Here is a 40,802-nt window from a genome sequence, read left to right as displayed (position 1 = left end):
ACCGGCGACGGAGCAGAGCCCGAAGACGGGGATGGCGTAGAGGAGATCGACGTCGGGCTCGGGACTGAAGGCGACGACCTGATTGACCCCGAGTCCGACCAGGGGACCGGCCCACCGGAGCGGAGCGTCGGCCCAGTCCCGCCAACTCCGCACCGGAACAACTGAATTGAACATACGGGCTCCCTCCCCGAATCACCGCCAAGCGTGTCACCTCTCTGAGACAATCTGACTGCCCGACCGCAACTGTGTCAAGCGACTGATACACCTGAGGGCTGGCGCGAAACCGACGCCATTGGTTGCTCTCCGTAATCGATTGAACATAAAATGTGGTGCGTCAGCACTCTCGACCACATCGCGTGGAGGTAGGCATGGCCCGTGCCTGGGAAGCAGATCCGTCCGCCTTATTCGAGCGGCGCCTCGGCAAGTCGCCGGTGGCGCTGGGGAATTCGGACGGAAACGACGAGTGCCCCGACATCTGGCAGCTCGACAACGGCGACATCGCGGTCATCGGCCGGGATCTGACAAACCATTACGCTCCGCGTCTCCCACGAGGAGTGACACTCGCTCCCGACGAGCGCCTGGTGGTCATTCCCGGAAGCACCTTGAGTGCGGCGAAGGCGGACATCCCCGATGTCTGAGACGTACGCGCCCGCACTCCTGGAGGAGCGGGGCGAGCGGCTCGTCCGCGAGGCGTACCGCAAGGACTTCCGCGAGCGCAGCGCCGTACTCCGCGACGCGGACTCCTGGAAGCTGGAGAGGCGGCAGCATTTCGAGGAGCAGGGCAGCCCGAGCCGTGACGCCCTTCGCCGGGGGGAATGGGAGGAGTCGCTGCGGCTCATGGCGGGACGCCGCGACGACCTGGCGGCGGCCGCGCGGAAGGACGAACGCCAGGGTCATGTATTTCACCGCGTTCGCGTGGTCGAGGAGCCGCTGACCCCTTATCTCCAGTGGGAATTGCACTCACTGCGGCAGCAGGCCCAATTCGGCGCGCGTGTGCGCGTCGTGAGCGCCGAATCAGTTTCCGCTGTCGAGAGATCGAGGCCACTGCCGGAACTCGTGGTGCTCGGCGGCCGGACGCTCTTCAGCATCCTTTACTCCGACGCGGGCGAGCCACAGGGAGCTGTCCGCTTCACGGAGCCCGGCGTGGTGGCCGAATGGGAGCACTACATCAAGTCGCTCTACGAGTCGGGCGAAGACATCGCGTCGTACTTCGAACGGGCCGTGGCCCACCTTCCCGCACCGACGAGCCCGCCGGAGTAGACGATCAGCGAGAACGGTAACGACGAGCAGCGCCCCGGCAGGTCCGCGAACGACCTGTCGGGGTCGTCGCACGATGTCGTGCAGGCCGGAAGTGTCAGCGGCGGCATTCACTTCCACGGCAGGGACAGCAAGAAGGAGGGCGGACCGCCCGAAGGCCCGCAGCCTCGCCAACTCCCCGCCGACGTAAAAGGCTTCGTCAACCGCGTCCATGAACTGGACGAGTTGAACGCCATCGTGGCCGGGGAGAACGGCGAGCCGCTGGTCATCTCCGTCTGCGTCATCGCCGGCACGGCCGGCGCGGGCAAGACCTCGCTCGCGCTGCGCTGGGCGCACCACGCGCGCGCCAGATTCCCCGACGGACAGCTCTACGTCAACCTGCGCGGGTACGACCCGGGAGAGCCGGTCACCGCACAGGAGGCCCTGCACCGGTTCCTCTCCGCCCTCGGCGTCCCGGCACAGTCCGTGCCCCAGAACATCGACGCCGCAGCGGCCCTGTACCGCTCGCTGCTGGCGAACCGCCGGATGCTCGTCCTGCTGGACAACGCCTCCACCGCCGGACAGGTCCGGCCGCTGCTGCCCGGCGGACCGGAGTGCCTCGTCCTCGTCACCAGCAGGAGCCGGCTCTCCGGGCTGGCCGTCCGCGACGGCGCCCGCCGGCTCACGCTCGGCACACTGCCGCAGGCCGAGGCGGTGGCGCTGCTCCGGACCGTCACCGCCGGCTACCGCCCCGCGGACGACCTGGAGAAACTGACCGAACTGGCCGAACTCTGCGCCCGGTTGCCGCTCGCGCTGCGTATCGCCGCCGAGCGCGCGGCGAGCCGTCCCCATCTGCGGCTCGATGACCTGATCGCCGATCTGCGGGACGAGTCGGCCCTGTGGGACGCGCTGAGCACGGGGGACGACGAGGAGGCGGAGGCGGTCCGCACCGTGTTCGCCTGGTCCTATCGCGCCCTGCCGGAGCAGGCGGCGCGCCTGTTCCGGCTGCTCGGTATGCATCCGGGTCCCGAATTCGCGTTGCAGGCCGCCGCCGCGCTCGCGGCGGCGCCCGTCAGCAGGACCCGGCAACTGCTCGACTCCCTGGTCAACGCCCATCTGCTGGAACAGATGGGCCCCGACCGCTACCAGTTCCACGACCTGCTCCGTGCCTACGCCACCGATCAGGCCCACCACGAGGAGCCGGCCGGGGAGCGGGAAGCCGCACTCCACCGCGTACTGGACTGGTATCTGCACGGTGCGGACGCGGCCCGGAGCTGGATCAGCCCCGACGAGCGGCGGGTGACGCTCGCGCCGCCCGGTGACGACGTGCCTCCCTCGGCGTTCGCCGACTACGACTCCGCCCTGGACTGGGCCGAACGCGAGCACACCAACCTCCTCCGGGCGATCCGCGTCGCGGCCGGGTCACACGATCGGCGGACCTGGCAGTTGGCGGTCGCCGCCTGGACCGCCCGTCCCTCCTCGGCGCCGGTCGGCGAGTGGCTGGCGATCGGCGACGTCGCGCTGGAGGCGGCCCGGCGATCCGGTGACCGTGCGGCCGAGGCCCGGCTCCTCACCGACCTCGGCAGGGACAACGTCCGCGTGGACCGGCTCTCCGAGGCGCTGGAGTGCCACCGGCGCGCACTGGAGATCCGCCGCGAGACCGGCGATCCCGTCGGCGAGGCGACCTCACTGAATCTGATCGGCCTCGTGCATCTTCGCAGGCGTCAATTCACCGACGCCGCCGAACGCTTCGCGCAGGCCATTCCGCTCTTCCAGGAGGCGGACTCGGCGCCGTGGGCCGCGATCGCCCTTTCCAACCTGGCATCCGCCCACTACAACGCGGGCCGGCCGGCCGAGGCGTCGGCCGTCGCCCAAGAGGCGCTGGCGGCGCACCGCGGCCTGGACAATCCCCGGGGTGAGGGCAACATCCTGCGGGTCGTGAGCTGTCTCCAGCTCGAAGAGGGCAGGCCGGAGGAGGCCCTGCTCTCCGCCCAGCAGGCGGTGGACATCGCCCTGACCCTGCGCGACGACCGTCTGGAGGGCTACTGGCTCATCACCCTCGGCGACGCCCAGCGCTCTCTCGGCAAGTACGACGACGCCCTCACCTCCTACCAGCGCTCGGCCGCTCTCCACCGCCGCCTCGGCAACCGCAGCCGCGAAGCTATCGCCTGGTACGGGGCCGGGCAGACGTATCAAGCGCTGGAACGGCTCGTGGAGGCCGCGCAGTTCCATCGCCGGTCCGCCCAGGCACACCGGGAGCTGGGCGACGGGTGGCACGAGGCCGTCGCGCTCGACGGGCTCGCCGGGGCGGTCGCGGAGTCCGATCCGCGGGCAGCGGCCGGGCACTCGGCCGCAGCGCTGGAGTTGCTCCGCGGTTACGACGACCCGCGCGCGGTCGCCACGCGCGAGCGCGTCCGGGCCGCGCTCGGCTGAGCGACACCGGCCGCCGCACCGCGCGGCCGGGAAGAATTCTTTCGGGGGCTTGAGTGAGATCGCCCCCGGAGCCGTACCACTCCCTGTAGGCGGGAGGCGCGATGAGTGAGACCGGAGACGTCGCGCCGCCCGTCGACCTGATGACCATCTCGCGTACCGTCGAGCAGGCGCTCGCCCGCAGGATCGCCCTTCCCGAGCGGTCCTGGATGGACTCGACCACGCGTCAGCTCCAGGGGCACTTGAGCCTGTTGCTGCTGGAGGACCTCGGCGACACCGACATCGCGCCCGTGCGGGAACTGCACCGCATCGCCTACCGGTTGCTCGACCGGCGCGGGCGGCCGGATGCCGATACCCCGCCCCTGCACGCGTACGAATACATGCGGGCGCTCGCCGCCGTCACGCGGTCCGTCGCCGCGCTCTACGCCCGTGGGCTCGACGGCGGCCGGTAGCGGGCCGAGGGTTCGGGAAGTCAACGCGCCCAGGTCATTGACGGGTCTTCGGCGTTCATCTAAACAACAGGGATGAGAGCGCTCTCAGCTCCCCGTACGACCCATCTCGGCACCATCCACACCGGAGGTGTTCCTTGAGAACGAGCCGCACCGGAACCAGACTTCCCACCGCTCGCACACCCCTGCTCGCCGCCTTCCTCGCGATGTCCGTCGCCGTCGCCGGATTCCTCGGTCTGACGACCGCCGGCACCGCCCGTGGCGACGTACCGCCCACGCCCGGCTGGAACCTCCAGTGGAGCGACGACTTCAACGGCGGGAACGGCGCCCCGCCGTCCGCCGCCAACTGGCAGGTCGACACGGGGCACGGCTACCCCGGCGGTCCGGGCAACTGGGGCACCGGCGAGATCCAGAACTACACCGCGAACGCCGAGAACCTGAGTCTCGACGGCAACGGGAACCTGAGGATCACCCCGCTCCGGGACGGCGCGGGCAACTGGACGTCGGCGCGCGTCGAGACGAAGCGCGCCGACTTCAAGGCACCGGCCGGCGGCACCCTGCGCATCGAGGGCCGGATTCAGATGCCGAACGTGACCGGCGCCGCCGCGTCCGGCTACTGGCCCGCCTTCTGGGCGCTCGGCGCGCCCTACCGGGGCAACTACTGGAACTGGCCCGCCATCGGCGAGTTCGACATCATGGAGAACGTCAACGGCATCAACTCCGTCTGGGCGGTGCTGCACTGCGGCGTCAACCCGGGCGGCCCGTGCAACGAGACCACCGGCCTCGGCGCCAGCCGCCCCTGCCCCGGCGCGAGTTGCCAGTCGGCCTTCCACACGTACCGCTTCGAGTGGGACCGCTCCAGTTCGCCCAACGCGCTGCGCTGGTACGTGGACGACCAGCTCTACCACACCGTCACGCAGAACCAGCTGGACGCGACGACGTGGACCAACATGACGCAGCACGCGGGGTACTTCATCCTGCTCAACGTCGCGATCGGCGGCGCGTTCCCGGACGCGCTCGGCGGGCCCACGCCCACACCGGCCACCGTGCCGGGACGGCCGATGCTCGTCGACTACGTCGGCGTCTGGACCCGTGGCGGATCCGGCCCGACCGACCCGCCGACCGATCCTCCGCCGTCCGGCTCCTCGCAGCTGTACGCCCGCACCGGCGGCGGCCTCGGTGTCGCCGCCGCGTCGGGCGCGAACGCCACACTCGTGTCGGCGGGCGGCGGCAACCGGGACGGGACGCCGTACAACCCGCAGGTCTTCACCTCCGGCGGGATCACCCGCGCCCACAACGGCGGGTCGACACAGTTCGACCTCTTCGTCGACGCGGGTACAACGGTCGCCAACGGCCAGCAGGTGAGGGTGAGTTACGACCGTACGGGCGACGGCACCTGGGACCGTACGGAGACGTACAACTACTTCGCCACGGACCCGGCACCCGGCTTCGAGCACTACACCCAGGCCAGGGGGCTGAAGTCGTCGACCGGTTCGCACGGCGACCTCGTCAACGGCAAGGTCCGGATCGAGGTCTGGAACGCGATCGGCAACGGCGCCAGCACGCTGGGCATCGGCAACCAGTCGGTCGTCCGGATCCCGTACGGCTGAGTCCTCGGAACAGGGAAATGGCCGGCCCGTACGGACGTCTCCGTACGGGCCGGCCATTCGAAGGGCCGGGGAGTTGGGGGATCAACGCCCCGGCCCGGGTCGGGCGGGCCGGTCAGACCTTCGCCGGCGTGCCGTCCGCGTCGCGCTGCTCCGGGAGGTCAGAGGGACCGGCGGAGTCCTTCGTGAGGCTCGGGCCGTCGTCGTCGCCGGCCGGCGCGTGGTCGTCGACCAGCGTCTTCTCGTCGAACGGCAGCCGGCCGGCCAGCACCTCGTCCACCCTGGACCGGTCGATCTCCTTGGTCCACGTACCGACGAGGACCGTGGCGACCGCGTTGCCCGCGAAGTTCGTCAGGGCGCGCGCCTCGCTCATGAAGCGGTCGATGCCGACGATCAGGCCGACGCCGTCGACCAACTCGGGCCGGTGCGACTGGAGGCCGCCCGCCAGGGTCGCCAGGCCGGCGCCGGTGACGCCCGCCGCACCCTTCGACGCGATGATCATGAAGAGGAGAAGCCCGATCTGCTCACCGATGGCGAGCGGGTCGCCCATCGCCTCGGCGATGAACAGCGACGCCATCGTCAGGTAGATCGCCGTGCCGTCGAGGTTGAAGGAGTAGCCGGTCGGCACGGTGATGCCGACGACGGGCTTGCTGACACCCAGGTGCTCCATCTTCGCGATGAGCCGCGGCAGCGCCGACTCGGACGAGGAGGTGGAGACGATCAGCAGGAACTCACGCGCCAGGTACTTCAGCAGCGAGAGGATGTTGATGCCGGTGACGAGCTTGAGCAGCACGCCGAGGATGACGAAGACGAACAGCGCGCAGGTGACGTAGAAGCCGATCATGATGACCGCGAGCGACTTCAGCGCGTCCATGCCGGTCTCGCCGACCACCGCCGCGATCGCGCCGAAGGCGCCGACGGGCGCCGCCCACATGATCATCGCGAGGATGCGGAAGACGAGGCGCTGGATGTGACCGATGCCGCGCAGGATCGGCTCACCGGTGCGGCCCATGGCCTGGAGCGCGAAGCCCGCCAGCAGCGCCACGAGCAGCGTCTGGAGCACCTCACCCTCGGTGAAGGCGGAGACCAGCGTGGTGGGGATGATGCCGACCAGGAATTCGGCGGTGGACTCGGCGTCGCCGGACACCTGTGCGGCGCCGACGTCGGCGGTCGCGTCCGTGATGTGCAGGCCGGCGCCGGGCTCCAGGATGTTGCCGACGACGAGGCCGATGGCCAGGGCGACGGTCGACATGACCATGAAGTAGCCGAGGGCCAGACCGCCGACCGCGCCGACCTTGGCGGCCTTGCGGACGGATCCGACACCGAGAACGATGGTGCAGAAGATGATCGGGGAAATCATCATCTTGATGAGGTTGACGAAGCCGGTCCCGATGGGCTTCAGCTCGACGGCCACCCCCGGGGCAGCGAATCCGACCGTGATTCCGAGAATCACAGCGGCGATCACGGCCAGATACAGATAATGGGTACGGTCCCGAGTAGCGGCCACGGGTCCTCCTTGACTCGTTTGTCCCTACGTGACCCTCCCGTCCCGAGGGGGTCCCGGCGACTATCCATCAGCCTGTGACACCGGTCACCCTTACGTGCATTTCGTTCATACGATTTCGGCCAGGCAGACTTGTGTCATGCAGCTACCCCGCCCCCGCAGCCTCGCAGGCCAGCTCTTCGCGATGCAGGTCGTGCTGGTCGCTGCCGTCGTGGCGGGATGCGCGCTGTTCGCGTATTTCACCGACCGGGCCCAGGCCGAGGAGACCGCCGAACGCCAGGTGACGGCCACGGCGCGCGCGATGGCCGACTCCCCGTCCGTACGGGAGGCCATCAGGTCGCGGGACCCGTCCGCCACGCTCCAGCCCTACGCGGAGCACGTACGGGTCGACACGGGCGTGGACTTCGTCACGATCATGAAGCCGGACGGGACGCGGCTGACGCACCCGAATCCCGAGCTGATCGGGCTGCCCTTCATCGGCACCACCGGGCCGGCGCTGCTCGGCAGGACCTTCACGGAGACCTACACGGGCACGCTCGGCCCCTCCACCCGCGTCGTGACCCCGGTCAAGGACGACGGGCGGATCACCGGGCTGATCAGCGTGGGCATCACCGTCGACCGGATATCGAGCCAGCTGGAGGGGCAGGTCAAGATCCTGGCGCTGGCGGCCGGTGGCGCCCTCGTCCTGGGCGGGGTGGGCACCTACGTCATCAACGCGCGGCTGCGCCGGCACACGCACGGGATGAACGCCGGCGAGCTGAGCCGGATGCACGACTACCACGAGGCGGCGCTCCACGCGGTGCGCGAGGGGCTGCTGATGCTGGACGGACGGCGCAGGATCGCGCTGATCAACGACGGCGGCCAGGAGCTGCTCGGTCTCGACGACAGCGCCGTGGGCCGCAACATCGACGAGCTGGGGCTGCCGGCCCCGCTCGTCGGGGCGCTTCTCGCGTCGGAGCCGCGCGTGGACGAGGTCCATATGACCGCCGACCGGATCGTGGTCGTCAGCACCCGTCCGGTGATCGGCGGCGAGCGGCGCGGTACGGTCGCCACGCTCCGGGACCACACCGAACTCCAAGCACTGTCGGGCGAGTTGGACTCGGAGCGCGGATTCACCCACGCCCTTCGCTCCCAGGCGCACGAGGCGGCGAACCGGCTGCACACGGTCGTGTCGCTGATCGAGATGGGGCGGGTGGAGGAGGCGGTGGAGTTCGCCACGGCGGAGCTGGAGCTGGCGCAGGTGCTCACGGACCGGGTCGTCGGCGCGGTGGCCGAGCCGGTGCTGGCGGCACTGCTGCTGGGGAAGGCGGCGCAGGCGAACGAGCGCGGGGTGGAGCTGGTGCTCGCGGAGGACAGCCGCATCGACGACGGAGTGCTGCCGCCGTCGCTCGCCGCCCGCGATCTGGTCACCGTGCTGGGCAATCTGATCGACAACGCGATGGACGCCGCCCAGGGCACGGACGGCGCGCGGGTCACGGTCACCGCGCTGGTCGAGGACCGCGAGCTGCTGCTGCGGGTGCGGGACACGGGGCCGGGCGTCGCCCCCGGCGACATGGAGGAGGTGTTCCGGCGCGGCTGGTCGACGAGGGGCGCGGAGCGCGGGCTCGGGCTGGCCCTCGTACGGCAGGCGGTGCACCGGGCGCGGGGCACGGTGGAGCTGACACCGGGGCGGGACGGCGGGGCGGAGTTCACGGTACGGCTGCCGCTGGGCACGGCCACCGTGCCGGACGCCCGCACCGGCACCGGGACGGCCCCGGGCCCGGGTGCCGCCGCCGCAGGCCCGGATACGGCAGAGTCGCCGGTCGGAGCCACGACCGACGGTGGGGAGCGCGGCGGATCATGACCGGCAAGAGGGACGGCGACTCCCGCCCCATCCGCGTACTCGTCGTCGAGGACGACCCCGTCGCGGCCGACGCGCATCAGCTGTACGTGGGCCGCGTCCCCGGCTTCACGGTGGCCGGCGTCGCGCACTCGCGGGTCGAGGCGGGCCGGGCGCTGGAGCGTACGGACATCGATCTGATCCTCCTCGACCTGTATCTGCCCGACGGGCACGGGCTCCAGCTCCTGCGCAGCCTGCGGGCCGCCGGGCACCACGCGGACGTCATCGCCGTCACGTCGGCGCGCGATCTCACCGTCGTACGCGAAGGGGTGTCGCTGGGCGTCGTGCAGTACGTGCTCAAGCCGTTCGCCTTCGCCACGCTCCGCGACAGGCTCAGCCGTTACGCCGAGTTCCGGGCCGCCGCCGGTGAGGCCAGCGGCCAGGACGAGGTGGACCGGGCCCTCGGGGCGCTGCGGGCGCCACAGCCCGCGTCGCTGCCGAAGGGGCTCAGCGGGCCGACGCTGGAGTCGGTGACGCGTGCGCTCCGGGACGAGCGGGCGGGGCTGACGGCCACGGAGGCGGCGGCGCGGCTCGGGATCTCGCGGATCACCGCGCGCCGCTATCTGGAGCATCTGGTGAGCGCCGGGCAGGCGGACCGCAGCCCGCAGTACGGGCAGATCGGACGCCCGGAGCTCCAGTACCGGTGGATCGTCTCCACCCGGTAGCACGGAGCTCCGGCAGGACCGGTCGCGGCGGTACGCGCCGCCGCGGCACCGTGTTCCGGCCGCCCGGAGCCGTTCGACGTCGCCGGTCAACCCACTGGTGACGGCCCCGTCCCGCCGTGAAGAATGCCTCCATGACTGTTCTCGGCGCCGTCTTCCGCCCCCAACTGCCCCCCGAGCGACTCCGCGACATCGCCCGCACCGCGGACGACGCGGGCCTGGACGAGCTGTGGCTCTGGGAGGACTGCTTCCTGGAGAGCGGTGTCGCCAGCGCCTCCGCCGCCCTGGCCTGGACGGAGCGGCTGCGCGTCGGGGTCGGTCTGCTCCCCGTACCCCTGCGCAACGCCGCGCTGACGGCGATGGAGGCCGCCACCCTGCACCGGCTGTTCCCGGGGCGGGCGATCCTCGGGGTCGGGCACGGCGTCCAGGACTGGATGGCGCAGACCGGTTCGCGTGTCGAGTCCCCCATGACGCTGCTCCGCGAGCATCTGCTGGCGCTGCGCGCGCTGCTGGCGGGCGAGCGGGTGACCACGGACGGGCGGTACGTGAAGCTGGACGGCGTCGCGCTCGACTGGCCGCCGTCCACCGACCCCGCGCCGCCCGCCGTGTTCGCCGGGGCCACCGGACCGCGCACGATGCGGTTGACGGGCGAGGCCGCCGACGGCACCATCCTGACCGGCGGCACGACACCCGACGAGGTACGCCGCTCCCGCCGACTCATCGCGGAGGGACGGGAGTCGGCCGGCCGCACCGGCCATCACCCGGTGGTCGTCTACCTCCACACGGCGACCGGACCGGGCGGCGCCGGGCGGCTGCGTGCCGAGCTGGACGCCACCGGTCTGCCGCACGGGGTCGCGGGCCCGGCCGGCGCCGTCGCCGAGGCCGTGCTGGCGCTCGTGGAGGCCGGGGCCGACACCGTGGTCCTCCAGCCGACGCCCGACGAACCGGACCCGGAGGGCTTCATCCGTTTCACGGCCGCCGAGGTCAGCCCGCTCGTGCCCCGGACGGAGTGAGGACTGCACGGGGATTGACCTTGAGATTGACGCGGTCCTACGGTCGCCGGGCAGCCCTTCGTGGCCAAATGAGGAGGTCGTGCCCGTGCGCCCCACCGCCCCACTGTTCCTCGTCACGGTCCTGGCCGCCGGTGCGCTCACGGCGTGCGGCGGCGGATCCGGCAGTGATCCGGACACCATCAAGGTCGCCTACAACAGATCGACGGACAACAAGATCCGCTTCAAGGACAACTATCTGGAGTCCGTCAAGAAGGACTTCGAGAAGAACAATCCTGGCAAGAAGGTCGAACTGATCCCGATCCAGGCCCCGGACAACGACTACGCCACCAAGGCGCAGCAGATGATGCGCTCCCCGAAGACCGCGCCCGATGTCGTCTACGAGGACACCTTCCGCATCAACTCCGACATCAAGGCCGGCTATCTGCGCCCGCTGGACGAGTATCTGAACAAGTGGGACGACTGGGACCAGTTCGTCGACACGGCCAAGGCCGCGGCCAAGGCGGAGGACGGCAAGACGTACGGCGTCCCGGACGGCACCGACACCCGCGGCCTCTGGTTCAACAAGAAGATCTTCGCCGACGCGGGGCTGCCCGCCGACTGGCAGCCCAAGAACTGGGCGGAGGTCCTGGACGCGGCCCGCACGGTCAAGGAGAAGGTCCCGGAGGCGATCCCGCTCAACGTCTACACCGGCAAGGGCCCCGGCGAGGCCGCGGTGATGCAGGGCTTCGAGATGCTGCTGTACGGCACGGGCGAGGACCCGCTCTACGACCCGTCGGCGAAGAAGTGGGTGGCGGGCAACAAGGGCTTCGAGGACGCGCTCGAATTCGTACGCACCGTGTACTCCGAGAAGTTGGGGCCCGACGTCTCCGACGCGCTCGACCCCAACATCGGTACGCGCGTCGCGACCGAGTTCTTCCCCGAGGGCAAGCTGGCGATCTCCCTCGACGGGTCCTGGATGGGGCAGAACTGGATCAACAAGGGCCCCAAGGAGTGGCCCGAGTGGTCCACGGAGCTGGCCCAGGCACCGATGCCGACGCAGAACGGGCAGGCGCCCGGCAGCGTGTCGATGTCCGGCGGCTGGGCGTGGTCGATCCCGCAGAAGTCCCAGAACCCCGACCTGGCCTTCGAGTTCATCAAGACGCAGCAGACGAAGGAGAACGCCGTCGAGTGGGATGTCGTCGGCGCGCAGATCGCCGTCCGTGAGGATGTGGCGGCCGATCCGAGGTATCTGAAGTCGATGCCCGGTATCGACTTCTTCACGAAGCTCGTCGAGGTGACCAACTACCGCCCCGCGCTGCCTGTCTACCCGCAGGTCTCGTCCGCGATCGGTGAGGCGATGGAGTCGGTGACGACGGGTGACTCGTCGGCGGCTGACGCCGCGAAGGCGTACGACGAACAGTTGAAGACGATCGCCGAGGGCGCGGTGGTCGAGAAGTGAGCACCACCGCGTACACGGCCCCGGCGGCGGTGACGGCGGCGGCGCCGTGAGCGCGGTGAGCACCGCGGGCGGCCCGGTCGGCAAGAGCGGGCCCGCGGTGCCGGCGGGCGGCCGTGAGCGCGACGAGGGCCGTGGCGGTCGCAAGGCGCGCCCGCTGCGCTGGCTGCCGCTGGCCCCGGCGACCGTACTGCTGCTGCTGTTCCTCGCCGGTCCGATCGGCTACTGCGTCTGGATCGCCTTCACCAACACGCAGTTGACGGGGTCGTCCACGTCGGACTTCGTCGGCCTGGACAACTTCCGGCGGGCGTTCGCGGACGACAACTTCCGTAACGCGGTCTGGCTGACGCTCGTCTTCACCTTCGTGTCGTCGATCGTCGGCCAGAACACGATCGGGCTGGCGCTGGCCGGACTGATGCGGGCCGCGTCCCGGCCGGTGCGGACCGTCACGGGCGCCGTCGTGATCGCGGCGTGGGTGCTGCCGGAGATCGTCGCGGCGTTCCTGCTGTACGCGTTCTTCCGCCGCGAGGGGACACTGAACGCGATCCTGGACTGGCTCCATCTGCCTTCCCAGAACTGGCTGTTCACCCTGCCGATCCTGGCGGTGTCGTTCGCCAACGTGTGGCGCGGGACGGCGTTCTCGATGCTGATCTACTCCGCCGCGCTGTCCGAGATCCCGAAGGACATCACGGAGGCGGCGGAGGTCGACGGCGCGAACGGTGTACGGCGGCTGTGGCACATCACGCTGCCGATGATCCGGCGTTCCATCGGCACCAATCTGATGCTCAACACGCTCTCCACGCTCTCCGTCTTCGGGCTGATCTGGGCGATGACGCGCGGCGGGCCGGGCAATCGCAGCCAGACGCTGCCGGTGTTCATGTACGACCAGGCGTTCCTCAAGAGCCTGATCGGTTACGGCACGGCGGTCGCGCTGCTGCTGCTTCTCGTGGGCGCGCTGTTCTCGGTCATCTATGTGCGTCTGCTCAAGGTGGAGGTGTGATGAAGCGCGCCACTCGCGTCCGGCTCGCCTCGGACGCCGCGCTGTTCGTGGTGGCCGGGGCCTTCCTGCTGCCGCTGCTGTGGCTGGTGCTGTCCTCCCTCGACGCGGAGGCGGACCTGCGGGTGCGGCTGCCGTCGTCGCCGACCACGGAGAACTTCGGCGCGGTCCTCACCGACGAGATCACGTTCACGCCGATGCTCAACAGCCTGCTGCTGTGCGGGAGCGCGACGCTCCTGACGGTGTCGTGCGCGGCGCTGGCGGCGTATCCGCTGTCCCGCTACCGGTCGCGGTTCAGCCGCCCGTATCTGCTGACGATCCTGTTCACGACGTGTCTGCCGATCACGGCGATCATGGTCCCGGTCTACGGACTGTTCGTCCAGGTGAACCTGGTCGACACGATGTACGGCACGGCGCTGTTCCTGGCGACGTCCCAACTGCCGTTCTCCATCTGGCTGATGAAGAACTTCATGGACGGGGTCCCGACCGTCCTGGAGGAGGCGGCGTGGACGGACGGGGCCTCGATGCTCCAGACGCTGACCCGGATCGTGCTGCCGCTGATGGGGCCGGGCATGACGGTCGTGATGATCTACACGTTCATCCAGCTCTGGGGAAACTTCTTCGTCCCCTTCATGCTGCTCCTGTCCCCCGACCAACTGCCCGCGTCCGTATCGATCTTCACCTTCTTCGGCAACTACGGCTCGGTGGTCTACGGCCAGCTGGCGGCGTTCTCGATCCTCTACTCGACGCCGGTGCTGCTGCTCTACATCCTGATCTCGCGCCGGCTGGGCGGGGGTTTCGCGCTGGGCGGCGCGGTGAAGGGCTGAGCCCCCCGGACCCGTGAGGCGTCCTAGAAGACCGACTCCGCCTCGAACATGCGGTTCTCCGGCACCGTCTTGAGGCGCGTGACCGCCTCCGCGAGCGGCACCATCTCCACCGAGGTGCCGTTCAGGGCCGTCATCCTGCCGAAGTCGCCGTTGTGCACCGCCTCCACCGCGTGCCAGCCGAAGCGCGTGGCCAGCACCCGGTCGTACGCGGTCGGGGTGCCCCCGCGCTGCACATGGCCGAGGATGACGGGCCGGGCCTCCTTGCCCAGACGGCGCTCCAGCTCACCCGCGAGGTGGTTGCCGATGCCCTCGAAGCGTTCGTGGCCGAACTGGTCGATCTCGCCCCGCACGTAGTGCATCGAGCCCGCCGCCGGGTGCGCGCCCTCGGCGACGCAGATGACCGCGAACTTCTTGCCGCGCGCGAAACGCTCCTCGACCATCTTCACGATGCTGTCGACCTCGAAGGGCCGCTCCGGCAGACAGATGCCGTGCGCGCCGCCCGCCATGCCCGACTCCAGCGCGATCCACCCGGCGTGCCGGCCCATGACCTCCACGACCATGACGCGCTGGTGCGACTCGGCCGTGGTCTTGAGCCGGTCGATGGCCTCGGTGGCGACCATCACGGCCGTGTCGAAGCCGAAGGTGCGGTCGGTGGAGGAGATGTCGTTGTCGATGGTCTTCGGGACGCCGACGACCGGCATGCCCGCGTCGGAGAGCATCCGGGCCGCCGTGAGGGTGCCCTCGCCGCCGATCGGGATGAGCGCGTCGATGCCGTACGTGCGGCCCAGCTCGTCCGCGCTCTCGGCCGCCTCCCGCAGCCGGCCGCGCTCCAGCCGGGCGGAACCGAGGATCGTGCCGCCGCGTGCCAGGATGCCGCTGACCGAGTCGAGGTCGAGGGGACGGTAGTGGCCGTCGAGCAGGCCCTTGAAGCCGTCCTCGAAGCCGATGACCTCGTCGCCGTGACCGGTCACGGCGCGGTGGACGACCGAGCGGATCACGGCGTTCAGGCCGGGACAGTCGCCGCCTGCGGTGAGGACTCCGATACGCATCGCGCTGTGTCTCCTGCTCGCTCGGGGTGTGGTCAGGTGCTGGCCTGCCACGGGCCGTACCGCCTACCCGTCTCGGAGGCGCCGTACCCACCCCCACAGGTATTGTCAAGAGGGCTTTGCCACCCTAACGGGCCTAACGGCAGAAACAGGAATTTCACTTCCCGCCCCACCGCCGCGGGGCCGCACCACCTCCCCCTCTTCCCCCATCTTCGTCGAACAGGAGAGCACGCGTGACACGCAGCGTGTACGTGACCGGGATCGAACGCGGAGACGGCCGCCAGGTCGTCGAGCTGGGAGTCATGGAGCTTCTGACCCGCCAGGTCGACCGCGTGGGCGTGTTCCGCCCCCTGGTCCACGACAACGGCCCCGACCGGCTGTTCGACCTGCTGCGCGCCCGCTACCGGCTCTCGCAGGACCCGGCGTCCGGCTACGGCCTCGGCTACGCGGAGGCCGCCGGTATCCAGGCCGACGGCGGTACGGACGAGCTGGTCTCGCGGCTCGTCCGGCGCTTCCACGAGGTCGCGCGGGACTACGAGGTCGTGCTCGTCCTCGGCACCGACTTCGCGGACACCCAGCTCCCCGACGAGCTGTCGCTCAACGCCCGGCTGGCCAACGAGTTCGGCGCCTCGGTGATACCGGTGGTCGGCGCCAAGGGCCAGCACGCCGACTCCGTACAGGCCGAGGCGCGCAACGCCCACCGGGCGTACGCCGTGCTGGGCTGCGACATCCTCGCGATGGTCGTGAACCGGGTGGCACCCGAGGACCGCGACGCGATCGACGCGCAGCTGAGCCGCCAGTTGCCGGTGCCCTGCTACACGCTGCCCGACGAGGCGGCGCTGGCCGCTCCGACCGTCGCGCAGATCACCCGGGCCCTCGGCGGCACGGTGCTGCTCGGGGACGAGGCCGGTCTGGCCCGCGACGCGCTCGACTTCGTCTTCGGCGGCGCGATGCTCCCGAATCTGCTGGGCGCCCTGACACCGGGCTGTCTGCTGGTCACACCGGGCGACCGGGCCGATCTGGTGGTGGGCGCGCTCGCCGCGCACTCGGCGGGCACACCGCCCATCGCGGGCGTGCTGCTGACGCTGGACGAGCGGCCGGCCGACTCGGTCCTCACCCTCGCCTCGAAGCTCGCGCCCGGCACACCGGTGGTCTCCGTGGTCGCGGGGTCCTTCCCCACGGCGGGTGAACTCTTCGCGCTGGAGGGGAAGCTGAGCGCCGATACGCCGCGCAAGGCGGAGACGGCACTGGGCCTGTTCGAGCGGTACGCGGACACCGGCGACCTGCTGACGCGGATGTCGGTGGCGCGCAGCGGCCGGGTGACGCCGATGATGTTCGAGCACGATCTGCTGGAGCAGGCCCGCGCCGTACGCCGCCGGGTCGTCCTGCCGGAGGGCACGGAGGAACGGGTACTGCGGGCGGCCGATGTACTGCTGCGCCGCGACGTGTGCGATCTGACGCTCCTCGGGGACGTCGACGTCATCGTCAAGAAGGCCGCCGATCTCGGTATCGACCTGGCGGGCACGCAGCTCGTCGACCCGGCGACGGACGAGCTCCGGCAGCGGTTCGCCGAGCGTTACGCCGGGCTGCGCGCGCACCGGGGCGTGACGGTGGAGCTGGCGTACGACGTGGTGGCCGACGTGAACTACTTCGGGACGCTGATGGTCGACGCGGGGCTGGCCGACGGCATGGTGTCGGGCTCGGTGCACTCCACGGCGGCCACGATCCGCCCGGCGTTCGAGATCATCAAGACCGTGACGCCGTCGTCGAGCGTTTCCTCGGTCTTCTTCATGTGCCTGGCGGACAAGGTGCTGGTGTACGGCGACTGCGCGGTGATCCCGGACCCGGACGCCGGGCAGCTCGCGGACATCGCGGTGCAGGCCGCCGCGACCGCGGCCCGGTTCGGCGTCGAGCCCCGGATCGCGATGCTCTCGTACTCGACGGGGACCTCGGGCTCGGGCGCGGACGTCGACAAGGTGCGCGAGGCGACGAAGCTGGTGCGCACGGCGCGCCCCGAGCTGAGGATCGAGGGGCCGATCCAGTACGACGCGGCGGTGGAGCCGTCCGTCGCCGCGACGAAGCTGCCGGATTCGGAGGTGGCGGGGCGCGCGACGGTGCTGATCTTCCCCGACCTGAACACCGGCAACAACACGTACAAGGCCGTGCAGCGTTCGGCCGGCGCGGTGGCGGTGGGTCCCGTGATGCAGGGGCTGCGCAAGCCCGTGAACGACCTCTCGCGCGGCGCCCTGGTCCAGGACATCGTGAACACGGTCGCCATCACCGCCGTCCAGGCGCAGGGCGACGGCGCGTGACACCGTCCGGTCCCGGCACCACCGTCCCCTCCACGAAAGGCATTCCGCCCGTGACCTCGCAGGCCACCCGAGTCCTCGTACTCAACTCCGGTTCCTCCTCGGTGAAGTACCAGCTGCTGGACATGCGCGACGGCACCCGGCTCGCCGTCGGCCTCGTCGAGCGCATCGGCGAGAGCGCGTCGCGGCTCGTGCACACACCGTCGGGCGACGGCGCGGAGCGGCGCGAGCGTACGGGGCGTATCGCCGACCACGAGGAGGCGTTGAGGGCCGTCGCGGAGGAACTGGCCCTGGACGGTACGGGTATCGACTCCCCCGAGCTGGCGGCGATCGGCCACCGCGTGGTGCACGGCGGGCTGGAGTTCAGCGCGCCGACGGTGATCGACGACGCCGTGCTCGCGGAGATCGAGCGGCTGGTGCCGGTGGCTCCGCTGCACAACCCGGCGAACATCACCGGTATCAGGACCGCGCGGGCGCTGCGCCCCGATCTGCCGCAGGTCGCGGTCTTCGACACCGCGTTCCACACGACGATGCCGGAGCACGCCGCGCGGTACGCGATCGACACCGCGACGGCCGACGCGCACCGCATCCGGCGCTACGGGTTCCACGGCACGTCGCACGCGTACGTCTCGCGGCGGGCCGCCGAGCTGCTGGGCCGCCCGCCCGGGGAGCTGAATCTGATCGTGCTGCACCTGGGCAACGGGGCGTCGGCGTCGGCCGTGGCGGGCGGGCGGTGTGTGGACACCTCGATGGGACTGACCCCCTTGGAGGGGCTGGTGATGGGTACGCGCTCCGGGGACATCGATCCGGCGGTCGTCTTCCATCTGGAGCGGGTCGCCGGAATGGACACCGACGAGATCGACGAACTGCTCAACAAGAAGAGCGGGTTGACGGGGCTCTGCGGTGACAACGACATGCGGGAGATCCGCCGCCGGGTCGACGCGGGTGACGCCGCGGCGACGCTGGCCTTCGACATTTACATCCACCGTCTGAAGAAGTACATCGGCGCCTATTACGCGGTGCTCGGCCGGGTGGACGCGGTGGTGTTCACCGCAGGCGTCGGCGAGAACGCGGCGCCGGTGCGGGAGGCCGCGATCGCCGGGCTCGGGGAGTTGGGGCTGGTCGTCGACGCGGAACTCAACGCCGCGCGGTCCGGCGAGCCGCGCCTGGTGTCGCCGGAAGACGCGCGCGTCGCCGTCGCCGTGGTGCCGACCGATGAGGAAATGGAGATCGCCCGGCAGACCTTCGCATTGGTCGACGCCTGAGCGCCACCCCGCCCATTTGTACTTTCCGCCAGACGGAATATTCCGAGCCGAAACAAACCGATAGGATCCGCCTTATGCGCCGTTCCAAAATCGTCTGCACACTAGGCCCCGCCGTCGACTCGTACGAGCAGCTGAAATCGCTCATCGAGGCCGGTATGAACGTGGCCCGACTGAATATGAGCCACGGGTCCCACCCCGAGCACGAGGAGCGGTACCACCGCGTCCGGAAGGCGGCCGAGGCCACCGGCCGGGCCGTGGGCGTGCTCGTCGACCTCCAGGGCCCGAAGATCCGGCTGGAGACCTTCGCGGAGGGCCCCGTCGAGCTGGTGCGGGGTGACGAGTTCGTCATCACCACCGAGGACGTCGCCGGGGACAAGGGCATCTGCGGCACCACCTACAAGGGCCTGCCCGGGGACGTCGCGAAGGGCGACCAGGTCCTGATCAACGACGGCAACGTCGAACTGCGCGTGACCGAGGTCGAGGGCCCGCGGGTCAAGACGCTGGTCGTCGAGGGCGGGGTCATCTCCGACCACAAGGGCATCAACCTGCCGGGTACGGCGGTCAATGTTCCGGCGCTCTCCGAGAAGGACGTCGAGGACCTGCGGTTCGCCCTGCGGATGGGCTGCGACATGATCGCGCTGTCCTTCGTGCGCGACGCGGACGACATCAACGACGTCCACAAGATCATGGACGAGGAGGGCCGCCGGGTCCCCGTCATCGCGAAGGTCGAGAAGCCGCAGGCCGTCGCCAACATGGAGGCCGTCGTCGCGGCGTTCGACAGCATCATGGTCGCCCGCGGCGACCTGGCGGTCGAGTACCCGCTCGAAAAGGTCCCGATGGTGCAGAAGCGCCTCATCGAGCTGTGCCGCCGCAACGCCAAGCCGGTGATCGTGGCGACCCAGATGATGGAGTCGATGATCACCAACTCCCGCCCGACGCGCGCCGAGGCGTCGGACGTGGCGAACGCGATCCTGGACGGGGCCGACGCGGTGATGCTGTCGGCGGAGTCGTCCGTCGGCGCGTATCCGATCGAGACGGTCAAGACGATGTCGAAGATCGTCGTCGCGGCCGAGACGGAGCTGCTGTCGAAGGGTCTCCAGCCGCTGGTGCCGGGCAAGAAGCCCCGTACGCAGGGTGGTTCGGTCGCCCGCGCGGCCTGCGAGATCGCGGACTTCCTGGGCGGCAAGGCGCTGATCGCCTTCACCCAGTCCGGCGACACGGCCCGCCGGCTCTCGCGGTACCGCACCTGTCAGCCGATCCTCGCCTTCACGACGGACGAGGCGACGCGCAACCAGCTCTCGCTGAGCTGGGGCGTCGAGTCCTTCGTCGTACCGCACGTGGACACCACGGACGCGATGGTCGACCTGGTGGACGCGGAGCTGCTGAAGCTCCAGCGCTACAGCGAGTCGGACACGATGATCATCACGGCCGGCTCCCCTCCGGGCGTCCCCGGCACGACGAACATGGTCCGCGTCCACCACCTGGGCGGCACGGTCACACCCCAGAGCTGAACGCACGAGTGCCGGGCGGAGCCGCATTCGCGGCTCCGCCCGGCACTCGCGAGCCGATCCGGCGCGCGGCGTCGTGGCGGGAAACCCTGGCAGGGTTGCGCGGCCCGTGGACCGCGCCTGTCCTCAATCGCCGGACGGGCTCATTTTGAGCCCGTCCGGCGATTGAGGACGAAGCAGTGCCCTAGCCGGTGATGTAGTTGTGCAGGCCCGGCACCGTCAGCGTGCCGCCGAACTGACCCGCCTGGAGCACCTCCACGTCCGTGAAGAACGCGAACGGGACGTTGAGCGGCGGCGGGGTCTCGGGACTGAACGTGATCGGGATCAGCCCGAACAGGTTGCCCTTCAACTCCTCCGTGTACATGGTGACTTGACCCTCGCGGATGGTCGACGTGGAGTCCGGCCTGCTCGCCACGTGCGCCGTACGCCCCTCGGGGTAGACGACCTTCTGGTGCAGGTCCTTGATGTCCACCTCGGAGGCGGTGAACTTCAGCGCCTTCTTGATCTTCCCGCTGCCCGTCTTCACCTCGACGATGCCGTGGTAGTCGAGCCCCCGCAGCGTGAGCTTGGTGCTCTCCAGCCGCCACGGGTCGTCCGGCAACAGCGGGATGCCCGGCTCCAGTTCGGCGGCGGCGAGCGCCTCCGGGTCGGCCTCGGGGCACGGGAAGCGCGGCTTGCCGTCGGCGCCCTCGGGGATGTCGTCGTCCTTGCGCGCCTCAAGTCCCTTGGCGGCGGCGTCGAGTTCCTCGACGTCCGCCCCGGCCTTGTCCGCTGCGTCCCTGATCGCGTCCTCGGTGCTGTCGGCGCCACCGGGCTTCTCCGCCCCGGTCTCCTTGTCCGGCTCCGGGTCCGCGGGCTTGTCCGCCCCGGGCTTCTCCGGCTCCGGGTCGGCCGGCTTGTCCGGTGCCGGCTCGTCCTCGTCCTTGTCCGGTACGCCGAGGAGTCCGCCCAGCGCGTCACCGAGACCCAGCGGGTCCAGCGGATCCCTGGACTTCGACGGCTCCGGCTCGGGCTCCTTCGGCGCGGCGGGCTTCTGCGCGTCGGAGGCGGGAGGTGTCTCGCCGGGCGAGGGCTCGGGAGCGTCGTCCCCGTCACCGCCGGCGGGCGGCTTCGGCTTGTCCGTGGCATCCCCTGACGGATCCCCGGACGGGTCGTCCGACGGCTTCTCGGACGGCGACGGCGAGGCCGACTCCTCCGGCGGCTCGTCGGAGCGCGTGACACACGGCCCCGGTGCGAACGGGATGTCCTTGGCGTCCTCGGCGAGCGCGAGCCGGGGCGTGAGCCCCATCCCGACGAACACCGCCGTCGGCATCGCGGCCAGCGCGAACGCCTTGCCGGCCGGGATCTGGAGCTTGGTCAGCAGCGACTTCCTGGGGGCTGCGTGGCGCGGGCCGCTTCTCTCGCGGACCTGCCCGCCTCCGGCCGTCTCCGGCCGCGTCTCGTCACCCCGCACTGTTCCTCCCGCCGTTGGCATGGGCAGTCGTCTCCGTCAGATTCGGGTCCCCGTCAGACGGGCCGGGGAGAAAAGGGCCGTCCCCACCTCCGTCCGGGGTGCCCTGGTCGACGGCTCCGCCGTCGGGTCCGAACGTCTGCTGTCGTACGGCGTGCTTGCCCGACCGGTCGTCGGCCCGGTCGTCGTGCTCCTCGTCGGCCCCCGCGGGCCGCCCCGGCGCCCAGGAGATGGACAGGGCTCCGCCTATGAGAGCGAGCAGGAACCCGATGCCGAAGCCGCCGATGTTGGCCACGGGTATGGAGACGAGTCCCAGCAGGATGGTGGCGACGCCGGCGAACACCCGCACGATGCTCTGGAACCACATCGTCAGTCCCAGGGTGGCCAGCAGGACACCGATGATCAGCGATCCCGCGCCCGCCGTGGTGGCCATCGTCAGCGTGAGATGGCCCAACTTCAGTTCGGCGTACGGGAAGTAGACGATCGGCACCCCGCTGAGGATCGCCAGCAACCCCGCCCAGAACGGCCGAGTACCCCGCCAGGCGCGGAAGCGCAGCCGCCAGTAAGTGAATCGGCCGCGGGGATCCGAAGGCTCGGCGCTCATGGAAAACAGCTCCCTGGAACCAGTGTTGCTGTGAGAGATTGGGGGAGTCGGGCGGACGCGACCGCGTCGAACGGGGCGCGCCCGCCCCAGGGGGCGAAGTGCTCAGGACCCGGTAAGGGTCTAGTAGCACTCCTTCGTGCCCTTGTGCAGCTTCAGGCTCAGTCCGCTGAGCTCGAAGGTGCCGGCCGTGGTCGCCCACGCCGTCTGCTTCACATCGGTCAGCGTCGCCTCTTCGGCACGCTGCGCGAAGCCGAAGGGGTTGACCTTCTTCTCGGTCCCCGGCTGGATCCTCGTGTCGCCGGCCGCCACACCGATGTCGATGTTCTTGAACTTGGCGTCGGCTTCGAGCTTGGCGACATCCAGGTACAGGTTCGTCGCCTTGACCGGCTTCGCGCTGTCCTGGCCGGCGCGCAGCTCAAGGCTGACACTGCCGAAGATCGGGACGTCCGGAGTGACCACCGACTGGCACATGTTGCTGATCGTGGCCGAGCTGAAACCGGAAACGGCCACCGGGTGGGCGGTCTTGTTGCCCTTGAGATCGGTGCCGTCGGCGAGACTTCCGTACTGGACGAAGTCCTGGCCGACCAACTGGTCGGCCGAGACCTTGAAACTCTGCCCCGACACACTGAACGACGCGGCGAGCGCGCCCTGTGCCAGAGCGACACCTATCGCGGCCGTCGCGGCCACGCTCGGCACCATGACGACGGCGAACCGCTTCCATCTGGTCCCGCCACGTGCTTGGGACTCCATCACTTTCCTCCTTCTCGGACGTACATCTCCGGATCGGGCGTCGGCCCGTCCTGGGATGGGAGAAGTGCTACGTCCTCGGGAAGGAGAGCGCCGTTAAGTATCAGCGGAACGAGCCGCCTCAGAATCACCGACGATCACCCCCGAGCGACAACCACTGGGCCACGCGCGTCGCGTGGCCGCCGGACAGGCCCCGCCGGTCGGCGGGAACCCCCCTGTCCCGGGTCGGCGCCACCGCTCCGCCGGCCCGCCCGGTGGGGTCCCGACCGCGGTGGGCACGACTGGGTCGCCGTACCGGTGCGCTGTCGGACCGAGCGTGGACGATCGTGGTGTATTCACGCTCGGGACACAAGGGGGTTCGTTACTGGCAAGTAATGAGTGGTTCACGCAGGAGCCACGGGGCGGCGCCGCGCGGGCACACAGGGTGCCCCAAATCACCCCGACAGAACTCGTGAATACCGCCAATAACCGGACAGACCCAGGTGGTTGATTTACTCGGAGTAACAGCGACCCCGCTTTACCAAGTTTTGGTAAAGCGGGGTCGTCGGGTCGTCGAGTCGGCAAATCGTTACGCGCCGCCTCGCAGCGCGTGACGGAGGCGGTGCGCCGTCAGAAAAGGACCCTGGCAAGTGCCTGCCGCGCGGCGGTCACCCGGGGGTCGTCCGAGCCGATCACCTCGAAGAGTTCGAGCAGCCGCAGCCGCGCCGCGTCGCGGTCCTCACCGGCCGTGCGCCGTACGGCCTCGACCAACCGGCCGAAGGCGTCCTCCACATGACCGCCGACCAGATCGAGGTCGGCGGCGGCGACCTGCGCGGGGACGTCGTCCGCCCGCTCCGCCGCCTCCTTGCGCACCTGCTGCGGGTCCATCCCCTTCACACGGGCGAGCAGTTCGGCCTGCGCGAGGCCGAGCTTCGCCTCGGTGTTGCCGGGATCGTCGGCGAGCACGTTGCGGTACGCCTGCGCCGCGCCGCCGAAGTCGTCGGCGTCCAGCGCGCGTACGGCGGCTTCGAGCAGCGCGTCGTAGGGCCCCACCCGCTCCTCGGGCTCGGCGTCCGCGCCGGGCTCCGCGCCGGCCTCGGCGTCGACCGTGATCCCGGTCAGGCCGAAGCGCTGCTCGCCGACCTGGATCAACTGGTCGAGGGTCTCGCGGATCTGGGCCTCGGGGGCCGCGCCCTGGAAGAGGGGCAGAGCCTGGCCCGCCACCACGGCGAAGACCGCGGGGATGCCCTGGATCTGAAACTGCTGCATCAACATCTGGTTGGCGTCGACGTCGACCTTGGCGAGAACGAACCGGCCGTTGTACTCACGGGCCAGCCGCTCCAGTACGGGACTGAGCTGCTTGCACGGCTCGCACCACTCGGCCCAGAAGTCGATGACGACCGGGACCTCGGCGGAGCGCTGGAGGACATCGCGCTCGAAGCCCGCCTCGTCGACGTCGATCACCAGACTGGAGGGGGGTACGGCACCGGTGTCGCCCCGACGGGCCGCCTCGGCGCGGGCCTGCTCGGCCTTGGCCTTGGCCTCACCGGCCGCCTTCACCGCGGCGAGATCGACGACACCGCTCATGGACATGTTCCTAGGCTGCATGAGTACATCCTCCCCTCTCCGCGCGCGCATGTGAAAAGCAATCGGACATCTCGCACCGTCCGCCCCGTCAGGAGCGAACCGCCCGCACACGACCGCACCCGCCGAGGGGCCCCGCGGGGTGCGGGGCACACGGTGGGACACGGCCTTCGCGCCCCGCGCGAGCCTGAACACGTTCGGGGCAAGTCCCCATGGGGAACAGGGTTCGGCAGGGGTCCCCACCCCGAGCCAGTGGTCGCCGCTCAAGAACCGCTCAGGAACTGCTCAAGAGAAAACGGTCTTTCGCTACGGGCCGTAGCGTAACCGAGAAGCTCCCCCGTCCGTGTGAGATTCGTCCGGTGAACTGACTCACAACGGATTCCTTACCGACGGGTATGGTCGCGGACATGCTGAGCCGCAGCCACCGCAGCCCCAACCGTTCCGGCCGTCCCCGCAGTGCCGCGGCCGACACCGCGATCCTGCTGGCGACCCGGGCCGCGCTGGTGGAACTGGGCTGGTCCAAGCTGTCGATGGGCGATGTCGCGGCCCGCGCGGGCGTCGCCAAGACCACGCTCTACCGGCGCTGGTCGGGCAAGAACGAGTTGGTGGTCGACGCGGTCGCCGTCCTCTTCGACGAAATCGAGATCCACGACCGGGGCAGCCTCATCGCCGACATCGAGGGCGTGGTGCTCCAGTTCGCCGCCCTGCTGGAGCGGCCGGAGACCAAGACCGCGCTGATGGCGGTCGTCGCCGAGTCGACGCGGGACGACGCGCTGCGCGACCGCATCCGTACGGCGATCGTCGACCGGCAGAAGGGCCTGGTGCTCAAGGGCCGTGAACGGGCGCAGGCGCGGGGTGAGTTGCCGTACGAGAGCGACCCCGAGGCGGCGGCCCGCAACGCCGACCTGATCTTCGACGTGATCGCGGGCGCCGTGGTGCACCGGACGCTGGTGAGCGCGGAGCGGGTGGACGAGGAGTGGGCGCGCGATTTCACGCTGCTGCTGGTGGCGGGACTGGGCGCGGTCCAGGGGGCCTGAGCGCGGACGGCGAACGGGCCGGCGACGTCGAGGCCGTGTACGGCGATCTGATCGCCCGTCCCCGGCCGGCCGGGGAATCGAGCGCATTCGTCCTCACGGAGGCGGGAGAGGCCGGCCGTACGCCGGGGAGCGGCCGAGTGAGGTGAACGGGCGGGTGCGCGACGGGATCGCGCCCCGGACGAGCGCCCGCGCCGACCGCCGGCGGATTCCCGGCGGGTCGGCGTCCTGCCCGGCCGTCAGAAGCCGGGCGGCTCCGTGTACGTGCCCCACTCGTCCCGCAGCACGCCGCAGATCTCGCCCAGCGTGGCCTCCGCGCGGACAGCCTCCAGCATCGGGCCGATCATGTTCGACCCGTCGCGCGCGGCGACCAGCATCGCGTCCAGCGCAGTACGGACAGCGGCGTCGTCACGGCCGGCCTTGCGGTCCGTCAGCTCCGCCACCTGGTCGCGTTCGACCTCGTGGCTGACCCGCAGGATCTCCAGGTCGCCGGTGACCGAGCCGTGGTGGACGTTGACGCCGACGACCCGCTTGTCGCCCTTCTCCAGAGCGCGCTGGTACTGGAAGGCGGACTCGGCGATCTCGCCGGTGAACCAGCCGTCCTCGATGCCGCGCAGGATGCCGGAGGTGATCGGGCCGATGGGGTGCTGCCCGTCGGGGTGCGCGCGCCGGCCGCGCTCCTTGATCTGCTCGAAGATCTTCTCCGCGTCGGCCTCGATGCGGTCGGTGAGCTGCTCCACGTACCAGGAACCGCCCAGCGGGTCGGCGACGTTGGCGACGCCGGTCTCCTCCATGAGCACCTGCTGGGTACGGAGCGCGATCTCGGCGGCCTGCTCGCTGGGCAGGGCCAGGGTCTCGTCCAGGGCGTTGGTGTGCAGCGAGTTCGTGCCTCCGAGGACCGCCGACAGGGCCTCGACCGCGGTCCGTACGACGTTGTTGTACGGCTGCTGGGCGGTGAGCGAGACGCCCGCCGTCTGGGTGTGGAAGCGCAGCCACTGCGCCTTGTCCGTCTTCGCGCCGTACGTCTCCTTCATCCAGCGCGCCCAGATCCGGCGCGCGGCGCGGAACTTGGCGATCTCCTCGAAGAAGTCGAGGTGCGCGTCGAAGAAGAAGGACAGACCGGGGGCGAAGACGTCGACGTCCATGCCGCGCGAGAGGCCCAGCTCCACGTAGCCGAAGCCGTCGGCAAGGGTGTACGCCAGTTCCTGCGCGGCCGTGGCCCCGGCCTCGCGGATGTGGTAGCCGGAGACGGAGAGGGGCTTGTACGCGGGGATGGACGCCGCGCAGTGCTCCATCAGGTCGCCGATGAGCCGCAGATGGGGCTCGGGCTGGAAGAGCCACTCCTTCTGCGCGATGTACTCCTTGAAGATGTCGGTCTGGAGCGTGCCGTTCAGTACGGAGGGGTCGATGCCCTGGCGCTCGGCGGCGACCAGATACATGCAGAAGACCGGGACGGCGGGGCCGCTGATGGTCATGGACGTCGTGACGTCCCCGAGCGGGAGATCGCCGAAGAGGACCTCCATGTCGGCGGCGGAGTCGATCGCCACGCCGCAGTGACCGACCTCGCCGAGGGAGCGCGGGTCGTCGGAGTCGCGGCCCATGAGGGTCGGCATGTCGAAGGCGACGGAGAGGCCGCCGCCGCCGTTGGCGAGGATGGTCTTGTAGCGCTCGTTGGTCTGGCGCGCGTTGCCGAAGCCGGCGAACTGGCGGATCGTCCACGTACGGCCCCGGTAGCCGGTCGCGTGCAGTCCGCGGGTGAAGGGGTACTCGCCCGGCCAGCCGATCCGCTCGAATCCCTCGTACGTGTCACCCGGGCGCGGCCCGTAGACCGGCTCGACGGGGTCCCCGGAGAGCGTGGAGAAGTCCGCGTCCCGCTTGCGGGCCTTGTCGTAACGGGCCTGCCAGCGCCGGCGGCCTTCCTCGATCGCTGCGGTCTCGGCCTGCGCGTGAGCGTCCATACCCCGAATTTACTAGGACGTCCTACTAAAAGTCGAACGTAAACCGCCGCGAGTTTCCTCACGGCGGTGTGCGGGACCGGGCCGGGCGGCTCCCCGGCGGGCTCGGAGCCCCGCCCGGCAGCCGGACTCAGGCCTCGACGGGGGCGGTCTCGTCCCGGACGATCAGCGACTGGACCTCTCGGGTGATCTTCGGTTCGACGAAGAACGAGGCGACCGGGATGCAGCCGGCGGCCAGCACCCACAGGAGCTTGCCGAAGGGCCACTTCGCCTTGGAGCCCAGATCGAAGGCGAAGACGACGTAGACAATGAAGAGCAGACCGTGGATCTGGGAGATCACCATGGTGTCGCCGGTGTCGAAGCCGTACTTCAGCACGATGGCGACGGTGAAGACCAGCAGCCAGACGGCGGTGATGTACGCCATGACCCGGTAGCGGGTCAGGATGCTCTGTTTCATGGCCACGAGCGTAACGACCCGAAAAGTCCCCGCGGACGGCGGGGCTCAGTTCTCCTCGAAGTCCTTGGCCGAGATGCGCAGCGGGCGCAGTATCGCGAAGATCTCGGCGCACTCCTCCGCGTCGTACGCCCCGAGGCCGAACTCCATCTCCATCAGGTCGCGGGTCGCGGCCTCCACCACCTCGCGGCCCCTGTCGGTGATCGAGGCGAGGGTGCCGCGGCCGTCGTTGGGGTTGGGGCGCTTGTCGACCAGACCGGCCTTGACCAGCCGGTCCACCGTGTTCGTGACGGACGTCGGGTGGACCATCAGCCGCTCGCCGATCTTGGACATGGTCAGCTCACCAGCCTTGGAGAAGGTGAGCAGCACCAGTGCCTCGTACCGGGCGAAGGTCAGCCCGTACGGTCTGACCACCGCGTCGACCTCGGCGAGCAGGATCTGATGGGCCCGCATGATCGACGTGATGGCGCCCATCGACGGCACGGGGCCCCAGCGCTGCTGCCAGAGCTCGTCGGCTCGGGCGATGGGATCGAAGGCAAGGCTGAGCGGCTTGGACACGTCAGCGACCTTACCGAGTGGTCATATGGCGGTCTGCCCCTACTCCCGGATTACGGGGGGCGGTCCGGCGCACCTCGTGGACGAGGACGACGGAACAGACGGTTCCGATCACGCCGGCCCCGGCGACGACCTGGTGCACGGGCAGGAACTCGGCGGCGAGACCGGCCAGCGCCATGCCGAGGCCCTGCACCGTCATCAGTCCGGCGGTCATCAACGTCATGGCCCGGCCACGGAGTTCGTCGGGGACCGCGTCCACGAACCACTGGTCGAGGCCGATGACGTACACGGCGCCGACGCCGGACAGCGCGAGGGCGAGCACGGCCAGGCCGATGCCGGGCGTGAGGGCGTAGACGAGCAGGGGCAGCAGCCCCACCGCGGCGGACGGGAGCACGATCCGCGAGCGTGAGCGGGGGCTGAGGGCGGAGCCCGCGACGAGTTCGGCCGCGATGTGTCCGACCGGCATCGCACACATCATCAGTCCGAGCGCGGCGGGGCCGACGCCGATCTGGTCGGCGTACGGCGCCATCAGCGCCTCGGGCGCGACGACGAACATGGCGGGGATCCAGAAGAGCAGTGTCAGCGCGCGGATCCGCCGGTCGGCGAAGACCAGCCGGGCGCCGTCGAGCGAGTCCCGCAGCAGATTCGTGCCGTCGTCCTTCTTGGGAAGGCGGGCGGGCCTGTCCTTGGTACCGAAGCGCAGCAGTGCGGCCGAGCAGAGGAAGGTGACGACGGTGATCGCGATCGCCCCGCGCGGGGGTACGACGGCGAGAAGGACGCCGCCGACGGCGAACCCGACGAGGAGCGCGCTCTGCGACACGATCCTCAGGATCGAGCGCCCGAGGACGTAGAGGTCCCCTTCCCCGAGGATGTCGGTGAGCGCCGCCATGCGGGTCCCGGTGAACACGGGCGCGACGGCGGCGACGGCGCACCGCAGGGCGAGCAGCCCCGCGACGGGCGTCCCGGGGGCGACCATCACGGCGACGCACGCCGCGCAGACGAGATCACAGACCACGAGCACCCGCCGGGCGGGAAACCGGTCGGCCACGCCCGCGAGGAGCGTCCCGCCGAAGACGTAGGGCAGCAGGCCGAGCGCGAAGGTGAGGGCGCTGAGGAGGGGCGATCCGGTGAGGTCGTAGACAAGGACGGTGAGGGAGATCTCGGTGACGACGACCCCGAGGAGCGAGAGCAGATGCGCGGCGAACACGAAGCGGAACTCGCGCACGCGGAACACCTCGCGGTATCCGCGCGCGGCCTCGCCCTCGGCGACCGGTCCAGAGCCCCCGCCGACCGAGGACACCGCGCCCGGACCGGTTGATTCAGCCCGTCCGGCGATTGAGGACACCGGTGGGGTGCCCGGCGCAGGCGAGGACTCCGAGCCGTCGGGCGCGGGTGCCACTGCCCCGGTGACTACCGCCGGCCCCGCGTCCGAGCGACCCGACTCAGCCCGTCCGGCGATTGAGGACACCGGTGGGGTGCCCGCGGCAGGTGGGGTGGTCTCGCTCGACGGGTTGACTGGTTCGGTCGGCATGGGAGCAGCCTCGCGCCGCCGCGGGGGCGGCACTAGACTTTCGGCTCCAGCCGAATCTCTCCACCGAGCGAGGACCCGCGTGGCGTTCCAGTTGCACTTCGGGGAGCACGACCTGCTGCGCTGCCGGTTCGCCCTGTCCCCGCTCTGGGAGACGCAGGAGGCCGTGCGCACCCTCTCGCGGCCCGACCGGCACGGCTACCACCTGCCGTGGCTGCGGCGGATCAGGGACGCCGCGGCGGGGATCGATCTGCGGCCGCTGTGGCTGCTGATGCCGCAGGTCGGGCACAACCCCGATTTCTTCTGCCCGCCGCCGGAGAGCCCCGTCGTCAGCTTCGCCGAGGAGATCGCGCTGGTGCGGTCGACGCCCCTCGACTTCGCCCGCCGGGACCTGACCCTCGCGCTCGCCGAGACGCCCGGCGCCGCCGAGAGCGATGCCGGGCGCAGAATGCTGGACGATCCCGCGCGGGCGGTGCGGGAGCTCGCCGATCTGCTGGAGCAGGTCTGGCAGCGGTTGATCGAGCCCGACTGGCCCCGTCTGCGCGCGCTGCTCGAAGCCGACATCGCCTATCACTCGCGGAGGCTCGCCGAGGTCGGATTCGGGCGGCTGCTGGGCGAGTTGAGCCCCCGGCTCGTCTGGGCCGACTCCACCCTCACCGTCCTCGGCACGCGCGGCGACCACGACCGCGTACTCGGCGGACTCGGTCTCGTCCTCGTACCGAGCGTCTTCACCTGGCCCGAGATCATCGGCGGGCACGAGCCACCGTGGCAGCCCGCCGTGATCTATCCGGCACGCGGTATCGGCGGCCTGTGGACGGAGGCGGCCGACCGCACGCCGGACGCACTCGCCCGGCTGCTCGGCCGGGTCCGGGCCGACGTCCTGTGCGCGCTCGACGAACCCGCCGGGACCACCGCGCTGGCGCACCGGCTGGGCCTCGCGCCCTCCTCCGTCTCCGCGCACCTGTCGGTGCTGCGCGACGCGGGCCTGCTGACGTCGCGGCGCCATTCGCACCAGGTGCTGTACGAGCGGACACCGCTGGGGATCGCGCTGGCGGTGTCGTAACGCAACGGACTGTGACCGTTATGTCACGATTGTTCGGTCCTGTGCTTCTCCGGTCGTTCAAGGGGGCTGGATGTCCAGCCGCACACCGCGCCGCCTCTCCGCCGCCGTCTCGGCCTCCGCCGCCGTTCTCGCGCTCGCGCCGGCCCTCACCGCCTGCTCGTCCGGCTCCGGCGCCCCCGCGCCCGACAGGACCGGCACCCCGGCCGTACGGGGCGAGGCCGCCCCCACCGGCGGCTCACCGTTCTGGGTGGACCCGCAGAGCGACGCGGCGCGCCAGGTCGAGAAGTGGCAGGCCGAGGGCCGGGCCGAGGACGCGAAGCTCCTCAAGCGGATCTCCGAGCGCCCCGTGGCCGACTGGCCCTCCGGCGACGACCCCGCGCCGGGGATCCGCAGGGCCGTCAAGGGCGCGGCGGGAAAGCGCACGGTGGTGCTCGTCGCGTACAACATCCCGCACCGCGACTGCGGCCTCTACTCGGCCGGCGGCGCCCGTGACGGCCGCGCCTACCTCGACTGGATCGACTCCTTCGCCGGCGCGATCGGCGACGCCCGCGCCCTGGTGATCCTGGAACCGGACGCCGTTTCCCACCTCGTGGACGGCTGCACCCCCGCCGAGCACCACGCCGAGCGCAACCGGCTCCTCTCCGACGCGATCGAGCGGCTGAAGCGGCAGCCGGGCACCAAGGTCTACCTGGACGCGGGCAATCCGAACTGGATCAAGGAACCGGAGAAGATCGCGGAGCCGCTGCGCTCGGCCGGTGTCGCACGGGCGGACGGCTTCTCGCTCAACGTCTCCAACTTCGAGACGGACGACGCCGTCAAGACCTTCGGCACCGAGTTGTCGGGGCTCCTCGACGGCGCCCACTTCACCGTCGACACCAGCCGCAACGGCGAGGGCCCTCTCAAGGGCGAGGGGGACGAGGCCTGGTGCAATCCACCCGGCAGGTCGCTCGGTACGCCGCCGACCGCCGAGACCGGTGACGCGCTGATCGACGCGTACCTGTGGATCAAACGGCCCGGCGACTCGGACGGCCCCTGCCGGGGCGGCCCGGCGGCGGGCACCTGGTGGCCGGACTACGCCCTCGGACTCGCCCGCCGCGCGGACGCGTGACGTCCGTAGCGGCGCGAACCTCCCGGCCCCACCGCTACTCGCCCTTCACCTGGATCCACTTCGCCTCCGACGACACCCCCGCCTCGTCCGTCACGAACAGCATGTACCAGCCGGGCGGCACCAGCGTCGGGTCCGACGGGACGTCCACCGTCACGGAGCCGCCCCGCTTGGTCAGGGCGAGGTCGATCGAGCGCTGTTCCACGTCCGTGCTGTGCGTGACCGCGCTCGGCCGCATCAGCCGCGCCTTCTCGATCCGCCGGGAGTTCTCCGTACGGAAGGTGGCGCGCCCGTTCTGGTCGAGTTCCGCCGGCCCCTCCCCCAGCACCGGCCGCCGCTTCTCGCGGTCGCCTTCCAAGGAGGGCGGCGTGTAGATCTCCACGCGCTGCTCGAACGTGCCGAGTTTCGTGTTGTCGGCGTCGTCGAAGAGCGGATCGGATCCGAAGGTCGCCACCCGCCCGTCGGGCAGCAGCAGCGCCTCGGAGTGGTAGTTGCGGCCGACCGTCGGATCGGCCGCCTTCTTGAAGGTGTTCGTCCTCGGGTCGTAGAACTGCGCCTTGAGGATGTCGCTGGCGTTGCGCCCCCGGTAGTCGGACGAACCGCCGCTCGTGAAGACCGTGTCGTCCGGCATGATCACGCTGCTGAGATAGCGCGTCCCCTGCGGCAGGTCCGGCCCGGCCCGGAAGGCCGGGCTGTCCTCCTTCAGATCCACGATCGCCGTGCGCGACGTGGACTTGGACGACTCGCCGACCCCGCCGCCGCCCATGACCATCACCCGCTGGTCCTGCGCGGGAGGCAGCACCAGCGAGGCCGAGGTCTCCGTCTGGTCGAGCCGGCTGAGCCCGTCGACCTTCGTGAAGATGTTCTTGTCCAGGTCCCACAGCCCCGGCTGGCGGCCGGCCGTGGCGGGCCCGTAACCCGCGTTGGAGCCCGAGTAGAAGACCTTGCCGCCCTTGGTGAGGAAGAGCGCGGGATACGTCGGGAAGTAGCGCGTGGGGCCCTTGGACCACTTCTTGGACCCGGGGTCGTAGATCTCGTTGTCCCCGGTGAGTACGGCGCCGACGTCGTCCAGGCCCGAGACGGCGAGCACCCGGCCGTCCTCCAGGGTGAGCAGCGTCGGGTACCAGCGGGCCTCCTTCATCGGGTCGACCCTGACGTACCTCTCGGCGACCGGATCGAACTCGTACGCCGCCTTGATCCCCTGGAAGTCCTGCTTCTCCGTGGTCAGCTTCTGCGCCAGGCCGTAGTGGTTCTCCGCGTCCTTGCCCTTGAGGCCGACGATCTCGTACTGCGCCGCCTCCGTCGTCAGCGCCCGCGGGCCCTTCTCCACGGCCTCCACGAAGACGCGTGCCTCGCCCGCCGTGACCTTCGTCTTCCACGGCAGCATCCGGCCGCTCTCGGCGTACGAGATCTTGAAGTCCCGCTTCGCCCTGGGCACGGTGACGTCGAACTTGCTCACGTACTCGACACCGGACGGCGAGCGGAAGCGGGTGCCCTTCTTGAAGGTCCGCGCCTTGTCCGGGTTCTCGTTCTTGACGCGCATCCCGCCGCCCGCGCGGTCGACCTCCCCGTCGAGGACCTCGTAGCGCGCGGTGCCGCCGGCCACCAGCAGCCGCCCGTCGGGCAGTTGGGAGTGGCCCGAGCAGAAGAAGTCCTCGGGGGTGGGGATCTTCCGGTACGAGTTGTCCGCCGGGTCCCACAGGACGGTGTCGAAGGTGCCCGCGTCGAACTTCTCCTGGCTGTTGCCGGATCCGGCGATCAGCAGCACCTTGCCGGTGTGCAGCAGTGCGGCGTGGATCGCGTTGGTGCGGTACTCCTCGGGGACGTGCAGCACCTCCCAGGAGCCGTACCGCGCCTTGTAGCCGGGCTGCGCGATCTTGTACGCGTGGTACTTCTCCTCCGCGAAGGAGATGGCGGCCGGCGCGTTCAGCGACATCAGCACCAGCACGGCGCCACCGCCGAGCAGCGTCTTCTTGAACTTGCGCGAGGGCCGGTAGGCCATGACTCAGTTCCCTCCTGTCGTCGTGGCGAGCGCCGGCTCGGGCTGCTCCGGTCCGTCGTCGACGGGCAGCGGCAGGACGTGCGCGGCGTCGCGGCGCCCGCGCAGGGTGGTCACGGCCCAGACGGCCACCGGGGCGAGCGAGATGACCAGCGCCAGTACGGCCCAGGTGCGCATCGCGGCGTGCGTATGGCCGAAGTGCACGGACGCCGCGAGTGACGTCGTCAGCACGACCGCCCAGAACAGGTGCAGCCGGAAGGTCATGAGACGGTCGGCACTGGTCTTGCCGCCCTTGGGGGTGACCACGAAGCGGCCGCTGGTGCGCAGCACCGCCGAGCCCAGCGACTTGAGGTAGACCGGCGCGCAGAGCGCCGACATGACCATGCCGGCGAGTCCGCCGGACCCCTCGGGCTCGTGCGGTGAGACGTTGTGGCGCCGGTTCCAGAGGTAGAGGCCGATCTGGCAGGCGGCGGCGTCGCTGTAGAGCATCAGCCAGAGCGAGGACGACACCTGGGTGCCCGAGGCGCCGAGCCAGAGGAACAGCACGCAGCTGAGGATGCCGAGGAGCCAGTTGATCGCGGTCATCGGGTAGTAGACGAGCATCAGCGTGTAACTGAGGAGGCGGCCGGGCGGCACCCGGAACAGCGCCTTGCCGTACTGCCTGAGGATGGTCTCGTACGTGCCCCGCGACCAGCGGAGCTGCTGGGTGAAGAAGTCGGTCCAGGACTCGGGGCCCTCGCCCACGGCGAGGACGTCGGGGGTGTAGACGGACCGCCAGTACCGGCCGGTCTGCGGGTTCCTCCCGCGATGCAGTTCGAAGCCGGTGGCCATGTCCTCGGTGATGGAGTCGTAGAGGCCGCCGACCTGTTTGAGGGCGCTGATCCGTACGGCGTTGTTGGTGCCGACGAACATGGGGGCGTGGTAGTGGTTTCCGGCCCGCTGGATCAGCGCGTGGAAGAGGAACTGCTGCGACTCGGCGGCCTTGGTGACCGCCGAGTCGTAGTTGCCGTACACCTGCGGGCCGACGACGAAGGCGACGTCGGGGTCGCGGAAGAAGCCGAGCATCCTCTCCAGGAAGTTGGGCAGCGGCACGTGGTCGGTGTCGACGGAGGCGAAGAAGTCGTAGTCGTCGCCGTGCATCGCGAGCCAGGCGTTGTAGTTGCCGTGCTTGGTCCTGGCCTTGTGGACGCCCTTGGCGCGGTTCCACTCGGGCACGCCGAGCCGGCTGAAGTGCCGCACCCCCAGTTCGCGGCAGAGCCGCCGGGCGGCGGGGTCGTCCCCCTCGTCGAGCAGCCAGATGTCCAGGGGCCCGGTGTGGCGCAGCCGTACGGCTCCTTCGAGGGTGGTCCGCAGCATGGAGAGCGGTTCCTTGCCGGGGACGTACGTGGTGACGAAGGCGACGCGGGTGCCCAGTTCGGCGACCACCGGGACGGGGTCGCGGGCGACCAGCGTGGCGTGTGCGATGGAGGCGACGTTGACGAGCATGAAGAAGGCGATGAGCCCGATCGACACGAGCATCACGGTGTCGAAGGCGACCAGCCAGCGGGCGCCGCCCTCGCGTTCGGTCCAGTGGGTCGGCCAGATCAGATAGACCATCAGCACGCCGGAGAGGAGTGGTGCCATGACCATGAGCACGACGGCCCGGACCCGGTGGGGTTCCTGCGCGAGCAGACTCCGGTACCGCACCTGGTAGGCGGTGGTGCGGTCGGGCTCGGTCAGGGGTCCCGCGAGGCGGCTGTGGGTCTCGTAGTCGTAGCCCTCCGGCCGCACGGTACCTCCAGCGATTGGGCGAGGTCGATATCCTCAGAAAAGTGGATATACCTCGGCGTGTCGACTGGGGTCGTCCGTGCGAGTGGCGGTAAGGGGCGCCGGATCGCGGGCGGTCGGGGGCGTGTTCTCGGGCCCGGGCCGCAGAAGGGGAGCGCCGGACGCGCGATCGCCGGGCGGGCCGCGTGCGGCCCGCCCGGCGATCAGGGACACATCGGTCGGCGGTCAGCCGGCGAGGTGCCGTTCCAGCGTCTCGACCTTGGAGTTGAGGCCGTCGGTGACGCCCGGCCGTACGTCGGCCTTCAGGACGAGCGAGACGCGCGGGGCCCGCGCCTCGACGGCGGCGACCGCCCGCCTGACCACGTCCATCACCTCGTCCCACTCGCCCTCGACGGAGGTGAACATGGCGTCGGTGTGGTTGGGCAGCCCGGACTCGCGTACGACCCGGACGGCGTCGGCGACGTACTCCCCCACGTCCTCGCCCACCCCGAGCGGTGTGATGGAGAAGGCGACGATCATGCGCTGACCGTGCCCTCGCGGCGGGCGCGCGAGGCGATGACCTCGTCCTCGGCCTCACGCCTGAGCCTGCGGTCGGCGTAGAAGCCGCCGGCGGGCAGGACCGAGAGCACGAAGTAGAGGGCGGCGGTGCCGAGCGACCACTTGGTGCGCCTCCAGGCGTCCAGCCAGAAGAGCACGTACAGGACGAAGAGCAGCCCGTGGATCGCGCCCATCACCGGGACGGCGTTGAAGTCCGTCGTGCGCTTGAGCACGGAGCAGACGAGCAGCAGCAGGAAGGACACGGCCTCCGGCGCCGATACGAGGCGGAGACGGTGGAGGGATGAGGCGGTCTTGATGTCCACGAGGCAGGCACCTTCGTCGTCGGGGGGGGGCGTCGTGATCGTCGTCGTGCGCGTCATGCTCGTCGCGGTCGTCGCACGCACGGCCGCGCGCGAGTGCCGCACGCGCGTGATCATCTTGTGAACGCGTGCACAAGCGACGTCTCATTGTGGCACCAGGCTTTGCCCGCTTTTTATCCGGGTCCGGCTACCTTCGACCTGTGGCTCAGTTGCGACTCCAAGGCAGCAAGGTGCTCGCCGTCGACATGGCGGGCGACTCGGTACGGGCGAAGAACGGCTCGATGGTCGCCTACGACGGCCGGATGGCGTTCAAGAAGCTGTCCGGCGGCGGTGAGGGCATACGGGGGATGGTGACCCGCCGCCTGACCGGCGAACAGATGGTCATGATGGAGGTGAAGGGCGAGGGCACCTGCTTCTTCGCGGACCGTGCCAGCGAGATCAGCCTTGTCTCCCTGCACGGCGACAAGCTGTACGTGGAATCGAGCAACCTGCTGTGCACGGACGGCGGTCTGCGCACCGGCACCAGCTTCACCGGTCTGCGCGGCGGCGCGAGCGGCAACGGTCTGTTCACGACGACCGTCGAGGGCACGGGCCAGGCGGCGATCATGTCGGACGGCCTGGCCGTGGTGCTCCGGGTGACACCCCAGTACCCGCTCTCCGTCGACCCCGGCGCGTACGTCGCCCACCAGGGCAACCTCCAGCAGCACCTCCAGTCCGGTGTGAACTTCCGGACGATCATGGGCGAGGGCGGTGGCGAGGCCTTCCAGATGCGGTTCGAGGGCGACGGTCTGGTGTACGTGCAGCCCAGCGAGCGCAACACCGTCGGGGGCGATGTCTGATGCCGTTCCGGGAGATCAACTCGAAGGTGGTCGAGGCGACGGTGGCGCCGGGCCGGCGGATGTTCAGCCAGCGCGGCGCGATGCTCGCCTACCGGGGCGACGTCACGTTCACCCCGAACACGGCGGGCGGCCAGGGCGGTGTGATGTCGATGATCGGCCGGCGCGTGGCGGGCGAGGCGACCCCGCTGATGACGGTCGAGGGGAGCGGCACCGTGATGTTCGGTCACGGCGGTCACCACATCCAGGTGATCGAACTCTCCGGCGACACCCTCTACGTGGAGGCCGACCGCCTGCTCGCGTTCGACGGGTCGCTGGAGCAGGGCACGATGTTCATGGGCGCGCAGGGCGGCGTGATGGGGATGGTGCGCGGCCAGGTGACGGGCCAGGGCCTGTTCACCACCACGCTCAAGGGTCATGGCTCGGTCGCCGTCATGGCGCACGGCGGGATCATCGAGCTGCCGATCGGCCAGGGCCGTACGGTCCATGTCGACCCGCAGGCGTACGTCGCCCACCACGGCGACGTACGGAACAAGCTCTCCACCGCGGTCGGCTGGCGGGACATGGTGGGCCGGGGCTCGGGCGAGGCGTTCCAGCTGGAGCTGAGCGGCAACGGTGCGGTGTACGTCCAGGCGTCGGAGGAGAAGCTGTGAGCGCGCCCGTGATCCACGACCCGATGACGCTGCCGAGCGACGACAACGTCAACGCGTACACCTTCTGCGTGGAGCTGAAGGGGAGCCAGTGGTTCCTCCAGAAGGGCAAGATGATCGCCTACTACGGGCGGATCGACTTCAACGGCATCGGCCACGGCAGGCTCGACCGGCTGGTGCGCGGCAGTTTCCACTCGCCGCTGCACGCGAGCGACTGGGTGGTGGCGGAGGGCAGCGGCAAGATGCTCCTCGCCGACCGCGCGTTCGACGTGAACTCCTTCGACCTGGAGAACGGCAATCTGACGGTCCGCTCGGGGAATCTGCTGGCGTACGAGCCGTCGCTGGCGCTCAAGCAGTCGATCGTGCCGGGTTTCCTGACCCTGATCGGCACGGGGAAGTTCGTGGCCGCGTCGAACGGTCCGGTGGTCTTCATGGAGCCGCCGCTCCGGGTGGATCCGCAGGCCCTGGTGGGCTGGGCGGACTGCCCGTCGCCGTGCCACCACTACGACCACGCCTATATGACCGGGGTGATGGGCGGGCTGCGGGCGATGAGCGGGCTCGGCGGGTCGTCGGGCGAGGAGCACCAGTTCGAGTTCGTCGGGGCGGGGACGGTGCTCCTCCAGTCCAGCGAGGCGCTGCTGGCCGAGACGGCGCGCGGCGTGGTGCCGAACGAGCCGGGTGTACCGGGCGGCGGGGCCCCACCGGCCGGACAGCCGGGCGGCACGCCCCGGATGCCGGGACAGCTCGGCGACCTCCAGCGACGCTTCGGGCTGTAAACGGTAGTCTGCGGAGTGTGACCTCGAACGTGTGCGCCCTTTCCGTGCCGGGATGTTCCGGCACGGACTTTCCTGTGCCCGGCGTCACACTCCGGAACTTCGTCCAAATTTCAACATCTTAGGTAGAATTCATACATGGAGACCGAGACGGCCACCCGCTGGCTGAGTGACGCGGAGCAGTGCACCTGGCGCACCCATCTGGACGTCAGCAGACTGCTGATGCACCAGTTGGAGAAGGACCTCCAGCCGTTCGGGCTGACGAACAACGACTACGAGATCCTGGTCAACCTCTCCGAGGCCGAGGAGAGGCGCCTGCGGATGAGCGACCTCGCCGCCGCCACGCTCCAGTCCAAGAGCCGTCTCTCGCACCAGATCACCCGGCTGGAGACAGCGGGACTGGTCCGCCGGGAGAACTGCGAGTCGGATCGGCGCGGCCTCTTCGCCGTCCTCACCGACCAGGGCATGGAGACGATGCAGAAGGTCGCCCCGCACCATGTCGCCTCCGTACGGAAGCACTTCATCGACCTCCTGCCGCCCGAGGCTCTCGCCGCGCTGAGCACATCACTCACGCCGGTCGCCGAGCACCTGCGCGGGCGCCGCGCCAAGAGCTGAGGCACCGGCCGGGACAGGTCGCTCCGGGTCCCGGCCCGCGGCGGGCAGGCGCAACTCGAACAGGGCGCCGCCCGCCTCAGCGCGGCCGACCTCCAGGGTGCCGCCGTGCCGGTGTGCCACGTCGCGGGCGATCGCGAGGCCCAGCCCGGCGCCGCCGTCGTCCCTGCTGCGGGCGTCGTCGAGCCGTACGAACCGCTCGAAGATCCGCTCCCGCTCCTCCTCCGGCACCCCCGCCCCGTCGTCGGAGACCGCGAGCACCACCTGGGCTCCCTCCCGGCGCACCGTCGCCCGGATCTCACCGGCCGCGTGGCGCTGCGCGTTGTCCAGCAGATTGCCCAGCACCCGCGCCAACTGGCTCCGTGAGCCGGCGACTTCGGCGCTGTCTCCGACGTCCGGCAGCACCGGGATCCGGTCGGCCGACCGCTGCGAGACCTCCTCACGCACCAGCGCGGCCAGATCCAGCCGCGTACGCCCGGCCTGCTCCCCCGCGTCGAGACGGGCCAGCAGCAGCAGATCGGCGGCGAGTTGCTGGAGCCGTACGGTGTCGGTCACCGCGCCCGGTACGTCCAGCAACTCCGGGTGCGCCACGCCCACTTCGAGCTGGGTGCGGAGCGAGGCGATGGGGCTGCGCAGCTCGTGCGAGGCGTCGGCGACGAAACGGCGCTGGCGTTCGACGGAGGCTTCGAGCGCGGTGAGCGTCTCGTTGGTCGTACGGGCCAGCTTCGCGACCTCGTCGTGGGTGCCCGGCTCGGGCACCCGCCTGCTCAGGTCCTCGGAGGCGGTGATGGCGGCCATCTCGCGCCTGATGCCCTCGACGGGCTGCAGCGCGCGCCGTGTCACCAGCCAGGTCACGCCGCCGACGACGACGAGCAGGGCGGGCAGCCCGATGAGCATCGCGATCTGCGTGGCGGCGACGGCGCTCTGCTGCGGGCCGAGCGAGGCGCCGACATGGACCACGTAGGGGCCGCCCGCCATCGCGGTGACCCGGCGCTCCGAGAAGCGGTAGTCCACGGTCGTGCCGTTGACGCTCACGCTTCCGTCGCTGTGCCCGAGGGGCCCGGAGACCTTCCCGTCGGCCGG

Annotated in this window: 36 protein-coding genes; 21 read left to right on the top strand and 15 right to left on the bottom strand. The window is 70.3% G+C overall.

Annotated elements, in window-relative coordinates; genetic code table 11:
- Nucleotides 1-368 precede the first annotated feature (368 nt).
- The 5 genes from GXP76_RS12650 (at nt 369) to GXP76_RS12630 (ending at nt 5,725) form a co-directional block, all read left to right on the top strand.
- Nucleotides 369-638, top strand: coding sequence for a hypothetical protein (locus GXP76_RS12650; RefSeq protein WP_164252822.1), 270 nt, complete (start codon nt 369-371; stop codon nt 636-638).
- Nucleotides 631-1,260: a DUF6879 family protein gene (locus GXP76_RS12645; protein ID WP_242571596.1), complete on the top strand. Its 630-nt coding sequence runs from the start codon at nt 631-633 to the stop codon at nt 1,258-1,260. The genes GXP76_RS12650 and GXP76_RS12645 overlap by 8 nt, the downstream gene beginning before the upstream one ends.
- Before the next feature lie 78 nt (nt 1,261-1,338).
- Entirely contained in the window at nt 1,339-3,669 is a 2,331-nt protein-coding gene (locus tag GXP76_RS12640; protein ID WP_242571595.1) for a tetratricopeptide repeat protein, read from the top strand.
- Between the two features lie 101 nt (nt 3,670-3,770).
- The gene (locus tag GXP76_RS12635; protein ID WP_242571594.1) at nt 3,771-4,118 is read left to right on the top strand and encodes a hypothetical protein; all 348 of its coding nucleotides are present in this window, start codon (nt 3,771-3,773) and stop codon (nt 4,116-4,118) included.
- 134 nt (nt 4,119-4,252) lie between these two features.
- The gene (locus tag GXP76_RS12630; protein ID WP_242571593.1) at nt 4,253-5,725 is read left to right on the top strand and encodes a glycoside hydrolase family 16 protein; all 1,473 of its coding nucleotides are present in this window, start codon (nt 4,253-4,255) and stop codon (nt 5,723-5,725) included.
- 112 nt (nt 5,726-5,837) lie between these two features.
- Here GXP76_RS12630 and GXP76_RS12625 read toward each other — a convergent pair whose 3' ends face one another.
- The gene (locus GXP76_RS12625; protein WP_242571592.1) at nt 5,838-7,229 is read right to left on the bottom strand and encodes a cation:dicarboxylate symporter family transporter; all 1,392 of its coding nucleotides are present in this window, start codon (nt 7,227-7,229) and stop codon (nt 5,838-5,840) included.
- A 136-nt stretch (nt 7,230-7,365) separates the two neighbouring features.
- On the opposite strand from GXP76_RS12625, the gene GXP76_RS12620 reads away from it, so the two are divergent.
- From GXP76_RS12620 to GXP76_RS12595, 6 genes are all read left to right on the top strand, one after another.
- A complete protein-coding gene (locus GXP76_RS12620) occupies nt 7,366-9,069 on the top strand; it encodes a sensor histidine kinase (protein ID WP_242571591.1) in 1,704 nt (567 codons plus the stop codon).
- Entirely contained in the window at nt 9,066-9,770 is a 705-nt protein-coding gene (locus GXP76_RS12615) for a response regulator (RefSeq protein WP_242571590.1), read from the top strand. The genes GXP76_RS12620 and GXP76_RS12615 overlap by 4 nt, the downstream gene beginning before the upstream one ends.
- Nucleotides 9,771-9,901: 131 nt before the next feature.
- Nucleotides 9,902-10,780: an LLM class flavin-dependent oxidoreductase gene (locus GXP76_RS12610; RefSeq protein ID WP_242571589.1), complete on the top strand. Its 879-nt coding sequence runs from the start codon at nt 9,902-9,904 to the stop codon at nt 10,778-10,780.
- Nucleotides 10,781-10,865: 85 nt separating this feature from the next.
- Complete coding sequence (locus GXP76_RS12605; RefSeq protein WP_242571588.1) at nt 10,866-12,218, top strand: extracellular solute-binding protein; 1,353 nt, start codon at nt 10,866-10,868, stop codon at nt 12,216-12,218.
- A gap of 97 nt (nt 12,219-12,315) precedes the next feature.
- A complete protein-coding gene (locus GXP76_RS12600; protein WP_242571598.1) occupies nt 12,316-13,215 on the top strand; it encodes a carbohydrate ABC transporter permease in 900 nt (299 codons plus the stop codon).
- Nucleotides 13,215-14,039, top strand: a complete 825-nt coding sequence (locus tag GXP76_RS12595; RefSeq protein WP_242571587.1) for a carbohydrate ABC transporter permease — start codon at nt 13,215-13,217, stop codon at nt 14,037-14,039. The genes GXP76_RS12600 and GXP76_RS12595 overlap by 1 nt, the downstream gene beginning before the upstream one ends.
- 23 nt (nt 14,040-14,062) lie before the next feature.
- On the opposite strand, the gene GXP76_RS12590 is transcribed toward GXP76_RS12595, so the two are convergent.
- The gene (locus GXP76_RS12590) at nt 14,063-15,088 is read right to left on the bottom strand and encodes an ATP-dependent 6-phosphofructokinase (protein ID WP_242571586.1); all 1,026 of its coding nucleotides are present in this window, start codon (nt 15,086-15,088) and stop codon (nt 14,063-14,065) included.
- Nucleotides 15,089-15,318: 230 nt separating this feature from the next.
- Here GXP76_RS12590 and pta point away from each other — a divergent pair, with 230 nt between their 5' ends.
- The 3 genes from pta to pyk all read left to right on the top strand — a co-directional run bounded on the left by pta (nt 15,319) and on the right by pyk (nt 20,170).
- Nucleotides 15,319-17,397 (top strand): phosphate acetyltransferase, encoded by a 2,079-nt coding sequence (gene pta, locus GXP76_RS12585; protein ID WP_242571585.1) that lies wholly within the window; start codon nt 15,319-15,321, stop codon nt 17,395-17,397.
- Nucleotides 17,398-17,447: 50 nt separating this feature from the next.
- The gene (locus GXP76_RS12580; RefSeq protein WP_242571584.1) at nt 17,448-18,659 is read left to right on the top strand and encodes an acetate kinase; all 1,212 of its coding nucleotides are present in this window, start codon (nt 17,448-17,450) and stop codon (nt 18,657-18,659) included.
- Nucleotides 18,660-18,733: 74 nt separating this feature from the next.
- Nucleotides 18,734-20,170 (top strand): pyruvate kinase, encoded by a 1,437-nt coding sequence (gene pyk / locus GXP76_RS12575; protein WP_242571583.1) that lies wholly within the window; start codon nt 18,734-18,736, stop codon nt 20,168-20,170.
- Nucleotides 20,171-20,351: 181 nt separating this feature from the next.
- Here pyk and GXP76_RS12570 read toward each other — a convergent pair whose 3' ends face one another.
- From GXP76_RS12570 to GXP76_RS12555, 4 genes are all read right to left on the bottom strand, one after another.
- Nucleotides 20,352-21,620 carry a hypothetical protein gene (locus GXP76_RS12570; RefSeq protein WP_374360795.1) on the bottom strand — a complete coding sequence of 423 codons (1,269 nt, stop codon included), beginning with the start codon at nt 21,618-21,620 and terminating at the stop codon, nt 20,352-20,354.
- The gene (locus GXP76_RS12565) at nt 21,610-22,221 is read right to left on the bottom strand and encodes a DUF6114 domain-containing protein (RefSeq protein ID WP_242571581.1); all 612 of its coding nucleotides are present in this window, start codon (nt 22,219-22,221) and stop codon (nt 21,610-21,612) included. Before GXP76_RS12565 ends, GXP76_RS12570 begins: the two co-directional genes overlap by 11 nt.
- 120 nt (nt 22,222-22,341) lie before the next feature.
- A complete protein-coding gene (locus GXP76_RS12560; RefSeq protein WP_147873795.1) occupies nt 22,342-22,971 on the bottom strand; it encodes a DUF6230 family protein in 630 nt (209 codons plus the stop codon).
- A gap of 606 nt (nt 22,972-23,577) precedes the next feature.
- Nucleotides 23,578-24,555: a tetratricopeptide repeat protein gene (locus GXP76_RS12555; RefSeq protein ID WP_242571580.1), complete on the bottom strand. Its 978-nt coding sequence runs from the start codon at nt 24,553-24,555 to the stop codon at nt 23,578-23,580.
- A gap of 383 nt (nt 24,556-24,938) precedes the next feature.
- On the opposite strand from GXP76_RS12555, the gene GXP76_RS12550 reads away from it, so the two are divergent.
- Nucleotides 24,939-25,568 carry a TetR/AcrR family transcriptional regulator gene (locus GXP76_RS12550; RefSeq protein WP_242571579.1) on the top strand — a complete coding sequence of 210 codons (630 nt, stop codon included), beginning with the start codon at nt 24,939-24,941 and terminating at the stop codon, nt 25,566-25,568.
- Between the two features lie 236 nt (nt 25,569-25,804).
- On the opposite strand, the gene GXP76_RS12545 is transcribed toward GXP76_RS12550, so the two are convergent.
- The 4 genes from GXP76_RS12545 to GXP76_RS12530 all read right to left on the bottom strand — a co-directional run bounded on the left by GXP76_RS12545 (nt 25,805) and on the right by GXP76_RS12530 (nt 30,060).
- Nucleotides 25,805-27,523 carry a methylmalonyl-CoA mutase gene (locus GXP76_RS12545; RefSeq protein ID WP_242571578.1) on the bottom strand — a complete coding sequence of 573 codons (1,719 nt, stop codon included), beginning with the start codon at nt 27,521-27,523 and terminating at the stop codon, nt 25,805-25,807.
- 127 nt (nt 27,524-27,650) lie between these two features.
- On the bottom strand, nt 27,651-27,977 hold the full coding sequence (locus GXP76_RS12540) for a DUF3817 domain-containing protein (protein ID WP_242571577.1): 327 nt from the start codon (nt 27,975-27,977) through the stop codon (nt 27,651-27,653).
- 45 nt (nt 27,978-28,022) lie between these two features.
- On the bottom strand, nt 28,023-28,532 hold the full coding sequence (locus tag GXP76_RS12535; RefSeq protein ID WP_242571576.1) for a MarR family winged helix-turn-helix transcriptional regulator: 510 nt from the start codon (nt 28,530-28,532) through the stop codon (nt 28,023-28,025).
- Between the two features lie 10 nt (nt 28,533-28,542).
- A complete protein-coding gene (locus GXP76_RS12530; RefSeq protein ID WP_374360779.1) occupies nt 28,543-30,060 on the bottom strand; it encodes an MFS transporter in 1,518 nt (505 codons plus the stop codon).
- Between the two features lie 79 nt (nt 30,061-30,139).
- Here GXP76_RS12530 and GXP76_RS12525 point away from each other — a divergent pair, with 79 nt between their 5' ends.
- A complete protein-coding gene (locus GXP76_RS12525; protein ID WP_242571574.1) occupies nt 30,140-31,120 on the top strand; it encodes a DUF5937 family protein in 981 nt (326 codons plus the stop codon).
- A 70-nt stretch (nt 31,121-31,190) separates the two neighbouring features.
- Nucleotides 31,191-32,228 carry a glycoside hydrolase family 6 protein gene (locus GXP76_RS12520; protein ID WP_242571573.1) on the top strand — a complete coding sequence of 346 codons (1,038 nt, stop codon included), beginning with the start codon at nt 31,191-31,193 and terminating at the stop codon, nt 32,226-32,228.
- Between the two features lie 34 nt (nt 32,229-32,262).
- Here GXP76_RS12520 and GXP76_RS12515 read toward each other — a convergent pair whose 3' ends face one another.
- The 4 genes from GXP76_RS12515 to GXP76_RS12500 all read right to left on the bottom strand — a co-directional run bounded on the left by GXP76_RS12515 (nt 32,263) and on the right by GXP76_RS12500 (nt 36,851).
- A complete protein-coding gene (locus GXP76_RS12515; RefSeq protein WP_242571572.1) occupies nt 32,263-34,227 on the bottom strand; it encodes a galactose oxidase-like domain-containing protein in 1,965 nt (654 codons plus the stop codon).
- 3 nt (nt 34,228-34,230) lie between these two features.
- Complete coding sequence (locus tag GXP76_RS12510) at nt 34,231-35,994, bottom strand: glycosyltransferase family 2 protein (RefSeq protein WP_242571571.1); 1,764 nt, start codon at nt 35,992-35,994, stop codon at nt 34,231-34,233.
- 222 nt (nt 35,995-36,216) lie between these two features.
- Nucleotides 36,217-36,510 (bottom strand): MTH1187 family thiamine-binding protein, encoded by a 294-nt coding sequence (locus tag GXP76_RS12505; RefSeq protein WP_242571570.1) that lies wholly within the window; start codon nt 36,508-36,510, stop codon nt 36,217-36,219.
- On the bottom strand, nt 36,507-36,851 hold the full coding sequence (locus tag GXP76_RS12500) for a DUF3817 domain-containing protein (RefSeq protein ID WP_242571569.1): 345 nt from the start codon (nt 36,849-36,851) through the stop codon (nt 36,507-36,509). The genes GXP76_RS12505 and GXP76_RS12500 overlap by 4 nt, the downstream gene beginning before the upstream one ends.
- 197 nt (nt 36,852-37,048) lie before the next feature.
- On the opposite strand from GXP76_RS12500, the gene GXP76_RS12495 reads away from it, so the two are divergent.
- The 4 genes from GXP76_RS12495 to GXP76_RS12480 all read left to right on the top strand — a co-directional run bounded on the left by GXP76_RS12495 (nt 37,049) and on the right by GXP76_RS12480 (nt 39,722).
- Nucleotides 37,049-37,687: an AIM24 family protein gene (locus GXP76_RS12495; protein WP_308354126.1), complete on the top strand. Its 639-nt coding sequence runs from the start codon at nt 37,049-37,051 to the stop codon at nt 37,685-37,687.
- Complete coding sequence (locus GXP76_RS12490; RefSeq protein ID WP_242571568.1) at nt 37,687-38,337, top strand: AIM24 family protein; 651 nt, start codon at nt 37,687-37,689, stop codon at nt 38,335-38,337. Before GXP76_RS12495 ends, GXP76_RS12490 begins: the two co-directional genes overlap by 1 nt.
- On the top strand, nt 38,334-39,110 hold the full coding sequence (locus tag GXP76_RS12485) for an AIM24 family protein (protein WP_242571567.1): 777 nt from the start codon (nt 38,334-38,336) through the stop codon (nt 39,108-39,110). Before GXP76_RS12490 ends, GXP76_RS12485 begins: the two co-directional genes overlap by 4 nt.
- 135 nt (nt 39,111-39,245) lie before the next feature.
- On the top strand, nt 39,246-39,722 hold the full coding sequence (locus GXP76_RS12480; protein WP_242571566.1) for a MarR family winged helix-turn-helix transcriptional regulator: 477 nt from the start codon (nt 39,246-39,248) through the stop codon (nt 39,720-39,722).
- On the opposite strand, the gene GXP76_RS12475 is transcribed toward GXP76_RS12480, so the two are convergent.
- On the bottom strand, nt 39,672-40,802 hold a 1,131-nt coding region (locus tag GXP76_RS12475), incomplete at its 5' end, for a cell wall metabolism sensor histidine kinase WalK (RefSeq protein ID WP_242571565.1). The genes GXP76_RS12480 and GXP76_RS12475 overlap by 51 nt on opposite strands.

Source organism: Streptomyces sp. NP-1717, assembly GCF_022695985.1.
Taxonomy (GTDB): domain Bacteria; phylum Actinomycetota; class Actinomycetes; order Streptomycetales; family Streptomycetaceae; genus Streptomyces.
Note: the sequence above shows the minus strand (reverse complement) of the source record. Positions and strands in the feature narration are given on the sequence as shown.

Excerpts from the sequence above, each read along its gene's own strand:
- GXP76_RS12550 (WP_242571579.1), top strand. The coding sequence starts at position 24,939 with ATGCTGAGCCGCAGCCACCGCAGCCCCAACCGTTCCGGCCGTCCCCGC.
- GXP76_RS12560 (WP_147873795.1), bottom strand. The coding sequence starts at position 22,971 with ATGGAGTCCCAAGCACGTGGCGGGACCAGATGGAAGCGGTTCGCCGTC.
- GXP76_RS12565 (WP_242571581.1), bottom strand. The coding sequence starts at position 22,221 with ATGAGCGCCGAGCCTTCGGATCCCCGCGGCCGATTCACTTACTGGCGG.
- GXP76_RS12595 (WP_242571587.1), top strand. The coding sequence starts at position 13,215 with ATGAAGCGCGCCACTCGCGTCCGGCTCGCCTCGGACGCCGCGCTGTTC.
- GXP76_RS12645 (WP_242571596.1), top strand. The coding sequence starts at position 631 with ATGTCTGAGACGTACGCGCCCGCACTCCTGGAGGAGCGGGGCGAGCGG.
- GXP76_RS12610 (WP_242571589.1), top strand. The coding sequence starts at position 9,902 with ATGACTGTTCTCGGCGCCGTCTTCCGCCCCCAACTGCCCCCCGAGCGA.
- GXP76_RS12505 (WP_242571570.1), bottom strand. The coding sequence starts at position 36,510 with ATGATCGTCGCCTTCTCCATCACACCGCTCGGGGTGGGCGAGGACGTG.
- GXP76_RS12480 (WP_242571566.1), top strand. The coding sequence starts at position 39,246 with ATGGAGACCGAGACGGCCACCCGCTGGCTGAGTGACGCGGAGCAGTGC.
- GXP76_RS12590 (WP_242571586.1), bottom strand. The coding sequence starts at position 15,088 with ATGCGTATCGGAGTCCTCACCGCAGGCGGCGACTGTCCCGGCCTGAAC.
- GXP76_RS12540 (WP_242571577.1), bottom strand. The coding sequence starts at position 27,977 with ATGAAACAGAGCATCCTGACCCGCTACCGGGTCATGGCGTACATCACC.
- GXP76_RS12530 (WP_374360779.1), bottom strand. The coding sequence starts at position 30,060 with ATGCCGACCGAACCAGTCAACCCGTCGAGCGAGACCACCCCACCTGCC.
- GXP76_RS12545 (WP_242571578.1), bottom strand. The coding sequence starts at position 27,523 with ATGGACGCTCACGCGCAGGCCGAGACCGCAGCGATCGAGGAAGGCCGC.
- GXP76_RS12515 (WP_242571572.1), bottom strand. The coding sequence starts at position 34,227 with ATGGCCTACCGGCCCTCGCGCAAGTTCAAGAAGACGCTGCTCGGCGGT.
- GXP76_RS12555 (WP_242571580.1), bottom strand. The coding sequence starts at position 24,555 with ATGCAGCCTAGGAACATGTCCATGAGCGGTGTCGTCGATCTCGCCGCG.
- GXP76_RS12650 (WP_164252822.1), top strand. The coding sequence starts at position 369 with ATGGCCCGTGCCTGGGAAGCAGATCCGTCCGCCTTATTCGAGCGGCGC.
- GXP76_RS12620 (WP_242571591.1), top strand. The coding sequence starts at position 7,366 with ATGCAGCTACCCCGCCCCCGCAGCCTCGCAGGCCAGCTCTTCGCGATG.
- pyk (WP_242571583.1), top strand. The coding sequence starts at position 18,734 with ATGCGCCGTTCCAAAATCGTCTGCACACTAGGCCCCGCCGTCGACTCG.
- GXP76_RS12490 (WP_242571568.1), top strand. The coding sequence starts at position 37,687 with ATGCCGTTCCGGGAGATCAACTCGAAGGTGGTCGAGGCGACGGTGGCG.
- GXP76_RS12635 (WP_242571594.1), top strand. The coding sequence starts at position 3,771 with ATGAGTGAGACCGGAGACGTCGCGCCGCCCGTCGACCTGATGACCATC.
- GXP76_RS12520 (WP_242571573.1), top strand. The coding sequence starts at position 31,191 with ATGTCCAGCCGCACACCGCGCCGCCTCTCCGCCGCCGTCTCGGCCTCC.
- GXP76_RS12615 (WP_242571590.1), top strand. The coding sequence starts at position 9,066 with ATGACCGGCAAGAGGGACGGCGACTCCCGCCCCATCCGCGTACTCGTC.